Source organism: Polaromonas sp. P1_F8 (assembly GCF_056405635.1).
Genome location: NZ_JBFUBS010000006.1, coordinates 223,729 through 278,013, shown reverse-complemented (window position 1 = coordinate 278,013; position 54,285 = coordinate 223,729). Strand labels below are relative to the sequence as shown.

The 54,285-nt window shown below is 62.0% G+C and carries 55 protein-coding genes, 1 tRNA gene and 1 pseudogene (2 of these 57 cut by a window edge); 33 read left to right on the top strand and 24 right to left on the bottom strand.

Features of this window, described 5'->3' with window-relative positions:
* On the top strand, window positions 1-448 hold the end of the coding sequence (locus AC1D1J_RS19550; protein WP_477695610.1) for a HAMP domain-containing sensor histidine kinase. 920 nt of this gene lie to the left of the window's left edge; only the last 448 of its 1,368 coding nucleotides appear in the window; its start codon lies beyond the left edge, outside the window; the stop codon is at window positions 446-448.
* Between the two features lie 12 nt (window positions 449-460).
* On the opposite strand, the gene AC1D1J_RS19545 is transcribed toward AC1D1J_RS19550, so the two are convergent.
* Window positions 461-1,306, bottom strand: a complete 846-nt coding sequence (locus AC1D1J_RS19545; RefSeq protein ID WP_477695609.1) for a DMT family transporter — start codon at window positions 1,304-1,306, stop codon at window positions 461-463.
* A gap of 225 nt (window positions 1,307-1,531) precedes the next feature.
* Here AC1D1J_RS19545 and AC1D1J_RS19540 point away from each other — a divergent pair, with 225 nt between their 5' ends.
* Window positions 1,532-1,744, top strand: coding sequence for a hypothetical protein (locus tag AC1D1J_RS19540; protein WP_477686958.1), 213 nt, complete (start codon window positions 1,532-1,534; stop codon window positions 1,742-1,744).
* A 13-nt stretch (window positions 1,745-1,757) separates the two neighbouring features.
* Here AC1D1J_RS19540 and AC1D1J_RS19535 read toward each other — a convergent pair whose 3' ends face one another.
* The 7 genes from AC1D1J_RS19535 to AC1D1J_RS19505 all read right to left on the bottom strand — a co-directional run bounded on the left by AC1D1J_RS19535 (window position 1,758) and on the right by AC1D1J_RS19505 (window position 6,792).
* A complete protein-coding gene (locus tag AC1D1J_RS19535) occupies window positions 1,758-2,459 on the bottom strand; it encodes a helix-turn-helix domain-containing protein (protein ID WP_477695608.1) in 702 nt (233 codons plus the stop codon).
* A 10-nt stretch (window positions 2,460-2,469) separates the two neighbouring features.
* Window positions 2,470-3,495, bottom strand: a complete 1,026-nt coding sequence (gene lipA / locus AC1D1J_RS19530) for a lipoyl synthase (RefSeq protein WP_477695607.1) — start codon at window positions 3,493-3,495, stop codon at window positions 2,470-2,472.
* Window positions 3,496-3,520: 25 nt separating this feature from the next.
* A complete protein-coding gene (lipB, locus tag AC1D1J_RS19525; protein ID WP_477686961.1) occupies window positions 3,521-4,225 on the bottom strand; it encodes a lipoyl(octanoyl) transferase LipB in 705 nt (234 codons plus the stop codon).
* A 183-nt stretch (window positions 4,226-4,408) separates the two neighbouring features.
* The gene (locus AC1D1J_RS19520) at window positions 4,409-4,726 is read right to left on the bottom strand and encodes an HP0495 family protein (protein WP_477695606.1); all 318 of its coding nucleotides are present in this window, start codon (window positions 4,724-4,726) and stop codon (window positions 4,409-4,411) included.
* A 14-nt stretch (window positions 4,727-4,740) separates the two neighbouring features.
* Window positions 4,741-5,646 (bottom strand): D-amino acid aminotransferase, encoded by a 906-nt coding sequence (locus AC1D1J_RS19515; protein WP_477695605.1) that lies wholly within the window; start codon window positions 5,644-5,646, stop codon window positions 4,741-4,743.
* Window positions 5,647-5,714: 68 nt separating this feature from the next.
* Window positions 5,715-6,260, bottom strand: coding sequence for a DUF2062 domain-containing protein (locus AC1D1J_RS19510; protein ID WP_477686963.1), 546 nt, complete (start codon window positions 6,258-6,260; stop codon window positions 5,715-5,717).
* A 37-nt stretch (window positions 6,261-6,297) separates the two neighbouring features.
* Window positions 6,298-6,792, bottom strand: coding sequence for a DUF4149 domain-containing protein (locus tag AC1D1J_RS19505; protein ID WP_477695604.1), 495 nt, complete (start codon window positions 6,790-6,792; stop codon window positions 6,298-6,300).
* 216 nt (window positions 6,793-7,008) lie between these two features.
* Between AC1D1J_RS19505 and AC1D1J_RS19500 the strand changes: the two genes are divergently transcribed.
* The 11 genes from AC1D1J_RS19500 to AC1D1J_RS19450 all read left to right on the top strand — a co-directional run bounded on the left by AC1D1J_RS19500 (window position 7,009) and on the right by AC1D1J_RS19450 (window position 15,042).
* A complete protein-coding gene (locus AC1D1J_RS19500) occupies window positions 7,009-7,527 on the top strand; it encodes an ATP synthase subunit I (RefSeq protein WP_477695636.1) in 519 nt (172 codons plus the stop codon).
* Between the two features lie 31 nt (window positions 7,528-7,558).
* Window positions 7,559-8,410, top strand: a complete 852-nt coding sequence (atpB, locus tag AC1D1J_RS19495; RefSeq protein WP_477686966.1) for a F0F1 ATP synthase subunit A — start codon at window positions 7,559-7,561, stop codon at window positions 8,408-8,410.
* Between the two features lie 86 nt (window positions 8,411-8,496).
* A complete protein-coding gene (gene atpE, locus AC1D1J_RS19490) occupies window positions 8,497-8,745 on the top strand; it encodes a F0F1 ATP synthase subunit C (RefSeq protein WP_293400282.1) in 249 nt (82 codons plus the stop codon).
* 38 nt (window positions 8,746-8,783) lie between these two features.
* Complete coding sequence (locus tag AC1D1J_RS19485; protein ID WP_457281585.1) at window positions 8,784-9,254, top strand: F0F1 ATP synthase subunit B; 471 nt, start codon at window positions 8,784-8,786, stop codon at window positions 9,252-9,254.
* A 13-nt stretch (window positions 9,255-9,267) separates the two neighbouring features.
* Entirely contained in the window at window positions 9,268-9,798 is a 531-nt protein-coding gene (locus tag AC1D1J_RS19480) for a F0F1 ATP synthase subunit delta (RefSeq protein WP_477668853.1), read from the top strand.
* Window positions 9,799-9,856: 58 nt separating this feature from the next.
* Window positions 9,857-11,410 carry a F0F1 ATP synthase subunit alpha gene (atpA, locus tag AC1D1J_RS19475; protein ID WP_457281583.1) on the top strand — a complete coding sequence of 518 codons (1,554 nt, stop codon included), beginning with the start codon at window positions 9,857-9,859 and terminating at the stop codon, window positions 11,408-11,410.
* 64 nt (window positions 11,411-11,474) lie between these two features.
* Window positions 11,475-12,341 (top strand): F0F1 ATP synthase subunit gamma, encoded by an 867-nt coding sequence (gene atpG / locus AC1D1J_RS19470; protein WP_477686968.1) that lies wholly within the window; start codon window positions 11,475-11,477, stop codon window positions 12,339-12,341.
* A gap of 60 nt (window positions 12,342-12,401) precedes the next feature.
* Window positions 12,402-13,805, top strand: coding sequence for a F0F1 ATP synthase subunit beta (gene atpD, locus AC1D1J_RS19465; RefSeq protein ID WP_293400292.1), 1,404 nt, complete (start codon window positions 12,402-12,404; stop codon window positions 13,803-13,805).
* A 40-nt stretch (window positions 13,806-13,845) separates the two neighbouring features.
* Window positions 13,846-14,265, top strand: coding sequence for a F0F1 ATP synthase subunit epsilon (locus AC1D1J_RS19460; RefSeq protein ID WP_477648282.1), 420 nt, complete (start codon window positions 13,846-13,848; stop codon window positions 14,263-14,265).
* Window positions 14,266-14,274: 9 nt separating this feature from the next.
* Window positions 14,275-14,640 (top strand): hypothetical protein, encoded by a 366-nt coding sequence (locus AC1D1J_RS19455; RefSeq protein WP_477695603.1) that lies wholly within the window; start codon window positions 14,275-14,277, stop codon window positions 14,638-14,640.
* Window positions 14,641-14,898: 258 nt separating this feature from the next.
* Window positions 14,899-15,042 carry a hypothetical protein gene (locus AC1D1J_RS19450; RefSeq protein WP_477686970.1) on the top strand — a complete coding sequence of 48 codons (144 nt, stop codon included), beginning with the start codon at window positions 14,899-14,901 and terminating at the stop codon, window positions 15,040-15,042.
* A 43-nt stretch (window positions 15,043-15,085) separates the two neighbouring features.
* On the opposite strand, the gene AC1D1J_RS19445 is transcribed toward AC1D1J_RS19450, so the two are convergent.
* The 3 genes from AC1D1J_RS19445 to AC1D1J_RS19435 form a co-directional block, all read right to left on the bottom strand.
* The gene (locus AC1D1J_RS19445; protein WP_477686971.1) at window positions 15,086-15,628 is read right to left on the bottom strand and encodes a TPM domain-containing protein; all 543 of its coding nucleotides are present in this window, start codon (window positions 15,626-15,628) and stop codon (window positions 15,086-15,088) included.
* A gap of 4 nt (window positions 15,629-15,632) precedes the next feature.
* Entirely contained in the window at window positions 15,633-16,520 is an 888-nt protein-coding gene (locus AC1D1J_RS19440) for a TPM domain-containing protein (RefSeq protein WP_477687160.1), read from the bottom strand.
* 66 nt (window positions 16,521-16,586) lie between these two features.
* Window positions 16,587-17,186 carry a LemA family protein gene (locus tag AC1D1J_RS19435; protein WP_477686972.1) on the bottom strand — a complete coding sequence of 200 codons (600 nt, stop codon included), beginning with the start codon at window positions 17,184-17,186 and terminating at the stop codon, window positions 16,587-16,589.
* A gap of 46 nt (window positions 17,187-17,232) precedes the next feature.
* Between AC1D1J_RS19435 and AC1D1J_RS19430 the strand changes: the two genes are divergently transcribed.
* The 4 genes from AC1D1J_RS19430 to AC1D1J_RS19415 are packed head-to-tail and all read left to right on the top strand — an operon-like array spanning window position 17,233 to window position 20,224.
* Window positions 17,233-18,093: a hypothetical protein gene (locus AC1D1J_RS19430; RefSeq protein WP_477695602.1), complete on the top strand. Its 861-nt coding sequence runs from the start codon at window positions 17,233-17,235 to the stop codon at window positions 18,091-18,093.
* Between the two features lie 9 nt (window positions 18,094-18,102).
* Window positions 18,103-18,549, top strand: a complete 447-nt coding sequence (locus AC1D1J_RS19425; protein WP_457281576.1) for a YybH family protein — start codon at window positions 18,103-18,105, stop codon at window positions 18,547-18,549.
* Between the two features lie 10 nt (window positions 18,550-18,559).
* On the top strand, window positions 18,560-19,600 hold the full coding sequence (locus tag AC1D1J_RS19420; RefSeq protein WP_477695601.1) for a YheT family hydrolase: 1,041 nt from the start codon (window positions 18,560-18,562) through the stop codon (window positions 19,598-19,600).
* 57 nt (window positions 19,601-19,657) lie between these two features.
* Window positions 19,658-20,224 carry a DUF2946 family protein gene (locus AC1D1J_RS19415; protein ID WP_477686975.1) on the top strand — a complete coding sequence of 189 codons (567 nt, stop codon included), beginning with the start codon at window positions 19,658-19,660 and terminating at the stop codon, window positions 20,222-20,224.
* Window positions 20,225-20,342: 118 nt separating this feature from the next.
* On the opposite strand, the gene AC1D1J_RS19410 is transcribed toward AC1D1J_RS19415, so the two are convergent.
* Window positions 20,343-21,215, bottom strand: coding sequence for a c-type cytochrome (locus tag AC1D1J_RS19410; RefSeq protein WP_477686976.1), 873 nt, complete (start codon window positions 21,213-21,215; stop codon window positions 20,343-20,345).
* A gap of 232 nt (window positions 21,216-21,447) precedes the next feature.
* Here AC1D1J_RS19410 and AC1D1J_RS19405 point away from each other — a divergent pair.
* The 8 genes and pseudogenes from AC1D1J_RS19405 to AC1D1J_RS19370 all read left to right on the top strand — a co-directional run bounded on the left by AC1D1J_RS19405 (window position 21,448) and on the right by AC1D1J_RS19370 (window position 34,193).
* A tRNA-Arg gene (locus tag AC1D1J_RS19405) sits at window positions 21,448-21,523 on the top strand.
* Window positions 21,524-21,760, top strand: a pseudogene (locus AC1D1J_RS19400) (hypothetical protein); the annotation flags it as partial.
* Between the two features lie 80 nt (window positions 21,761-21,840).
* Entirely contained in the window at window positions 21,841-22,155 is a 315-nt protein-coding gene (locus AC1D1J_RS19395) for a zinc-binding dehydrogenase (RefSeq protein WP_477695600.1), read from the top strand.
* 479 nt (window positions 22,156-22,634) lie between these two features.
* Window positions 22,635-23,678, top strand: coding sequence for an alpha/beta fold hydrolase (locus tag AC1D1J_RS19390; RefSeq protein ID WP_477695599.1), 1,044 nt, complete (start codon window positions 22,635-22,637; stop codon window positions 23,676-23,678).
* A gap of 110 nt (window positions 23,679-23,788) precedes the next feature.
* On the top strand, window positions 23,789-26,818 hold the full coding sequence (locus AC1D1J_RS19385) for a ShlB/FhaC/HecB family hemolysin secretion/activation protein (RefSeq protein ID WP_477695598.1): 3,030 nt from the start codon (window positions 23,789-23,791) through the stop codon (window positions 26,816-26,818).
* 9 nt (window positions 26,819-26,827) lie between these two features.
* Window positions 26,828-30,721, top strand: a complete 3,894-nt coding sequence (locus AC1D1J_RS19380) for a beta strand repeat-containing protein (protein ID WP_477695597.1) — start codon at window positions 26,828-26,830, stop codon at window positions 30,719-30,721.
* Window positions 30,708-32,267 (top strand): argininosuccinate lyase, encoded by a 1,560-nt coding sequence (locus AC1D1J_RS19375; protein ID WP_477695596.1) that lies wholly within the window; start codon window positions 30,708-30,710, stop codon window positions 32,265-32,267. The genes AC1D1J_RS19380 and AC1D1J_RS19375 overlap by 14 nt, the downstream gene beginning before the upstream one ends.
* A 63-nt stretch (window positions 32,268-32,330) precedes the next feature.
* Window positions 32,331-34,193: a peptide transporter gene (locus tag AC1D1J_RS19370; protein WP_477695595.1), complete on the top strand. Its 1,863-nt coding sequence runs from the start codon at window positions 32,331-32,333 to the stop codon at window positions 34,191-34,193.
* On the opposite strand, the gene AC1D1J_RS19365 is transcribed toward AC1D1J_RS19370, so the two are convergent.
* Window positions 34,139-35,377, bottom strand: coding sequence for a cation:dicarboxylate symporter family transporter (locus AC1D1J_RS19365; RefSeq protein WP_477695594.1), 1,239 nt, complete (start codon window positions 35,375-35,377; stop codon window positions 34,139-34,141). The genes AC1D1J_RS19370 and AC1D1J_RS19365 overlap by 55 nt on opposite strands.
* Before the next feature lie 217 nt (window positions 35,378-35,594).
* Here AC1D1J_RS19365 and AC1D1J_RS19360 point away from each other — a divergent pair, with 217 nt between their 5' ends.
* Both AC1D1J_RS19360 and AC1D1J_RS19355 read left to right on the top strand, forming a co-directional pair.
* Window positions 35,595-36,518, top strand: coding sequence for a LysR substrate-binding domain-containing protein (locus tag AC1D1J_RS19360; protein WP_457281563.1), 924 nt, complete (start codon window positions 35,595-35,597; stop codon window positions 36,516-36,518).
* A 416-nt stretch (window positions 36,519-36,934) separates the two neighbouring features.
* Window positions 36,935-37,333, top strand: coding sequence for a hypothetical protein (locus AC1D1J_RS19355; RefSeq protein WP_457306447.1), 399 nt, complete (start codon window positions 36,935-36,937; stop codon window positions 37,331-37,333).
* A gap of 15 nt (window positions 37,334-37,348) precedes the next feature.
* On the opposite strand, the gene AC1D1J_RS19350 is transcribed toward AC1D1J_RS19355, so the two are convergent.
* Entirely contained in the window at window positions 37,349-38,581 is a 1,233-nt protein-coding gene (locus tag AC1D1J_RS19350; RefSeq protein WP_477695593.1) for a multidrug effflux MFS transporter, read from the bottom strand.
* The gene (gene rsmI / locus AC1D1J_RS19345; RefSeq protein WP_477695635.1) at window positions 38,578-39,426 is read right to left on the bottom strand and encodes a 16S rRNA (cytidine(1402)-2'-O)-methyltransferase; all 849 of its coding nucleotides are present in this window, start codon (window positions 39,424-39,426) and stop codon (window positions 38,578-38,580) included. The genes AC1D1J_RS19350 and rsmI overlap by 4 nt, the downstream gene beginning before the upstream one ends.
* Before the next feature lie 50 nt (window positions 39,427-39,476).
* Between rsmI and AC1D1J_RS19340 the strand changes: the two genes are divergently transcribed.
* The 3 genes from AC1D1J_RS19340 (at window position 39,477) to AC1D1J_RS19330 (ending at window position 41,287) form a co-directional block, all read left to right on the top strand.
* A complete protein-coding gene (locus tag AC1D1J_RS19340) occupies window positions 39,477-39,932 on the top strand; it encodes a YraN family protein (RefSeq protein ID WP_477686986.1) in 456 nt (151 codons plus the stop codon).
* 99 nt (window positions 39,933-40,031) lie between these two features.
* Window positions 40,032-40,631, top strand: a complete 600-nt coding sequence (locus AC1D1J_RS19335) for a phosphoheptose isomerase (RefSeq protein ID WP_431098788.1) — start codon at window positions 40,032-40,034, stop codon at window positions 40,629-40,631.
* Complete coding sequence (locus AC1D1J_RS19330) at window positions 40,628-41,287, top strand: BON domain-containing protein (protein WP_477686987.1); 660 nt, start codon at window positions 40,628-40,630, stop codon at window positions 41,285-41,287. The genes AC1D1J_RS19335 and AC1D1J_RS19330 overlap by 4 nt, the downstream gene beginning before the upstream one ends.
* Window positions 41,288-41,369: 82 nt before the next feature.
* Here AC1D1J_RS19330 and AC1D1J_RS19325 read toward each other — a convergent pair whose 3' ends face one another.
* The 3 genes from AC1D1J_RS19325 to AC1D1J_RS19315 form a co-directional block, all read right to left on the bottom strand.
* Window positions 41,370-42,272 carry an NAD(P)-dependent oxidoreductase gene (locus AC1D1J_RS19325; protein WP_477695592.1) on the bottom strand — a complete coding sequence of 301 codons (903 nt, stop codon included), beginning with the start codon at window positions 42,270-42,272 and terminating at the stop codon, window positions 41,370-41,372.
* Window positions 42,273-42,445: 173 nt separating this feature from the next.
* Window positions 42,446-42,826, bottom strand: coding sequence for a tautomerase family protein (locus tag AC1D1J_RS19320; RefSeq protein WP_477686989.1), 381 nt, complete (start codon window positions 42,824-42,826; stop codon window positions 42,446-42,448).
* Window positions 42,827-42,910: 84 nt separating this feature from the next.
* On the bottom strand, window positions 42,911-43,333 hold the full coding sequence (locus AC1D1J_RS19315; protein ID WP_477686990.1) for a 4-oxalocrotonate tautomerase: 423 nt from the start codon (window positions 43,331-43,333) through the stop codon (window positions 42,911-42,913).
* 116 nt (window positions 43,334-43,449) lie between these two features.
* Between AC1D1J_RS19315 and AC1D1J_RS19310 the strand changes: the two genes are divergently transcribed.
* Window positions 43,450-44,397, top strand: coding sequence for a LysR family transcriptional regulator (locus tag AC1D1J_RS19310; RefSeq protein ID WP_477695591.1), 948 nt, complete (start codon window positions 43,450-43,452; stop codon window positions 44,395-44,397).
* Here the strand turns inward: AC1D1J_RS19310 and AC1D1J_RS19305 are convergent.
* Together AC1D1J_RS19305 and AC1D1J_RS19300 are read right to left on the bottom strand one after the other, a co-directional pair.
* The gene (locus AC1D1J_RS19305) at window positions 44,394-45,530 is read right to left on the bottom strand and encodes a PilT/PilU family type 4a pilus ATPase (RefSeq protein ID WP_457281554.1); all 1,137 of its coding nucleotides are present in this window, start codon (window positions 45,528-45,530) and stop codon (window positions 44,394-44,396) included. The two genes, AC1D1J_RS19310 and AC1D1J_RS19305, sit on opposite strands and share 4 nt — an antisense overlap.
* 188 nt (window positions 45,531-45,718) lie before the next feature.
* A complete protein-coding gene (locus AC1D1J_RS19300) occupies window positions 45,719-46,762 on the bottom strand; it encodes a type IV pilus twitching motility protein PilT (protein ID WP_457281553.1) in 1,044 nt (347 codons plus the stop codon).
* Window positions 46,763-46,810: 48 nt separating this feature from the next.
* On the opposite strand from AC1D1J_RS19300, the gene AC1D1J_RS19295 reads away from it, so the two are divergent.
* The gene (locus AC1D1J_RS19295) at window positions 46,811-47,530 is read left to right on the top strand and encodes a YggS family pyridoxal phosphate-dependent enzyme (RefSeq protein ID WP_477695590.1); all 720 of its coding nucleotides are present in this window, start codon (window positions 46,811-46,813) and stop codon (window positions 47,528-47,530) included.
* Between the two features lie 122 nt (window positions 47,531-47,652).
* Here the strand turns inward: AC1D1J_RS19295 and AC1D1J_RS19290 are convergent, their stop codons facing one another.
* The 3 genes from AC1D1J_RS19290 to AC1D1J_RS19280 all read right to left on the bottom strand — a co-directional run bounded on the left by AC1D1J_RS19290 (window position 47,653) and on the right by AC1D1J_RS19280 (window position 50,118).
* Window positions 47,653-48,219, bottom strand: a complete 567-nt coding sequence (locus tag AC1D1J_RS19290) for a DUF3617 domain-containing protein (protein WP_477695589.1) — start codon at window positions 48,217-48,219, stop codon at window positions 47,653-47,655.
* Between the two features lie 79 nt (window positions 48,220-48,298).
* Entirely contained in the window at window positions 48,299-49,441 is a 1,143-nt protein-coding gene (locus tag AC1D1J_RS19285; protein ID WP_477695588.1) for an ABC transporter substrate-binding protein, read from the bottom strand.
* A gap of 197 nt (window positions 49,442-49,638) precedes the next feature.
* Window positions 49,639-50,118, bottom strand: coding sequence for an Lrp/AsnC ligand binding domain-containing protein (locus tag AC1D1J_RS19280; RefSeq protein ID WP_457281549.1), 480 nt, complete (start codon window positions 50,116-50,118; stop codon window positions 49,639-49,641).
* 109 nt (window positions 50,119-50,227) lie between these two features.
* On the opposite strand from AC1D1J_RS19280, the gene AC1D1J_RS19275 reads away from it, so the two are divergent.
* The gene (locus tag AC1D1J_RS19275; RefSeq protein ID WP_477695587.1) at window positions 50,228-53,224 is read left to right on the top strand and encodes an L-glutamate gamma-semialdehyde dehydrogenase; all 2,997 of its coding nucleotides are present in this window, start codon (window positions 50,228-50,230) and stop codon (window positions 53,222-53,224) included.
* Between the two features lie 666 nt (window positions 53,225-53,890).
* Here the strand turns inward: AC1D1J_RS19275 and AC1D1J_RS19270 are convergent.
* A protein-coding gene (locus tag AC1D1J_RS19270) for a LysR family transcriptional regulator (RefSeq protein ID WP_477695586.1) crosses the window boundary here: on the bottom strand, window positions 53,891-54,285 show its final stretch. Its footprint extends 508 nt past the window's final position; 395 of the gene's 903 nt are visible here — the last part of the coding sequence; its start codon lies off the right edge, out of view; the stop codon is at window positions 53,891-53,893.

Genomic DNA, 54,285 nt, shown 5'->3' with positions numbered 1-54,285 from the left:
GCTGGTGCGCGAGACCGCTTCCGAGGTGCCGGGTGCGTCGGAGATGGTGCTGGACCTGGCGGCCGGCCTTGCGCCGCTGGCGCTGGACCGCATGCGCGTGCGCCTGCTGGTGCGCAACCTGCTGGACAACGCACTGCGCTACAGCAGCGGCGCCGGCAGGCCGCCGCAGGTGTCGCTGCAGCCGGCGGGCGGCGGCGTGATGCTGGAAGTGCGCGACTTCGGACCGGGCGTGGACGCCGCGCAGCTGGCACATTTGACCGAGCCCTTTTACCGGACCGACGGCGCGCGCCAGCGCGCAACGGGCGGTGTGGGACTGGGCATGTATTTGTGCCGGCTGGTGGCCGAAGCACATGGCGCCGAGCTGCAGGTGCGCAATGCGGAGCCGGGCCTGGCCGTGTGCGTGCTGTGGCCTGCTATTGAATCAGGAGCTGCTCGCGCCCGTTCTTAAAGGGCTGCAGGCCTATTTGACCCTTGTTCCCAGCAGCGCAGCGCCGATGATCATCACCGCCGCCAGGGCGATGCTCCAGCTCAGCGCGCGGCCGCTCACCCCCATCAGCAGCGCAGTCGAGCCCAGCGGCGTGAGGTAGCTGAGGATGCCGATCTGCTGCGCGTCGCCCAGCTTCAGGGCCTTGTCCCAGAGAAAGAACGCCGCGCCCAGCGGCCCTGCGCCCAGCACCGCCAGCAGTAGCCAGTCTTGCGCCGACAGCGTGGCGGCAGGCTCCAGCGCCCAATGGCACAGCAGCGAAAGCACGCCTGAGACCAGGCCGAAGAGGCCGATGGCCGCGGTGGGAAAGGTCGGCACGCGTTTTGTCAGCAGCGAGTAGCTGGCCCAGATAAAGGCCGAGCCCAGCGCCGGCAGGTAACCCCATGACCAGCCTGCCGCGGAAGCCGCACCGCCACCGCCCGCGCCCAATATGGCAATGGCGGCGCCGGCAAATCCCAGCAGGCCCGCAGCCACATGCACAGCGCGCAGCTGCACGCCACGAAGAAACAGCGGCGCCAGCACCACGATAAAAAGCGGCCAGAGGTAGTTCACCAGGTTGGCCTCGACCGCCGGCGCATACCGCAGCGCGATGAAAAGCAGGAAGTGATAGCCGAAGAGGCCGTACACGCCGAGCGCCAGCGTGGCGGTGGGAATCTTCCATTGCGTGCGGTCCCGCAGCACAAAAGGCAGGGCCAGCAGGCTGCCGGTCAGCAGCGCAACGCCGGTGAGCAGAAAGGGCGGAACGTGTTTGAGCGAGACCCCGAGCGAGGCAAGCAGGGTCCAGAGGGCGATGGCGCCCAGTGCGTACAGATTGGCTGGCATGGCGGCAAGCATAGGGGGCCGCAACGTGGGCGTCGTCGCAGGGCAACGCTTTGTTGTCGCGCAACGACGGTTTCAGGGATTCAGGCGTATGTCCTACGCGCAGACCAACATCCGGTAACGAGCTTCACGTGCGAGGGGCGCCGCAGACACCTTGCCCGTACGGACTTCAGTTGCAATGGCATGGCAGATTTCTCCGAAATCGCATGAAACCCAAGGAGACTCACCATGAAAAAGCTTTCCATCCTCTTGCTGGCGCTGGCCGGCATGGCCGCCCTGTCGGGTTGCGTGGCTTACCCGGTAGCCTATGACAACGGACCGCAATACCGTGTCGTGCCCGCCCCTGCGCCGGGCTACGGCCCCGGCTACCGGGGTGACCGCGATGGCGACGGTGTGCGCAACCGCTACGACCGCCGGCCGAACGACCCGAGCCGCTATTGAAAATCCGTAAAGGTCAGGCGCTGCCCGGCCCGGCGCGCCGCATCGCGGCCGTCAGGGCTGAGGGCGACTGGTAGCCGCAGTGCAGCGCGGTGTCGGCCACGCTCATGCCGCGGCTGCGCAATTGCACGGCCAGTGCCAGGCGTTGCCGGCGCAGCCACTGCATCACACTGATGCCGGTCTCGCGCCGGCAGCGCGCGGCAAACTGCGTTGGGCTTAAGAACACCTGCGCGGCCAGCTGCGCGACGCTCAGTGGTTCATGCAGGCGCTGCTGTGTCCAGGTGGCCAGCTGTCCCCAGTGGATGGGCCGCGCGTAGCGCAAGGGCGTTGATGCGGGTGTTGTGGGTTGCCAGGCTTCCAGCAACAGCGCCGGGCCATGGCGTTGGGCCAGGCCACCGGGTTGCTGCAGTGCTTCGGCCAGGTAATGGGCCAGTGCCAGCGCTTGCCCGGTTTTGGCGGGGTCCGCTGCGCAACGAGCCCAGTCCGCGTGCGTGGTGTCCAGCACCAGGCAGCGGCTGCCATCACGTGATTCGAAGTCATGCCTGTCGCCGGGTGTGATCACGCAGCCCTGGCCGGCGGCAATGCGCCGCCCGCGCCCGCGTACTTCCAGTTCCAGCACACCACTCAGCCCCAGCAGTACCTGGAAGTGCTCATGCGCATGGCTGCCGTGCGACGCGCCGTAGTGGCGCAGCGACAGGGAGCCTTGCGGCAGGGTCATGTTGCGGGGATTAAAGAGCGGCGATGGCCGCGTCCGCCTTGTCGGCCACGCCTGCCGCGTGGGCCTGCTGGTCGGCGTGGTAACTGCTGCGCACCATGGCGCCCACGGCCGCATGCGTAAAGCCCATCTTGTAGGCTTCTTCTTCAAACATCTTGAAGGTGTCGGGGTGCACATAGCGGCGCACCGGCAGGTGGCTGGTCGAAGGCGCCAGATACTGGCCGATGGTCAGCATGTCGATGTTGTGCGCGCGCATGTCGCGCATCACCTGCAGAATTTCTTCGTCGGTTTCGCCCAGGCCGACCATGATGCCGCTCTTGGTCGGCACGTCGGGGTGCAGGGCCTTGAACTTTTTGAGCAGGTTCAGGCTGAAGTTGTAGTCGCTGCCGGGGCGCGCTTCTTTGTAAAGGCGCGGCGCGGTTTCGAGGTTGTGGTTCATCACGTCGGGCGGCGCGGCCTTGAGGATTTCAAGCGCGCGGTCGTCGCGGCCGCGGAAGTCGGGCACCAGGATTTCAATGGTGGTGCCGGGCGAGAGTTCGCGGATCTTCTGGATGCATTCGACAAAGTGGCCGCTGCCGCCGTCGCGCAGGTCATCGCGGTCCACGCTGGTGATCACCACGTATTTGAGCTTGAGTGCTGCGATGGTTTTGGCCAGGTTCAGCGGCTCGTTGACGTCCAGCGGGTCGGGCCGGCCATGGCCCACATCGCAGAACGGGCAGCGGCGCGTGCACTTGTCGCCCATGATCATGAAGGTGGCCGTGCCCTTGCCGAAACACTCGCCGATGTTGGGGCAGCTGGCTTCTTCGCACACCGTGTTGAGCTTGTTCTCGCGCAGGATCTGCTTGATCTCGTAAAAGCGCGTGGTCGGGCTGCCGGCCTTGACGCGGATCCAGTCGGGCTTTTTGAGCATTTCGCCCTGCACCACCTTGACGGGGATGCGCGACAGCTTGGCCGCGGCTTTTTGCTTGGCCAGCGGGTTGTAGTCTTCCTGGCTCTGGATGTCGCGAACAACAGGATTGACGGTTTCTGGGGTGCTCATGGTGTATTTCTTTGAAGGAATGTGCTCAGGGCGCCAGGTAGGTGACGAGCTTGCGGCCCAGCACATCCGCGGCTTCCTGCCAGCTTGCCGATACCCCGATTGTAGAAAGGTCTGTGGTTTTGAGCCCCACATACCCGCAGGGGTTGATCCGCGAGAAGGGTTCCAGGTCCATCGCCACATTGAGCGCGACCCCGTGGTAGGTGCAATTCCGGCTGACTTTGATGCCCAAAGCGGCGATCTTGCCCAGGCCGCGAAAAGGGTCGGCAGGGTGCATCGGGCCGGTCAGGGCGGCGTGAGAGGCCGGGTCGTCCAGCCGCACATAAATGCCGGGCGAGCCGGCCACCCGGTGCCCGGTGACGCCGAAATGCGCCAGGGTCTTGATGACGGATTCCTCGATGCGGTAGACGTATTCCTTGACGTAATAGCCGGCGCGCTTCAGGTCAATGAGCGGGTAGGCCACCACCTGGCCGGGGCCGTGATAAGTCACCTGGCCGCCGCGGTTGGTCTGCACCACCGGGATGCTGCCGGGGTTCAAAACATGGTCGCTCTTTCCCGCCAGCCCTTGGGTGTAAACCGGTGGATGCTCACAAATCCATAGCTGGTCGCGCTCGTCCTGATTGGGTTGCAGCCCGTTTTCTCTTGAAAAACCGAGGTTGCGCGCCGCCGTGAAGGCCTGCATGGCTTCATAGGTGGGCAGGTAATCAACCCGGCCCAGGTTGCGCGTCAACATAGTAGAACGGCCGCCGCGCCGGGCCGCCCCAAGCAAGGCCAGCCCCCTCGGGGGGCAGCGACCCGCGCAGCGGCGGAGCGTGGGGGCAGCATGTTGGCCTGCATGGCTTCATAGGTGGGCAGGTAATCAACCCGGCCCAGGTGGCGTGTTTCAGCCTGCATATGCGCTTATCCCGGATCCTGTTTAGAGCACGACCTTGACCATCGGGTGCGTCGACAGCATGCGGTAGAGCTCATCAAGTTGCTCGCGGCTGGTGGCTGTGACAGTGATGGTGACGCCCAGGTATTTGCCGCCCTTGCTTTCACGCAGCTCGATGGTGGAGGCGTCGAAGGCCGGGTCGAACTGGTGTGCGATGGACGTGATGGCTGCCACCATGCCGTCGACCTTTTCACCCATCACCTTGATCGGGAACTGCGAGGGATATTCGATCAGCGATTCCTGGCGCGAGGGCTCCGTGCCGGGAACACCGATGATTTTGGGGATGTTGGGGGAAGTCGTCATGGCAATGGGTCCTTTCAGGCCGCTTTGGCACGCTGGTATTGGGCGTACAGCTTTGCATAAATGGGGCCAGGTTTGCCTTTTTCCACTCCGTGGCCGACCGCCTGGCCGTCCAGCAGGGTGATGGGCAGAACCTCCTTGGTGGCCGACGAGAGCAGCAGCTCGTCCGCTGCCAGCACTTCGGCGCGGGTGATGCGGCGCAGCTCAAAAGGAATGCCCGCCGCGCGGCACATCTCTTCGATCAGGCCAAAGCGGATGCCTTCGAGCACCAGGTTGTCCCGGGGTGGCCCCATGACTTTGCCGTCCTTGACGATCCAGACATTGCTGGAAGCGGCTTCGCTCAGGTAGTCGCCGCGGAACATCACGGTTTCGACCGCGCCGGCGTCGACGCTGATCTGGCGTGAAAACACCGCGCCCAGCAGGCTGGTGCTTTTGATGTGGGCTTTTTCCCAGCGGAAGTCGTCGGCGGTGACGCAGGCGACGCCGTTTTCGCGCGCCTGGTCGCTGGGCAGCTTCATCGGGTTGCACATCACAAAGACGGTGGGTGTCAGGCCCGGCAGCATGGGATGGTCGCGCATGGCCACGCCGCGGGTGATCTGGATGTACACCAGTTGATTGCCTTTTTCGGCTGGGGCGCCCGTGGATTGTGCGCAAGCAGCTATCAATTTAAGAGCAATATCCAGCCACCCGGTACGGGTCAGCGGGTTGGTGATGCGCAGCTCGGTGAGGCTGCGTTCCAGCCGCGCCATGTGCTGCTCAAAACGAAACGGCTTGCCTGCATACGCCGGCACCACTTCATAAATACCGTCACCGAAGATGAAGCCACGGTCCATCACGCTGATTTTGGCGTCCTTGAGCGGGGTGAATTCGCCGTTGAGGTAGCAGGGGGTGTCGGGAAGGGCGTTGGCGGGAAGCGTGGTCATGGGTCTGTTTGAAAAGGAAATGAAAGTGCGTCGGAACGGCTGCTGGTGGACGGCCTGTACCGGATTGTCTAACGTCTGGCCGTTTGCCGGCGGCGGCGTTTGAACCAGATGCGAACGCGCCAGCCCAGCTTGACCAGCAGGTAGCCGGTAATCGAGCCCAGCACGGCAAAGATGCCCATGCCCAGGATGGCAGGCCCGCCGAAGGAGGCTGCCCACGCCACGATGCCTGCGCCTTCCGAGATGCGGATGGGCGGCGGTGCGTCCAGCAGCAGATCGCCCACCTGATAGGCCAGCCAGAGCCAGAAGCCGACGGTGAAGGGGTTGGTAATGAAGGTGATGCCGGCGGCCACCGGAATATTGGCGCGCCACCAGACGCTGTGGGCGGCGGCCGCCACGGTTTGTGCAAATGGCAGTGCAAATGCCCAGAATATGCCGATGGCCACACCGCGCGCCACGGCCTCGTGCTGCAGCCGCCACAGCTGCGGCTCCAGCAGCCGGTGGGCCACCGGTTTGAGCCACCGGTTTTGGGCCAGGACTTCACGTGTCGGCACGGATGCTTTCAGCCGGTCCGTCCAGTGCCGGTGTTGCGGCGCCTTCTTTTTAGGGGCGCTCATGGCAGGCGGTGTTCAAGATGGCCGGTTCGCTCCGGCATCAGGCAACAAAGATAACGGCGGCGATCGCCAGCGCGCCCAGCACCAGGTTGACCATGGCCAGGGTGGCGATCTGCCCGACGCGGCGCCCACCCTCGGGCCAGTCGGACGCGCTGACAGCGAGCTTCAGGCGCCGGAAAGGGCCGAAATACAGATGTCCGAACAGCGCGAACATCAGGAGGCCGATGCCGAACATCAGGTGCCAGCCCAGGGGGGCGGTTTTCATGCCCGCGGCCAGCAGCATGGCCAGGCCTGTCACCAGCAGGACGCCGATGGTGACCCAGACCAGAGCGAAAAATCGCTGCATGACCTTTGCGATGAGCGGCAGGCGTTGGGGTGGCGCCAGCTGTTCGGCGACGGCAGGCCGCAAGGCAAACAGCATGAAGACCACCCCGCCCAGCCAGGCAATGGCGGCGGCAATGTGCAGGAATTTCATCAGGGCGGGCATGGCATCTTTCGGTGGGTGGAAGGTGACGGATGCGGGGGCTTGGGCCATCGTGGAGCATCACGTGCAACTACGTAGGAGGGTCGGCGCGCCGTAGTCGCCGGACAATTGTGAACCACCCGCTGCGAGCCGCACCCAAATGATGCGAATCGCCCCTAATTCATATGCAAGCCGGGGGTTTTGTCGGATACGCAGGGGTTTCTACGTATAATCAAGGGCTTTGCTGATAACTGCCCTGTAACTTTTCCGTAATTTGTGACGACCAAAATGGCAAATTCGGCAAAGTCAGCGACAAACCCGGGAAACGCGGGTGTGACAGGGCGGTGTGTCACAGAAGAGATGGAGACTGGCGATGAGGGTTTCAAGCCCTTGACGCGTGAAGAGGCCCAAAAGCTTCGTGAAGCGGATCCCTCGGTTTCCCCTTGGGTGGTATTGGCGGGGCAAAGTGTGGTGGGTCTTGTGGTGGCGCTGGCCGCCTGGGGATTGACCGGAGGGCAAAGTGCAGGCTGGTCCGCCCTTTATGGCGCGCTGGCGGTGGTCATCCCGGGTGCGTTGTTTGCGCGCGGCCTGACCAGCAAGATGTCTTCAATGAATCCGGGCGCTGCGGTGGCTGGATTTTTTTTGTGGGAAATGGTCAAGATTGGCCTGACGGTAGCGATGTTGTTCGCTGCTCCCCGAATGGTTTCGGATTTGAGCTGGCCGGCAATGCTGGTTGGCCTTGTAGTGACAATGAAGGTGGTCTGGCTGGTGCTTTGGTTCCAGTCCCGGCCGAAAAAGTTGGCGTAATCCATTTTCAAGAGTTGAAAAGAGTTCGTAAATGGCTGAATCTTCCGGAAACGCTTTGACCGCTGGTGAGTACATTGGTCACCACCTGGTCCATCTGCAAAACCACAAACAGACAGGCATCGTCGACTTTTCCGTTGTCAATTTCGACACGATTTTCTGGGCCGTCACTCTGGGTGTGATCGGTATGTTCGTGATGTGGCGTGTGGCCAAAAGCGTGCACGCCGGCGTTCCCGGCCGCCTGCAGGCGGCTGTTGAAATCCTGCTCGAAATGGTGGACAGCCAGGCCAAGGGCATCGTTAAAAACGCCGAATCGCGCAAAGCCGTCGGCCCACTGGCGCTCACCGTATTCATCTGGATTTTCCTGATGAACTCCATGGACTTCCTGCCTGTCGACCTGTTTCACACAATTTTTGCTGTGACCGGCCTCGATCACAGCATTCACAACTTCCGCGTGGTTCCCACAGCCGACCTCTCGGCCACGCTGGGCATGTCCTGCGGCGTGCTGCTGGTTTGCCTGTACTACAACGTCAAGATCAAGGGTTTTGGCGGCTGGGTGCATGAGCTGTTCTCGGCCCCGTTCGGCGACAAATGGTTTTTGTATCCCGTCAACTTCCTGATGCAGATGATCGAATTTGCCGCCAAGACCGTATCTCACGGCCTCCGGCTTTTCGGCAACATGTACGCGGGCGAACTGCTGTTCATGCTGATCGCGCTGATGGGTGCAGTGGGCTTCGGCTCCGCAACCGGTGTGTTCCTCTTCATCGGCCATGTGCTCGCGGGCACGGGCTGGGCAATCTTCCACATCCTGATCGTTGCGCTGCAGGCGTTTATTTTCATGATGTTGACGCTGGTCTATGTGGGGCAGGCCCACGACCATCACTGATTCTCACGAATCAGTTTCCCCTGGTTTTCTGGTTTCCGCTTTCTTTTTTTATTTTTGTTAGTTAGTTAAATCCATAGGAGCATTAAATGGAACACGTACTCGGTTTTGTCGCTTTGGCCGCTGGCCTGATCATTGGCCTGGGCGCTGTCGGCGCATGTATCGGCATCGGCATCATGGGCAGCAAATACCTCGAAGCCGCTGCACGCCAGCCTGAGCTGATGAACGAACTGCAGACCAAGATGTTCCTGCTGGCCGGTCTGATCGATGCTGCTTTCCTGATCGGTGTGGGTATTGCCATGCTGTTCGCATTTGCCAACCCGTTTGTGTTGAAGTAAATCGCACGCCTTTCTAGACAACCTACAGAGGTGCCGCTGTGAGTATTAACTCCACATTCTTTGCGCAGCTCGTCGTGTTTGCGATTCTGGTGCTGTTCACGATGAAATTCGTGTGGCCACCAATTGCAGCTGCGCTCGACGAACGCGCCCGGAAGATCGCCGACGGCCTTGCCGCTGCCGATAAAGCCAAGTCTGAACTCTCCGTTGCCAACAAGCGCGTGGAAGAAGAACTGGCCAAATCGCGCAACGAATCGGCAGTGCGCCTGGCGGAAGCCGAGCGCCGCGCCCAGGCCCTGATTGAAGAGGCTAAAGCCCGCGCAACCGAAGAGGGCAGCAAGATCATTGCCGCCGCCAAGGTTGAAGCCGAGCAGCAAACCGTCAAGGCCCGCGAGACCCTGCGTGAGCAGGTCGCCGCACTGGCCGTCAAGGGTGCAGAGCAGATTCTGCGCAAGGAAGTCAATGCCGGTGTGCATGCTGACTTGCTGGGTCGCCTGAAGACCGAACTTTAAGCGAGCGTAAAACATGGCCGAACTAGCCACCATTGCCCGTCCCTACGCTGAAGCGTTGTTCAAGGCCTCTGGTTCCGACCTGGGCGGCACTGCCGTCTGGCTCGATGAGCTCGCAGCCATTGCCGCCAACGTGCAGTTGCAGCAATTTGCGGGCAACCCCAGCGTGACGGTAAACCAGACGTTTGACGTAGTTTCCGGGGTGGCCAAAACGAAGCTGCCGGAAGCCGCCAGGAACTTCCTGCGAACCGTGATCGAGAACGGCCGCATTAGCGTCCTGCCGGAAATCGCCGCACAGTTTCGCGCACTGAAAAATGCGCAAAGTGGTTCTTCGGACGCCACCGTTTACAGCGCATTCCCGCTGGAAGGCGCCGCATTGGCCGATTTGGCAACAACGCTGGAGAAGCGGTTTGGCCGCAAGCTCAACCTTTCGGTCGAGCTTGAGCCGGCGCTGATCGGTGGCGTACGTGTCGTGGTGGGTGACGAGGTGCTGGACACCTCGGTCAAAGCCCGTTTAGAGCAAATGAAAGTGGCGCTGATTTCCTGAGCTTGCGCTCAGGCGCGCCCCGGTTTTTAGCCAACAACATAGAAAGAAGGAAAGAGTCATGCAACTCAATCCCGCAGAAATTTCTGAACTGATCAAGAGCCGCATCGAAGGCCTGACAGCCAGTGCCGATGTCCGCAACCAGGGCACCGTGGTGTCTGTGACCGACGGTATCGTCCGTATCCACGGCCTGTCCGATGTGATGCAGGGCGAAATGCTGGAATTCCCCGCAACCGCCGACGGCACGCCTACTTATGGCCTGGCGCTGAATCTTGAGCGCGACTCCGTCGGCTCCGTGATTCTGGGCGAGTACGAGCACATCGCCGAAGGCGACACCGTGAAGTGCACGGGCCGTATTCTGGAAGTGCCTGTGGGTCCTGAGCTGCTTGGCCGTGTGGTCAACGCACTGGGCCAGCCGATTGACGGCAAAGGCCCGATCAATGCCAAACTCACCGACGTGATTGAAAAGGTTGCGCCCGGCGTGATCGCCCGTAAATCCGTTGACCAGCCCCTGCAGACCGGCCTGAAGTCCATCGACTCCATGGTGCCCGTCGGCCGCGGCCAGCGCGAACTGATCATCGGCGACCGCCAGACCGGCAAGACGGCCGTGGCCATCGACGCCATCATCAACCAAAAGGGCAAAGGCGTTTCCTGCGTCTACGTCGCGATTGGCCAGAAGGCTTCGTCGATCAAGAACGTGGTGCGCTCGCTCGAGCAAGCCGGCGCGATGGAGTACACCATCGTCGTGGCAGCTTCCGCTTCCGAATCGGCCGCCATGCAATATGTGAGCGCCTACTCTGGCTGCACCATGGGTGAATACTTCCGCGACCGCGGCGAAGACGCGCTGATCGTGTATGACGATTTGTCCAAGCAGGCCGTGGCTTACCGCCAGGTCTCGCTGCTGCTGCGCCGTCCGCCAGGACGCGAAGCCTACCCCGGCGACGTGTTTTATCTGCACAGCCGTCTGCTCGAGCGCGCAGCTCGCGTGAACGAAAAATACGTTGAAGACTTCACCAAGGGCGCCGTCAAGGGCAAGACTGGTTCGCTGACCGCACTGCCGATTATTGAAACGCAGGCCGGCGACGTGTCCGCTTTCGTGCCAACCAACGTGATCTCGATCACCGACGGCCAGATTTTCCTGGAAACCAGCCTGTTCAATGCCGGTATTCGTCCCGCCATTAACGCCGGTATCTCGGTGTCCCGCGTCGGCGGCGCTGCCCAGACCAAGCTGATCAAGAACCTGTCCGGCGGTATCCGTACCGACCTGGCCCAGTACCGTGAACTGGCTGCCTTCGCGCAGTTTGCTTCCGACCTGGACGAAGCCACCCGCAAGCAGCTGGACCGCGGTGCCCGCGTGACTGAGCTGCTCAAGCAGGCCCAGTACTCGCCTTTGTCCATCTCCAACATGGCCGCTACGCTGTTCGCAGTGAACAAGGGCTTCATGGACGACATCGAAGTCAAGAAGGTCCTGGCTTTCGAGCACGGCCTGCATGCCTTCCTGAAGGACAAGAACGCGGCCCTGATGGCCAAGCTCGAAGCCAACAAGGCCATGGACAAGGATGCTGAGGCTGAACTGAACGCGGCTGTGGCCGAGTTCAAGAAGTCGTTTGCCTGATCTCGCCTGACCTCATCGTCAAGCAAGTAATTAAGCAACCCTCAGGAACCCCTTAGGAATCCATATGGCAGCAGGCAAGGAAATACGCGGCAAGATCAAATCGGTGGAAAACACCAAGAAGATCACCAAGGCCATGGAGATGGTGGCCGCCTCCAAGATGCGCAAGGCGCAGGAACGGATGCGCGCTGCCCGTCCTTACAGCGACAAGATCCGCAACATTACCGCCAACCTGAGTCAGGCCAATCCCGAATACACCCATGCGTTCATGGAGTCCAACGACGCCAAGGCCACCGGGTTCATCGTGGTGACGACCGACAAGGGCTTGTGCGGCGGCATGAACACCAACGTGCTGCGCGCCGTGACCTCAAAGCTCAAGGAAGTGCAGGCCGCCGGCCATGATGCGAAGGCTGTGGCCATCGGTAACAAGGGCCTCGGTTTTCTGAACCGGGTCGGTGCCAAGGTGGTGTCGCATGCGACGCAACTGGGCGACAAGCCGCACCTGGAAAAGCTGATCGGTCCCGTGAAGGTTTTGCTCGACGCATACAGCGAAGGCAAGATTAATTCGGTGTACCTGTGCTACACCAAGTTCATCAACACCATGCGCCAGGAGCCTGTGGTTGAGCAACTGTTGCCCCTGACGGCTGCGCACCTGCAGGCCGACAAGGACCAGCATGGCTGGGACTACATTTACGAGCCTGACGCACAGACCGTCATCGACGATCTGCTGATCCGTTATGTGGAAGCGCTGGTGTACCAGGCCGTTGCCGAGAACATGGCGTCCGAGCAGTCTGCCCGCATGGTGGCCATGAAGGCCGCAACGGACAACGCCGGCAGCGTGATCGGCGAACTCAAGCTGATTTACAACAAAACGCGTCAAGCGGCGATCACGAAAGAACTTTCGGAAATCGTTGCCGGTGCTGCAGCGGTCTGATCGTGGTTTAGGCCGCCACACCCGATTTAAAGATTTAAAGAAACGAAAGAGGATTCAATCATGGCTCAAGCTCAAGGCAAGATTGTTCAGTGTATTGGTGCGGTGGTTGACGTGGAATTCGCGCGCGACCAGATGCCCAAGATCTATGACGCGCTGAAAATGGAAGGCTCCGCGCTGACGCTGGAAGTCCAGCAGCAGCTGGGTGACGGCATCGTGCGCACCATCGCGCTGGGTACCTCCGACGGCCTGCGCCGCGGCAACATGGTTTACAACACCGGCGCCAACATCACCGTTCCCGTGGGCAAAGCCACGCTGGGCCGCATCATGGACGTGCTGGGCGCGCCCATCGACGAACGTGGGCCAGTGGATCAGACCCTGACCGCACCGATTCACCGCAAGGCGCCTGCCTACGACGAACTGTCGCCATCGCAGGAACTGCTGGAAACCGGTATCAAGGTGATTGACCTGGTTTGCCCGTTCGCCAAGGGCGGCAAGGTGGGCCTGTTCGGCGGCGCCGGCGTCGGCAAGACCGTGAACATGATGGAACTCATCAACAACATCGCCAAGGCGCACTCGGGTCTGTCCGTGTTTGCCGGTGTGGGTGAACGTACCCGCGAAGGCAATGACTTCTACCACGAGATGGCCGACTCCGGCGTTGTGAACCTCGAGAACCTCGGCGAATCCAAAGTGGCCATGGTCTACGGCCAGATGAATGAGCCCCCAGGAAACCGTCTGCGCGTGGCGTTGACCGGCCTGACCATCGCCGAATCCTTCCGTGACGAAGGCCGCGACGTGCTGTTCTTCGTGGACAACATCTACCGCTACACGCTGGCCGGTACCGAAGTGTCCGCACTGTTGGGCCGTATGCCTTCCGCCGTGGGTTACCAGCCTACGCTGGCCGAAGAAATGGGCCGCCTGCAAGAGCGTATTACCTCCACCAAGGTCGGCTCCATCACTTCCATCCAGGCCGTTTACGTTCCTGCGGATGACTTGACCGATCCGTCTCCTGCCACGACCTTTGCCCACCTGGACTCCACCGTGGTGCTTTCGCGTGACATCGCTTCGCTGGGTATCTACCCCGCTGTCGATCCGCTTGACTCGACCAGCCGCCAGCTCGACCCGAACGTTGTGGGCGAAGACCACTACGCCACGGCCCGTGCTGTGCAAGGCACGCTGCAGCGCTACAAAGAACTGCGCGACATCATCGCGATTCTGGGCATGGACGAACTGGCTCCTGAAGACAAGCTGGCCGTGGCCCGCGCCCGCAAGATCCAGCGTTTCCTGTCGCAGCCTTTCCACGTTGCTGAAGTGTTCACCGGCTCTCCCGGCAAGTACGTCAGCCTGGCTGAAACCATTCGCGGCTTCAAGATGATTGTGGCCGGCGAGTGCGATCACCTGCCGGAACAGGCGTTCTACATGGTCGGCACGATTGACGAAGCTTTCGAGAAGGCGAAGAAGGTCTAAGGGCTCAGGCCCTGCAACTTTTTTCCAATAAGGAGCGTTTATGTCAACCACCATTCACGTCGACGTGGTCTCCGCGGAAGAGTCCATCTTCTCCGGTGAAGCGCACTTTGTCGCCTTGCCCGGCGAGGCCGGCGAGCTGGGCATTTACCCGCGCCACACCCCGCTGATCACCCGTATCAAGCCGGGTGCCGTGCGCATCGAAAAGGCCGATGGCAGCGAAGAGTTCGTGTTCGTGGCCGGCGGCTTGCTCGAAGTGCAACCGAACTGTGTCACCGTGCTGTCCGACACCGCGATTCGCGGCAAAGACCTGGACGAAGCCAAGGCGATGGAAGCCAAGGCTGCTGCTGAAGAAGCGTTGAAAAACGCAAAAAGCGATATCGATATTGCCATGGCCCAGTCCGAGCTCGCCGTCATGGCCGCCCAGATTGCCGCTTTGCGCAAATACCGCCAGAAAAAGTAATAAGCTTCCATGCTTCAGGAAAAACCGGCCAAAGGGCCGGTTTTTTTCTGGGCGCTTCGATTTGGAGAAATTCGAATCAGTTTGGCCGCTCATGCAGTTGGCGAAGCGCTCACAGTCATTCCTGAAAATGACGAAGATGCTTGTTTTATGCCCCTCGGTGCAGCGGGCCAGCCGCCCGGCCACCCGAATCCTCCATTGAAGCCTTTACGGATGTTTACCTTGGGGCGGCCGATATCCGCACGCGTACGCGGGCGAACGGCTGATCCGCTGGACGCCGACCATCCGTGGGTCGAGGACGGAGGGCGCGGCGGTTGCTTTATCGAGAAGGTAGTGCAATCGGCGCGCAGCGAGCAGAAGCGGACGTCGATGAAGTAGCTTCCCGCAGCCATGAGTGGCTGCGGCGCGACGTTCCCATTGCACCATGCGGAAACCGGGCGTGCTTCCGCTATTTGGGCGAAAAAAGGCCTCCAGCCCATACAGGGTGAGCGCAAGCAGCTATCAAATAGGGAGCGTTTTCCGAAAAAACGCTTGGGCTGAGCCAGCAAGGTAACAACTGGACACGCTAAATGACAGCCATGGCCCGGGCTGCTCCCTTATCGTTGTGACGGGTTCAAGCCAGCAACGAGGTGCGAAATGGACAGTCTTTTAGACAGCCTGATATGGGGAGAGGAAGCGTCGCCCGAGCGTCGGGCCAGGCGCGTGCGCAAGGCCTGGCTGACGCGGGTTGTGCTCGCGGCAGTCGCCCTCTTTGTGTTGGTCGTGGTTCTGGCGCCCTGACGTGCCGTTATCGGCGCCCGGCCTGCGATACCCTGCCAACCGGCTATTGCAGCCAGGGCGCGTCGGGCAGTTCGTTGGGATTGTTGGGTGCGTCGCCCTGCGTGCCATCGATGGCAAAGTGCGCCATCAGCAGTGCCGAGGTTTCTTCCAGTGCCTGTGTCAATCCGTCCTCGTACCGGTTCTCCCTGAACGCCTGGGCCATGCGCGCTACCATGGCCTGCCACTGCGCCTGATTCACATGGCGCGCCACGCCGCGGTCCGCCACGATTTCAATGGCGTGCTCGGCCAGCAGTAAATAAATCAGCACGCCGTTGTTGTGTTCGGTGTCCCACACCCGCAGCTTGCCAAACATCGTGAGGGCGCGCTGGCGCGTGAGCTGGCCGATGGACTGGTGGTTGCCCAGCCGCCACAGGTAGCTCATGGGCAACGAGGCCTCCACGCATATCCGTATTTCGCCGCTGTGCCGCCGCTCGCTGGCCGCCACCCGGCTGGCGAGCCGGTTGAGCATGTCGGGTGCAATCGCGCGCTGGGCGTCGGAGGCATCCAGCCAGAGGTGCTTGAGGATGGTCTTGAGTTTGTTGAGCATGTGCCTACCAGTCCCCTGATGCGCCGCCGCCGCCGAAATCACCGCCACCGCCGCTGCTGAATCCGCCGCCGCTGCTGCTGCCTCCGCCCCAGCTCCCTCCGCTGCTGCCGCCAAAGCCGCCAGTGGTCCAGCCGCCCGAAGAGCGGCCGCCACGACCCAAGGCGCCCAGACTGGCAATCAGCGCAAACACCATGCCCGCCACAGTTGCCAGGCCGGCCACGATCAGGCTGCTGGTGAACACCCAGGCCAGCACGCCGACGGCGCCGCCGGTGGCGATGGAACCCAGCTTGCGGCCCAGCAGGCCGGCGGCCAGGCGCCCACCAATCGGAACAGCAAAAAACAGGAACACCGCGAGGTCGGTCCACTCAAAGCCGCTGTCAGCTGTGCCCGAAGAACTTTTCTGCTCTGGCTCCGGGAGTTTTTCGCCGCTGATCAGCGCCATGATTTGGTCGGCCGCGGCATTCAGTCCACCGGAAAAGTCGCCCTGTTTGAAGCGCGGGGTGATGGTGGTGTCGATCACCTGGCGCGCCGCGAGGTCCGGAATGGCGCCTTCCAGCGCCTTGGTGGTTTCGATACGGACCTTGCGGTCGTTCTTGGCCACGACCAGCAACAGCCCGTCGCCTACGCTCTTGCGCCCGATCTTCCAGGTGTCGCCTACACGTTGTGCATAGGCGGCAATGTCTTCGGGTTGGGTGCTGGGCACGATGAGCACCACCACCTGTGCGCCGCGGCTCTGTTCAAACGCAGCGAGCTTGGCTTCCAATGCCGCGCGTTGCGTGGCATCCAGCGTACCGGTGCTGTCCATGACATGCGCCGTGAGTGCCGGCACCGGCTGAACGCCTTGCGCCCATGCCGCAAGGGGCAGCCACACGGCCAGCAACAATCCCGCCATCCAGCGGAGGAGGCTGCTGCCCAATATCCGACCCGCTAGTTGCTGCACGGCAAGTTCTGCAGAAACTTATTTCTTGGTGAAGTCCACCACCGGTGGCGCGGAAATCTGCGCCTCATTGGCCACGGTGAAGTTGGGTTTGACGTTGTAGCTGAACATCATGGCCGTCAGGTTGCTGGGAAAACTGCGTGTCAGCACGTTGTACTCCTGCACAGCCTGAATATAGCGGTTGCGTGCTACCGTGATGCGGTTTTCGGTGCCTTCCAGCTGCACACGCAGGTCGCGAAAGCCCTGGTTGGCCTTGAGGTCGGGGTAACGTTCACTGACCACCATCAGGCGGCTCAGCGCGCTGCCCAGTTCGCCTTGCGCTGCCTGGAATTTCTGGAAGGCAGCGGGGTTGTTCAATGTTTCCGGCGTCACCTGGATGGAGGTGGCCTTGGCGCGTGCTTCAATCACCTTGGTCAGGGTGTCCTGTTCAAAAGCGGCCTCGCCCTTGACCGTGGCCACAATGTTGGGCACCAGGTCGGCACGGCGCTGGTACTGGTTCAGCACTTCAGACCAGGCCGATTTGGTTTGTTCGTCGAGGCGCTGAAAGTCGTTGTAGCCGCAACCCGTGAGGAAAAGGCCCAGCATGCTGACCAGAATCAGGTTTAAAAAGCGGGATTTCATGGTGATGTCTTTCGAAAAATGCAAGCTGCAACACTAACATAGTCGAATGCCGATGGCGTCTCATTCCCCCAGCTCCGTGCAGCCATTGCAGGCTCTGCAGGCCAGCCTGCGGCCCCTGGCGCCGGCGGCTGCAAAACCGCGCCTGATGATTGCCGGCGCCACGGGCGTGCTGGGCAATGAAGTGCTGCGCCGCCTTGTCGGCAGCGGCCGTTATGCGCACACCGAGGTGCTGGCTACTGAAACCATGACCACCGGGATGGCCGGTGTGGGGATTGTGCTGGCAGGTGATGCTTCAGTGATCGAGGCATGGCCCGCGCGGCCTCAACCGGTTCATACCGGTCTGGTCATGTTTGAACCGCCACGGCTTTTTTATGGGCGTGAGCGCACGCTATGGACGCCGGCGCCGGGACAACTGCCGGCGCTGGCCCGCTGGTTGAAACGCTGTGGCGCACAGACACTGGTTGTAGTGGTGCCCCACGCTTCGGGGCGTTTACCCGATGCCCTCAAGCGCGGACTGGCCGACCTCGATGAGCAAGCAGTGGCTTCGCTGGGTTTTGAACGCGTGTTGTTGGTGCGATCGGCGCGCAAGACCGAAGGTATTGCGGGCGCCAATTTTTTCGAGAAGACGGCGTCATGGATGCTGTCGACCCTCAGGTTCATGATTCCCGCGGCCGAGCAGCCGGTGCGCCCCGCCAAGCTGGCGGAATTTATCGACGCCGCGCTGCAGGTTTTGCCGCCGGGCACCCATGTGGTCGCGCCCGAGCAGCTTTGGCAGGCTAACCAGAGCGGCGAAAACGGCCGGCGCGCCGGGCCGCAAGACAACAGCATGCAAGGTGTCGTACGCTCGTGGCTTGCTGCAAGGCTCAATCCCGAGCAGAATTCACCACCCAACGCCAAGCCGGACTGACGCCTTCCCATGCCCAAACCCAAAGTCCCGCCCGCCAGCAGCGGCAACGCCGATGACATCGAGGCGGCTTTTTATGAGGCGCTGCAAAGCGGCGACATCGAAAAGCTCATGGCCTGCTGGGGCGATGACGACGACATCGTCTGTGTGCACCCGGGTGGCGCCCGGCTGGTAGGCCCGGCGGCCATACGCGCCACTTTCGACGCCATGTTTGCCAATGGCACCATCAATGCCCAGGCCATCAAGGTGCGAAAGGTCGAGACCATGAGCGCCTGCGTGCACAGCGTGCTGGAACGCATCGAAGTGCTGACCGATGAAGGGCCACGGCATGCCTACGTGATTGCCACCAATGTGTATCACAAGGGTGCGCAAGGCTGGCGCATGGTGGCACACCATGCCAGTCCCGGCACGCCGCGAGAAATGCAGGAAGTGTCGGAAACACCGACCGTCCTGCACTGAAGGGCCTGCGATGAAATACGCAGCACCCTGGTGGCTGCCGGGCGGCAATTTGCAAACCATCTGGGCTGCGCTGCGGTCACGCCGTTACCTGGGCCGCGCGCCCATATTTCGCCGCGAGCGCTGGGATACCCCCGATAACGACTTTGTCGACGTTGACTGGATGCTTGATGGAAACGAGCCTTCGTCGGGGCTTTTGGCGATTTCTCCGGCGGGAAGCGAATCCATCGAGATGAGCCGCAAGGACGCGCGCAAGGAAGTGCCACTCCTGGTGGTATTTCATGGGCTTGAGGGGTCATCTGCCAGCCACTACGCCGAAGCGCTTGCCGATGTGGCCCGCGAGCGTGGCTGGGGCTGCGCCATTCCACACTTCCGGGGGTGTTCCGGTGAATTGAACCTGGCGCCGCGGGCCTATCACTCAGGAGATTTTGCAGAGATCGACTGGATACTGCGGCGCTTTGCGCAGGCCCATCCCGGGCCGGTCGTTGCCGTGGGCATTTCATTGGGCGGCAATGCGTTGATGCGCTGGGCCGGCGAGCTCGGCGCAGAGGCCCGCCAGGTGGTTAGCGGCATTGCGTCCGTCTGTTCGCCGCTGGACCTGACGGCCAGTGGCTGGGCCATTGGCCGAGGGTTCAACCGGCAGGTCTACACCCGCATGTTCCTGAGAACCATGGTGCCGAAGGCGCTGAAAAAACTGGAGCAGCACCCAGGCCTTTTTGACCGCGACCGATTACTGGCCGCGCGCGACTTGTACGCTTTCGACAATGTATTCACTGCGCCTGTCCATGGGTTCAAGGATGCGGATGACTACTGGCTGCGTGCCTCTGCCAAGCCGCATTTGCGCAGCATTGCCGTGCCGGCGCTGGCCCTGAACGCGTTGAACGATCCCTTTGTGCCGGCCGGCAGCCTGCCGCAAGCCGCAGAGGCCGGCAGCCGTGTCACGCTTTGGCAGCCGGCGCAGGGCGGGCATGTCGGGTTTCCTTCGCCACCATTTCCCGGCCATGTGCGTGTCATGCCGGAGGCGGTTACCGGTTTCCTGGCTGCGCATCTTTGATGCTTACCCATAACCCTGCCCACATCGCACCTGCCGTGTGCAGCGCAAAATAGCGGTATGGATGACATCGTCAGGCAGGCCATTGCCAAATGGCCCAATGTTCCCGACTGCTACGGCTGGCTGGGACTGGACGCACGTGGCAACTGGTACATGCGTGATGAGAGGGCCCAGGCCGCCGGGCCTTTTGGTGGCGCACCTGGCCTGGATGCCGCGCGCCATGCGGCCAGCAAGGGATCGCTGCTCAGGCACGACAAGCTGATCGATTTCATTCAGCGGAATTATGAAAGCGACGCTGCCGGCCAGTGGTTCTTCCAGAATGGGCCACAGCGCGTGTATGTGGAGCTCGAAGCGACGCCGCTGATCTGGCGCGTCGCCCCCGCACCTATGTTTGAGGTCACGGCCCATTCCGGCCAAACGGCGCGGCCGCAGCGCTGCATCGCGGACGAATCCGGCAGGGTCTACCTGGAAACCGACCTGGGTTTTGGCCTCGTTCATACCCAGGACATGACGCATGCGGCTGACGCGATAGAGCAGGGCCTGTGGGTGCCCGAGGAAGTCCTGGCCAGCAATTTGTCGCGCCTGTTCGGCTATGTGCGAAGCCCTCAATTGCTACAAAAAAAGTAGCTGCTTGCGCCTGTCATGCTTGGGCTCCAACCCATTTCCCTTTGAATTTCTCATCAAGATTCCATTAAAAAAGCCGGTCATTGACCGGCTTTTTTTGGGCTGGATTTCCTTGCTGTGTTTACTTGGACGCATTGACCATGTACTGCACCACGGCCTTGATTTCGCCATCGGGGGCGGCCGAGCCGCCCTTGGGTGGCATGGCACCCTTGCCTTTGACAACGCTGGCCGTCAGAGCCTCGACACCTGTGGAAATCCGGGGAGCCCATGCGGCCTTGTCGCCCAGCTTGGGTGCATTGGCAACGCCGGCCACGTGGCAGGCCGCGCAGACCTGGCCGTACAGCGCAGGTGCGGCACCACCGGCAGCAGCCGGTGTTGCACCGGCTGCCGGCGCTGCCGTCTTGTTGGCTGCAGCGAGCGCGGCGACCACATCTGCCGACGGTGCGGCGGCGGCTGCGGCTGCAGGTGCCGTAGCGGCGGCAGCTGCCGGGGCGGCTGGCTCTGCAAACTTGCCGCCTGCGGCAGCCGTCATGTAAACCACTGCACGGCCAATTTCGACGTCTTCAAAATCACCGCCGCCCTGGGCTCCCATGGCGCCCTTGCCCTTGAGGGCCGAGTGCCAGAGCGCGTCAAAACCGGTCTTGATACGGGCTGCCCAGGCACCCGTATCGCCAAACTTCGGCGCACCGGCTGCACCCGTGCCATGGCAAGCCACGCACTGCGCCTTGTAGACCTCTTCGCCGGACTTCAGCGGACGGTTGGCGTCACGGATTTCAACTGCGCCGATTTTCTGGATGCGCTGCGCAACGGCCTTGGCGCCTTCGTCCGCACCCGCAGCTGGCTTGTTGGCCGAAGCGACGTAATACACCAGGCCGATGATGGCGAAAACAGGAACGACAAAAGAGAAAAAAACCGCAGCCAGCAGTTGCTGGGGCGTCTTGATGGGGCCAGTATGGGCTTCTTCGTGGGCCGTGGTGTGGTCGTTTGCGCTCATGGCGTCCTCAAAAAACTAAGAATCGGGGGGCTATCGCGTGGTGATATGGCGCTCTTGGGCAGCGCTTGCTCAGCAACCTCACATTATAACTGGGGGCTTGCAGAGGCCGAGGAGAGTCGTTACCGGCTGGTAGAATCGGAAACGTTGTGCGGCGTGAAGCGCCCGCGCAGTGCAAATTGCCCTGACTTCGCGCCCTCGGCCGCGAATTCCGGCGCGAACCGTTTCCAGCGTTGCGGCTGTAGCTCAGTGGATAGAGTATTGGCCTCCGAAGCCAAGGGTCGTGGGTTCGATCCCCGCCAGCCGCACCAATCATTGTCTTTCTATCGCATGCCTTGTTGTCCATCCGCGAGATCTCAAGGCGTACAGGCCTGGCTCGCAACACAATAAAGAAGCACCTGCGGTCGGAAGAGAGCGAGCCCAAGTACCCAAGGCGGGTCAGCTCCAGCAAGCTCGATCCCTACGCCGAGAAGCTGGCCACTTGGCTGGTAATCGAGGCAACAAAATCGCGGAAACAGCGGCGCACTTTGAGGCAGATCCACACAGACTCAGCCTAAAAAGGAGAAAACCAAGAACTTATCCATATGGTGAGCACCTTCTGCTCGCAAAGAGTGTGGGTCAAGATTCGATGGAAAACTCGGGTCAGACTTCAGTGCAATTCAACAGGGAGACCCTCGAACGGTCGTGGCGAGTGACAAGGCCGGGCGGGACGGTGGTGTCGATCGTCGATCACACGATACAGTCGCGTGGAGATATCCACGGCGTCTTCGCATTCTTCAGCGGGGATGCCGCGGCATTGACGCTGATTCTCAAGCGCTTCGACGACAAACGGCTCCAGGTGATCCTCGACACAATCCATCCGCTGGATGACGCCCGCGCGGCGCTTGAGCAGGTGGCCGGCGGTCATGCGCGCGGCAAGGTCATCATCCGCACGTCGCGCTGATCCGCGAGGCAATGGCGCCTCGGGACCTTCCGTCAAAAAACGCACGCTCAGCGGCTAACCCCTTAGAGCGCACGGGGTTAGCGCCAGACCGCATTCCAGCGGTGGAGTCGAGATACGTCCACGCCGAATTTGCGTGGAACCGATGCCTACCCGGTATCAATCCAGTGGCCAACGTCCGTTGTTATGTGTCGCGCAGATCCTGGCTGCTGGATTCTTGCTCATAAGATACTTTTAAAGTATTGATGTACCAGAATCAAGATATTTTACAGGTAGCGGTTGTCTTCCTAGAATCGCCAACAACACCGTAAGTTGCAAGTTATTACAACTGATCTTTCCGGTGGATCTCCTAAAAAAAGGCCGTGAAGGGAAACGCTGGATTTGTGATCCATTTATAGTGCTTACGCCGGGAGCGCCCGGCATTCGAGCACAACGCGTCAAGCCTTTCGATGTCTGCATTTTTGACAAAGCGAGATACAGGTATGACACGTGCTCGAAACAGGTGGTTACAACTGGTGGTGGCAATGGGCCTGGCTTTCGTTGGCGCGCGTCTTTTCGCTGCAGCTGATAAAGCCGCCGGCGAACCGCCCAGGGAGCAGGTAATTGACCTGGAAGCCGCGGGCACCGCTTATCCCTTTGCGGTCTATTCCAACATTGACTTGCGCCAGCCGGACGCCGGGATCAAGCGTGCGGTCATTTTTGTACATGGCGTGCAGCGCGATGCCGACCGTTATTTTGGCGTGGGCCTGGGCTTGCTGGAAGCCGCGCGGCTGGACGCATCAAGCACGTTGCTGCTGGTGCCCCACTTCCTGACGGCATCAGACACTTCGCCTGACGGCAATATCCCGCTTTGGCGCGGTGGCAACTGGATGCAGTGCCAGCCTTCCCGGGGCAAGGAGGCTATCAATTCCTGCGGCGTGCTGGACGATATCGCCCGCTACCTGAGCGCGGGCAAGCGTTTTCCCGTACTTAAGGAAATCGTTTTCATCGGCCACTCGGCCGGTGGGCAGCTAATGCAGCGCTATGCCGTGCTCAACAACAGCGAGGAGGGGTTGCGCAAGTCGGGCATCCGCGTGCGGTATGTGGTCTCCAGCCCGTCTTCCTATTTGTACCTGGATGACAGCCGTCCGGAGGGTGGGAGCTTCAAGCCTGTGAACAGCATCCTCTGCCCCGGTTACAACAACTTCCGCTACGGCCTGGGCAACATGGTTCCCTATGGGCAGGGCCTGGACGGCGAACAGTTGTTCAAGCGCTATGCGGCGCGCGAGGTCCTCTACCTGGTGGGCGCGCAGGACAACGACCCAGCCTACGAGTCACTCGACAAATCCTGCGGGGCCGCCATGCAGGGCACGGACCGGCTGAATCGGCACAGGAATTACATGCGCTACGAACAGTTTTTAGCCCAGAAATGGCAGACACCCGTGACGCGTGCGGTCATGGTGGTGCCGGACGCGGGCCACGAAGCGGCCGAAATTTTTGAGTCCCGCGGTGTTGCTGCAAAAATTTTCCATGCCGCCGGCAACTAGCGAATAGCGAATAGCCGGGACAAACAGAGACAAGCCGAACGAGCACAACAAGAAAAAAAGAAGAAGCACAGAGACGCGCGGATACAACACCAAGACAGAAGACGAAAACCATGATGGAACCCTCACGCCTAGCCGCACCCCGGCGAAAAATCCTCGCATCGCAGATCTGCGCAATGCTGGCCGCCGCACCTTTTGCCGTCCATGCGCAGACGCCGCCCAGCGCCGGTACTCTTTTCGACGCGAACCGGCAACAGCTCTCGCCAACGGAAAATGCCGGCCCGCCGGCGGCGGTGCAGCGTCCTGCGCGCATCGAAAAAGAGGTGGAAGGCAGTGATGAGGGCCAGAGCCCCCCCGCCGGCGGAACGGGCATCCAGGTCACGGGTTTTGTACTGAGCGGCAACCGGTCTCTGCCGGCATCCGAGCTGCAAGCCCAACTGCAGGAGTTTGTCGGCCGCGAGCTGGACTTCGCCGGGCTGGGCAAAGCCGCCGCCAAAATCACGGCCTACTATCGCACCCGGGGCTACCTGGTAGCGCGCGCCTATCTCCCCGCACAGGAAATACAAGGCGGTGTGGTTGCCCTCGGCATCCGTGAAGGCGTCATCGGCCGGGTGGTGGCCGAGCCCGATGCCAACGTGCGCCTGGACCCGGACCTGATAGGTCGACATCTCGCGGGACTACAGCCGGGCGAGGTGATCCAGGAAAGCGACCTCGAAAACACGCTGCTGCGGCTCTCTGACATCGCCGGTGTGACGGTCAAGGCTGTGTTGCGGCCTTCGGCAGAACCGGGCGCCACCGACGTCATCGTCAAGGTCAGCGAGATGGGGGCGATCACCTCGCGCGTGAGCATCGACAACGGTGGCAGCTATTACACCGGTGCCAATCGCCTGTCCGCCAACCTGAGCCTCAACGACGCACTGGGCATGGGCGAAAGCTTCAGCCTGAATACGCAGCAAACTTTTGAAGGCCTGCGCATTGCAGGCGTTGGTTATGTGCAGCCCCTCGGCACGACAGGGCTGTCGGTAGGCGCGAATTTTGCGGGTCTGCAATACAACATCGGCAAAAACCTCAAGGAAGTAGAAGCCAGAGGTGAAGCCCGCGTGAGCACGCTGTTTCTCAACGCGGCGTTGCTGCGCAGCCGGCGCGCCAACATGAATCTGTCGCTGGCGACGGAATACCGACATTTCCAGGACACGACTGGCGGCACGACCGTTGAAAAGTCTGCCAACCTGATGAGTGCGGGCCTGTCTGGCGACTGGCGTGACGACTGGACAGGCGCGTCGGCGAACAACAGCTGGAACGCGCGTTTGGGTATGGGGCATCTGAAAAAAGAAACGCCCAACGACGCAGCACTGGACCGCTTCACGGCCAATGCGGCAGGCGACTACAAAAAGCTCAACCTGTCGTTCAGCCGCCTGCAGCAGCTTGGCGGCGGCTACTCCCTGCTGGGCTTGGTCACCGCGCAGTACGCCGACAAGAACCTGGACGCGTCAGAGAAAATGAGCCTGGGCGGCTCCGGCGGCGTGCGCGCTTACCCTGCCGGCGAAGCCGCGGGCGACCAGGGCATGCTGGCGCGTCTGGAACTGCGCAAGACCCTGGGTGTTGTCGGCAACTCCGTCGTGGAAGGTGCGCTGTTCGCCGATGCGGGGCGTGTGACCATTAACAAGAAGCCGTGGGACAACAGCGAAAACCGCGCGAGCCGCTACGGCTATGGCGTGGGCCTGAACGTCTACAACAAGGACCTGGTGTTCAATGCCAGCATCGCGGTGTCGCCCGGCGTCAATCCAGTCAGCGAACCAAAAAGCGCGCGTCGCCTGTGGCTATCGGTGTCGGGTTCACCCCAGGCCTTCACGGGCCTGGCCTCCAGCAGCGGCAGCCGGGGCGAGGATTTCGAGGAGGCGGAAGACGGCATGCGGCTGTACGGCTCACTGGGCATCATCCCCGAATACGTGAGCCGCTCAGGCGCGACGCCTGCGGCGCCCGCCGACCAGAGCAAGCTGGCCACGCCCAATGGGCGCAACATGTCGGGCTTCTGGCGTGCGCGCGACAATGTGTCGTATGTGGGCGCGCGTGGCGGCATCCCCATTTATGAACAGTGGAAGGCGCTGTGGCAGCTGGAGCTGGGCCTGTCACTGAGCGCGGGCGCGGCCGGAGACGACGCGACCCCGAACTGGACACACAGGCAAGAGCTGCGTAATACCGGCGTGGCTGTCGCCCATCCAGATGCTGGCACCGCGATGTACGGCAACTGGGACATGCCGCTCAAGGAAAGCGCCTCTTCCTTCGACCCCTTCGGCGCGACCACCAGTGCGGCGCACTACAACATCATCGGTTCACCGGGCTTCGCCACCAGCATCACTAAAAACTCCGGCCCGGTGGGCACGGCGGCGGTGGAAAACAACGACGATGCCGCTTTCAACCGCCGCCAGGCCGGCGTGTTCGGCTACTGGACGCCCAAGATGGGCGGCTTCCAGCTCAAGCTGGCTTATTCGAACAACGGCATGAAGGCCGCGCCGGACGTTGATACAGGCTACCTCTACGGCGGCAGCCTGTCGTATGAGAGTGGCGGTTTCTCCGCAGTGGTTGCGGCCGAACAGCACGTGAACTACTTCGGCATTGCCAGCCTGGGCCGCAATGCACGCGGGGTAGGAACCAACACCCACGTCACGCAGGGCACCTCGTCCAATGACTACAGCGTGCGCTACGGGGTGGCCTACGATTTCGGTGATACCAAGGTTTCGCTGATCGCCGACGAACTGAGCTATGCCGAGTCCGGTGTCATCAACACCAGCGTCACTTCAAGCGACCTCTCCAGCTACCGCCGCCGTGCCTACATGGTCGGCGTATCACACAAGATAGGTGCCTGGCAGTTGCGCGCCAGCCATGCCAAAGCCTTCGCAGGCGACTGCACCATGATTTCCGGCAACGGCGTGAACTGCTCGACCGAAGGCATGGGTGCGACCTCGCAGGCCATCGGTTTCTCCTATGCCTGGAGCAAGCAGCTCAGGATTTTCGGGCAGTACGTGCTGCTGCGCAACCAACCGCTGGCCAATTACAACTACGCCGTTGCCGGCGTGTTCGGCAGCGCAGGCGCAGGCACCACGATCCGCGCGATCGGTTTCGGTATCAACTACACGTTCTGAGGGGCTCGCATGACATACCACTCTTCCCCGGTTTTCCCACGTAAAAGCCGCCCGACGCTGACACCGCTGAGTGCAGCCATCCTGTCAGCGCTTTGCGCCATTTACCCGGTACGGGGATATGCGCTGGACGCCAGCGCCTTACCTACCAATGGTCAGGTCACAGCTGGCAGCGGCAGCATCAGTCAGAGCGGCAACGTCATGAACGTGGTACAGGGCAGCGACCGGATGGTCGCTACCTGGAACACTTTCAACATCGGTAGCGCGGCCAAAGTCAATTTCGCGCAGCCCTCGACCTCGTCGGTGGCCCTCAACCGCGTCACATCCAGCGATGCCTCGCAGATCATGGGCCAGCTCAATGCCAACGGGCAGGTCTATCTGATCAATCCCTCGGGCATCCTGTTCGGCCAGGGTTCAGCCGTCAACGTTGGCGGGTTGGTGGCCAGCTCGCTGAACATCTCGGACGGCAACTTCATGGCCGGCAACAACCGCTTTGAAGCCGGCAGCGCGGGCGGCGCCGTGATTAACGAGGGCAGCATCGTGGCGGCCGACGGCGGGTACGTGGCGCTGCTGGGTGTGCAGGTGCGCAATGTGGGTAGCATCACGGCCCGTCTGGGCAGCGTGATGCTGGGCGCCGGCAAGAATATCACGCTGGACTTTAACGGCGACGGCCTGATCAATATGCAGGTCAGCGACCCCTCGCTGGGCGCCAGCGTGGTGAACCAGGGCCTGCTCAAGGCCAACGGTGGCCTGGTCGTCATGTCGGCCCGCTCCGGCGACGCGCTGATGTCCAATGTGGTCAACAACGAAGGCGTGATCGAGGCGACCAGCCTGCAGCGCCGAAACGGCACGGTCCTGCTTGACGGCGGGGAGGCAGGCATTGTCGCCTTGAGCGGCCGTGTCGACGTCTCCGGCCGCGATGCCGGCGAAACCGGCGGCAGTTTCAAGGCTTTGGGTCAGTACGTCGGTGTATTTGACGGCGCGCGCATCGATGCTTCCGGCGATGCCGGTGGCGGCGCGGTGCTGGTGGGCGGCAACTACCAGGGCAGCGGCACCGAGCGCCAGGCCGTCGGGACTTACATGGGCGAAGACGCCCGCATCAACGCCGACGCGCTCAGCAGCGGCGACGGCGGCAAAGTCATCCTGTGGTCCGCCGGCAGCACGCAGTTTCACGGCGGCATCACGGTGCTGGGCGGCGGACAGACCGGCAGCGGCGGCCTGGTTGAGACCTCGGGCCACAACCTGGAGGCGACGGGTTCGGTGGATATCAGCGCGGCCTCCGGAAAAGGCGGAACCTGGTTGATCGATCCCTACAACATCAACATCACGAGCACGGCGAGCGTCGGCGCGACCGGGAGTTCCCCCTTCACCTCCAGCGGCGCAGCCAGCTCCAACCTGAGTTCGGCCGTGCTCAACGCCTCGTTGTCCGAAGGCGCCAACGTGGTGGTCCAGACTTCTGCCGTCGGCGGCACCTCGGGCGACATCAACGTGCTGGACAACGTCAAGGGTGTGGGCAATGCCTCGTTGACCCTGCAGGCGCATCGCAACATCATCATCGGCAGCCGCACCATTTCCAACGGCACCGGCAAAAGCCTCAACGTTTCGCTGATCTCCAATTACGGTGACACCGGCAACGGCTCGGTGGCCTTGACGGGCAGCACCATTACCACCAACGGCGGGGCCATTACCATCAGCGGCGGCAGCAACCCGCTGACCGGCTACGCCAGCACCAACCAGAGCAGCGCCTCGGGCGTGGCAATCACCGGTGGCACCGTGCTGAGCACGGGCGGCGGCAACATCACGATACGCGGCGCCTCCACCTCGACAAGCTCCAGCACCAGCGCTGTGAATATCTCCGGCGCCACGCTCAATGCTGGCGGCGGCAACATCTCCATCCTGGCCAATGTCGCCAGCGCCAGCGCGACCGGCGACGCCTTTGTGCTCACCGGCGGCAGCAATGTCCTCACCAGCGGCGCCGGATCCATCACGGTGGACAGCACCAACCTGGGCAGCGGCAACGGCACGCGCATCTTCAGTACCAACAACACCATGGCCGCCAGCGGCTCGGGCAACCTGACGATCAGCGGCAACGCAACGACCGGCTTCGGCGTGCTGATCTGCTCGACAGCCAGCACCTCCTCGCAACAACTCACCGTGGGCAGCGGTAACCTGACCGTGCAGGCCAACGCCAACGGTTTTGCCGGTGCCGGCCGCGGCGTCTACCTGGCGGCCTCGGGCAACGGCGCGGTGGTGCTCAATGCCACGGCGGGCGGTGCCATCACGCTCGGCGGTAGCAGCACCGGCAGTTACGGCACGGTGCTCAACTCGACGGGTTCCGGATCTTCCATCAGCATCTTTTCGGACGGTAACATCACGGTGGCCGGCAACACTTCGGGCGGCACGACGCCGGCGCTGGGTTTGCTAAGCTCCGGCGTTGGCACCAGCGCGGCCACCGCCTCGCAGGTCAACATCAGCAGCACGGCCGGCGCACTCAAGCTGCTGGCCAACAACAGTGTGGTCAACCCCACTACCGGCTCATTCAAGGCCGTGTCGCTGGACGCCAGCGGCGCCTACGCCAGCATCAACCTGGGCACGCAGTCGGGCGCGCTGACGCTGGACGGCACCAGCTACTCGGGGCGCGGCGTGGACATCGCGCCCTCCGGCGCCAACGCGGCGATCAACATCACGACCGGTAGCGGCGCCATTGCCGTCAACGGCAACAGCACGAGCAGTTTCGGCGGCTACGGCATCTTCCTGAACTCTACCGGCAACGCGAACGGCGTCAATGTCACCACCGTGAGCGGCGACATCACCTTCCGGGGCGATTCCGTAGGTACATCGGACGCCATCTCCCTGGGCGGTAGCGCATCCAGCACCAACTCGGTCAACAACATCTCTTCGCAAGGCGGCAACATCACGCTGGTCGGCAACTTCCACTCGCCGAACGCCGGGGAGCTCGACCACGGCATCGCCATCCAGAACGTCGCCAACCGCATCCAGACCACCGGTTCGGGCAACGTGACGCTGGTCGGTAGCGCAGCCGACCAGGGCAATGGCGTCAGCATCTATGGTGGCGGAAAGGCCCTGGTCAGCGTCGAGAACGGCGCGCTCGCAATCACCGGGAGCAGTGTTTATGGCGACGGGGTGGGCGTGCTGACTGGTAACAATGTCATACGTGCCACTGGAGTCGGTTCAGTGAGTGTGGCTGGCAGCTCGATCTATGGCAGCGGCGTCACCATCTACCCGTCGACGGCGACCAGTTCCGCCGCCATTTCCACGGTGTCGGGCAAGCTCTCGATCACGGGCAACAACAGCGCGGCGTCTGCTGCGCCGGCAGTCCTCCTGCGCACTGCGGCCTCGGGTGCCGCCAATGGCGTCAGTATCACGTCGAGCAGTGGTGATATCGACGTCCAGGCGGCGACAGCCGGCTCCGGCGAGGGGCTATCCATCGTTGGCAGCAGCGCCAATGCCTTCAATACCATCAGCACGGGTGGTAATGGAAATCTTCGCGTATCGGGTTCCGGCGGCGGCTACGGGGTGCGCATAGACGGCGGCACCAACAAGCTGCAGGTGGAAAACGGCGTTTTGCTCATTAGCGCCAGTGCGCCGAGTGGGAAGCCCTTCAGCCAGTCTTCGGACGCCACGACGATCGCCGCCACCGGATCCGGTGTCGTGCTGCGCAATCTCGGCGGCAAGATGAGCAACAGCCTGACCAGCGCCGATTCGGCCGCTGCGACCGCCGCACTGCAGTTGGATATGGCCGGCAGCGACTGGATGGCGCCCCTTGCCGGCGACACTGCATCCCCGCCCTCCAGTGGCGGAACGGACAGGCTCACCATTTCCGTGGTGTCGTCCAATGCCAATCTCAATGCATCCGCCGCAGGCAAAGAAGATGCAACGCCTTGAACCTGCGTCCGCCGCGGCGTTCACTGGCTCCATAATGCCGCGCCGCGCCGGGCGGCTGGTGCCGGTTCTGCTGTTGCTGGTATCGCTGTCCGCTTTGGCCGTCGCCGCCGACAAGAAGGCCGGGCAAGCCGAGCACGACAACTTTCATTTCCTCGGCGAGATGAACAAGGCCTCAACCGTGATGGTGGTCGAGACAAAAATCGTCCCGCCTGAGCTTGGGAAAAAAATCGCACGGGCTATTGAACAAGTGATCAGGGAAGGCAACCAGTCGGGTGCCAAGCGCCCGGGTGACTATTTGCAGTATGAGCCGTTGATCCTGGCGTTGGCCGGCCCCGACGGTTCGCGCATGCATTCAGGCCGTAGCCGCCAGGACATCCTGTCCACCACGCGACGCCTGATGCAGCGCGAGCGTGCGCTAGTTCTAATGGATGCGATGATCCAATCGAAAGCGCAACTACTGGCTGTGGCCGAGAAGAACCTGGACACCATCGTGCCGGCCTATACCAACGGCGTGCAGGCCCAGCCCACTACTTACGCGCACTACCTGCTGGCCTTCGCCTCGGTCTTCGGGCGCGACAGCGCGCGACTGAAGGAGGCTTATGCGCGCCTCAATATGAGCCCGCTGGGCGCGGGCGCGCTCGGTACCTCGAGTTTTCCGGTGAATCGTCAACGCCTGGCGGAGCTGCTGGGTTTTGACGGCGTGGTGGAAAACTCCTACGACGCGGCCCAGCTCGGCGCGCTCGACCAGGGCGTGGAATTGGTGGGCCTGTGCAGCAACGCGGCGCTGATGATAGGCCTGCTGGCGCAGGACATGCACACCCAGTACCACCAGACCGCTCCCTGGATCACCATCCAGGAGGGGCGGCTTACCGGCACGAGCAGCATCATGCCGCAAAAGCGCAATCCTTATGCCCTCAACGTGCTACGGCTGCAGGCCAGCGAGGTGGTGGGCGGCGCCTTCACCTACCAACTGGAGGCGCATAACGTCACGCCCGGCATGCCCGACTACAAGCGCGACCAGGTCGAGAAAACCCTGGACCTCACGGCCAATGCCTTCGTGAAGCTGGCTGACCTGATGAACCACCTCGTCATCGATCGCAACCGCGCGCTGCAGGAAGTTGACGCCGATTACTCCACCACCACCGAGCTGGCCGACATCCTGCAGCGCGACGCCGACGTTCCCTTCCGGGTCGGCCACCATTTCGCCTCGGACCTGGTCAACTACGGCCGCGCCAACAAGCTCAAGCCCGCCGAGATTCCCTTCGACGTCGCCAGGCAGTTGTATGCAGAGGCGGTGAAGACCTCTGATTTCCCACGGGCGGAATTTCCGCTGACGCAGGAGCGCTTCCGTACGTCGCTGACCGCGCAGAACATGCTGGCCTCCAGCAAGGGCCTGGGCGGTCCGCAGCGCACGGAGACCGTCAGGATGCTGGCGGCCGAGAAGAGCCGGTTAGAGCAGGACGCCGCCTGGCTCAAGGCGCAGCAGGACAAGCTCGCGCGTGCCCAGTACAACCTGGACCGCACCTTTTCCGGGCTGGTCCAGTGAGTTTCACGGCGGTAGCGGTGATACTGGCGCTGTCGGCCTGACGGGGCCATCGACAAGGGCACCATGGCTGACGATATTTTTTCGCTGGAGAACTTCGAATACCTGTGCTACTCCCGCCAGCAGGAGCCGGCTGCGCGAGAGCTGGTCAAGCTGCTGCTGCTCATAGACAGGAACTACGGCAACCTGGACGGCAACTTCGCGCTCAGCCTGTCGGCCGCTATAGGTGCGCAGGAGCGTGACGCGCACGGCCTGACCCGCCTCACCAGCGCCATCTCGGCCCTGTTTTCCGACCCGACCTTCCATGTCTCGCCCGGCGGCTTCGGCCAGCTCATCAACTTCCAGCGCTGGTTGTCGGCGCTGTTTGCCGCCAGCGCCTTTGTCCATTGCGACCATATCCTGAGGTCGCTCAATTTCCTGGGCTCCGGCGCACCGGAGTTCCACGTGAGCGAACGGGACCTCGTGAAGTTCTGCATCCTGTATTCCCCCGAATCGGAAATCCCGCTGGACGTGGAATTGCTGTGGCGGCAGAACAAAAAGCTGGCCGCCGCGCTGTTCACGGCCCTGCTGTCGCCGCGCTTTCTCGGCTCGCCAGCTGCGCACTCCAAGCGGGAGGCGCTGCTGGCCTGGCTGCCTGCCCACCTCGAAGAAATCGAAAGCCTGGACATCCTGCCGGTAGGCATCCTGCACGACGTGTACATGCACTGCAGTTACGCCGACCTGCCCGACCGCCATGAGATCAAGCGCCCCATCAACCGGCTGGTTCGCAAGAAGCTCGAGGCGCTGGGCCTGGGGCGCGTTGCGCCCGCGCTCGCCGCGCAAAGTGCGGACAAGCCCATCATGCTGGTACTGCTCGAGTGGTTCTCCGGTGGGCATTCGATTTACCGCACGCATTCCAGGACTTTGGAGGCCGCTCGCCGGCATTTTCGCCTGGTGGCCATTGCTTACCCCGGCAACATCGACGAACTGGGCCGGGCGGTGTTTGACGAGGTGATTGATTTCGCCGCGCCCAATGACATGATCGCCTGCCTGCGCCAGCTGCACGCGCTGGCCGGCTCCCTCAGGCCCGCCGTGTTTTATATGCCCAGCGTCGGCATGTTTCCCATCACCATGTTCGCGGCCAATCAGCGCCTGGCACCCGTGCAGGTGGCCGCGCTGGGCCATCCCGCCACCACGCATTCCGACCGTATCGATTACATCAGCGTGGAAGACGATTTTGTCGGCGATCCCGCCTGCTTCAGCGAAACCCTGCTGCGTCTGCCGAAAGACGGGCAGCCCTACCGCCCGTCCGCCATCGAAGTCTCGCTGGCACGGCCGCAGCGGCAGGACGCGGCCGTCGTCAACATCGCCGTGGCCGCGACCACCATGAAACTCAACCCGAAGTTTTTGCTGGCCTGCCAGAAGATACGCGCGGGCACGCGCAAGCAGGTCCACTTTCATTTCCTGATCGGACAGGCAACCGGCCTGATCTATCCGCAGGTGCGCAGGTTGATACGCCGCTATCTGCCGGACGCGGAAATCTACGCGCACCAGCCCTACCCGGACTATCTGGCTATCTTCAGCCGCTGCGACATGTTCCTGAGCCCCTTTCCCTTCGGCAACACCAATGGCATTACCGATGCCGTGACGGTCGGTTTGCCCGGCGTGTGCAAGACAGGGCCGGAAGTGTTTGAACACATCGACGAAGGGCTGTTCCGCCGCCTGGGCCTGCCGGACTGGGCCATCGCCGACAGCGTGGAGGGCTACATTGCCGCCGCCGTTCGCATGGCTGACAACTACCCGGAACGGGCTGCACTGTACCGGCAGCTGGAGGGGCCCGAGTGCCTGAATACCTTGTTCGAAGGCCGTGCGGAATGCCTGGGCGAACGCCTGTATCAGATCTGGTCGGCGACGGCGGACGAGGAGGAGGCCTTGCCCGACAGGGCCTGATGCATCGCTTGGCGGTCCAGGGCTTTTTCCCAGGCACACACGACGACGCAGGCCACGCAGTTGCCGAGCATGTTGGTGAGGGAGCGGCATTTCATCAACCGCTCTATGCCCAGCAACAGGACAATGCCCGCGATCGGTATGAGGTTCTGGCTGGCCAACGTCGCGGTCAGGGCCACAAAGGCCGAACCGGCGACGCTGGCGGCGCTCTTGGATGTCAGCATCGCGATGCCCAGCAGTGACAGCAGTGACCAGAAACCCAGCTCGACATGCGCCACCTGCGCCAGGAAGATCGCCGCCATGGCGATATAGATGTTGCTGCCGTTCAGGTTGAAACTAAAACCGGTCGGCAGCATCAAGCGCGCCACCGGTTTGGCGCAGCCCATTTTTTCCATTTTTCCGACCAGACTCGACAAGGCGGCTATTGACGAAGTGGTGAAGAAGACCAGCAGCAGCTCTTCTTTGACATAGGCGACCAGGCGGAAGATGTTGCAACCGGCGGCGCGCGCGAGAAGGCCCATCACCACGAAGATAAACAGGATGCTGACGAGATAAATCGCGGCGAGAAAATGCAGCAGTGGCAACACCGAGGACATCCCGTAACGGCCAATCATGAAGGCGACTGCACCGAATGCAGCCAGTGGGGCCAGCTTCAGGACCATGCCGACCATGCCGAGCCATACTTGCTGCACCGCTTCGATGAGCTCCAGCAGCTTGTGCCCGCGTTCACCCGCGCGCGCCAGTGCAATGCCCGACAGCAGCGCCAGCAGCAGGATCTGCAGGTTGTTGTTGCCGGTGAAGGCGCTGGCAAATGTCGGGGGGATGATGTTGAGCAAAAAGTCGGTTGTGCTTTCCGCGGCCTTTGCAGGCGCAGCGCGCTGTGCGACGTCAGCCGCAAAATCTGGCGCGAAACCCTTGCCGGGCGTTAGCAACAAGGCGCCCAACATGCCCGCCAGCAGCGAGATCAAGGTCATGGCCTCGAAGTAGATGATGGCCTTGACACCCACCTTTGTGGCCTGCAGCCGGTTGCGCATGCTGGCGATACCGGACACCACCAGGCAAAAGATCAGCACGCCGATCAGCATGCTGATCAGGCGCAGAAAGCCGTCGCTGAGGGGTTTCATCATCGCGCCGACTGAGGGAAAAAAATTCCCCAGCAGGATGCCGGCGGCAAAGGCGAGAGCCATTTGCGCAATGGGATGGCAAAGCGTTCTTCTGATTTTGATCATCGATCACCCAGTCTACGGGCGGCTTGGCCGCCACGGCGCGGGGGCCGCGCCATACGGTTGTTTTTTGCGGATGGACGGCGAGTATCAAGACGCGAAGGTGTCACGCATCGTCGCGGGCATATACATAAAATCCGAAAATACGATCCCCGATACCTAAAAAAGATGGGCTGACACCATGGAGCTGAGACATCTGCGCTACTTCCTGATGGTTGCCGAGGAGCAGCATTTCACGCGCGCCGCCGAGCGGTTGAATATGCAGCAGCCGCCCTTGAGCCACCAGATCCGGCTGCTGGAGGAAGAACTGGGCTTCGAATTGTTCCGCCGCCACCCCAAAGGCGCGGCGCTGACGGCCGGTGGCGCGGTGTTTTTGCAGGAAGCCCAGGCCATCCTGCGCGGCGTCGAGCAGGGCGCGGCACGCGCCGCGCGCGCCGCACAGGGCTTTGAAGGCACGCTGGCCATAGGCTTTACCAGCTCTGCCGCGGCTCATCCTTTGATTCCGGGGATCATCCGGGCCTATCGCGGCGCCTATCCCGATGTGCACCTGGACCTCAGGGAAGCCAATGCGGCGGAATTAACCGAGGGCATAGACAGGGGCAAGGTCAATATCGCGATTCTGCGTACGCCCGTCAGCCATCCGCGCGGTGTGAGTTTTTTTTCCTTGCTCGAAGAAGAGATGCTGCTGATTCTGCCGGTGGGCCATGCGCTGGTGGCGGGCGCCGCCAAGGGCAAGATGCCGGTCATTGATCTGAAATCCCTGGCTGATGAGCAGTTCATTCTGGTGCGCAGACACGGCGCACCAGGCATGTATTCGGATCTGATCGAAGCCTGTGAACAGGCGGGCTTCACGCTCAGGATCGCCTCGGAGGTGGAGCGCATGCTGACCAATATCAGCCTGGTCGCGGCGGGCGCGGGCGTTTCCGTGGTTCCCGCATCCATGAAGGATTTTCACCGTGAGAGCGTGGTGTACTGCCGTATCACCAATGCCAGGCCCGCGCTGGTGGCGCCTATCACGCTGGTGAGCCGGGAAGACAGCAACTCGCCGGCCGAAAAGAATTTCCTGGATCTGGCCAAAATATTTGCGCGGCAGCACAAAGCCTGAGTGCGTGCGGGTACATGGACACCAAACATCTCGGCCCCCAGGCGGGCTCAGTACAAAATGAGTCGGCGAGTTTGCTTGGGGCCTAGTCCAATCCGTTGAATCCCGGCTTCGAGCCGTTGCCCTGCACCATGGATACCAGAAACAATGACAGCGGCAGTCCAGGCGTCCTCAGTGGGTGCGGCATGATGCAACAATCCGTGATTCGGCCCGCGTAGTGACGATCAGTTGGGCACAACTTTAAAGCAGAGGCCACGGTGCCACACACGGGGAACATTCTGGCCGGGATGGAGTCCCAAGTCTTGTGATCAATTCAATTTCAGGCAGGAGTAACCGTGAGGGTATTTAAATTAGTTTCCGGTCTTGTTATCGCGGCGCTGTGTGCCGCCGGCTGCGCGTTGACAGCGATAAAGCCCGGCATGACCCGTGAGAACGTCATCGCGCTTCGCGGAACGCCGTCCCGGGTGGTGCCGCTGGATGCGGGAACCCGGCTGCAGTATTCGGGCCAGCCGCTTGGTCAGTTCGCCACGATGGTAGATCTGGATGCCGCCGGCAGGGTCATCGGCGTCCGCGAGGTTCTGACGCCAGCAGAGTTCTCAAGAGTCCAGCCGGGCAAGTGGACGCGCTCGGATATGGAACGCGAATTTGGCCGGCCGGCAAAGATTGACCGTGTAGCGTCATGGTCCGGCGACATCATGACTTACCGCTGGCGAGACAGCGATCAACCCATGTTTTTCTGGGCTTACCTGGACGGCAACAACGTGGTGCAGCGCATCGGGCAAGGCATGGAATTTCCCATGCGAGTCAATGATCGCTGATGGGCGTATTGCACGCTAGTCGGGTGTTGCGGAGCGGCCGATATCCGGCCACCGGTGATGCAGATACACCCAGGCAAGCAACCCGATGCACATCATCCCGAGCGAGACTGCCGCCAATGCCCGGGTGGAGTGCATTGCGAGCGGGGCGATGACACCGGCAACAATGCCGTTGGCGGTTGAGCCCACGAAGGCCTGAAGGGAAGAAGCCATGCCGCGCCGTTCAGGATAGAGGTCCAGCACGAGCAGCGTGACGACCGGCACCATCAGCGCCCAGCCGAATGCAAACACTGCGATCGGAAAGAGGGACCACGAAGCATGCGGGGCGAACAGCATGTTGGCAATCAGGTTAAGCACCGAGGTGACCAGCATGATGACAAAGCCGTGCCGTATTTGCTGCTTGGGGGCAATCTTTCCTGCCAGGCGGCCGCTCAGCCATGCGCCGGACATGATGCCGGAGATTGTCAGGATGAAAAACCAGAAAAATTCGGTAGGCTGCAGTGCCAGGTGTTCCCCCAAAAAAGCGGGCGCTGACAGCACATACAAAAACATGCCGTTGAATGGCACGCCGCTGGCCAGCGCCAGCAATAAAAAGCGGGGGCTGGAACCCAACTGCCAGTAGCCCCGCATCAGGTGCCTGACTTCAAACGGCTGGCGGTCCAGCGGCGGAAGTGTCTCGGGCAAGAACCGGAAGTTGGTAGCCCACAGGATCACACCCACTCCCGTCAGAAACCAGAAGATGCTGTGCCAGCCCAGATGCACAAAAAGCCAGCCGCCGACGATGGGCGCCAGGGCAGGGGCTACTCCAAAATAAATGGTGACCTGGCTCATGACCTGTTGGGCCTGAGCCGGCGGGTACATGTCGCGTATGACGGCGCGCGACACCACAATGCCCGCACCTGTCGACAAGCCTTGTACGGCCCGGAAAAAAACCAGTTGCCCGATGCTTTGCGACAGCGCGCAGCCGGCCGACGCCAGGGTGAACAGCGCGATTCCCCACAACACCACTGGCCGGCGGCCGAAACTGTCGGCCAGCGCGCCGTGAAACAGGTTCATGAAAGCAAAGCCGAACAGGTAGGCCGACAGCGTTTGCTGCATTTCTACCGGTGATGCTCCCAGCGACTGCGCCATGCCGGAAAAGGCGGGAATGTAGGTGTCGATGGAAAACGGCCCGAGCATCCCGAGCACAGCCAACAAGGCGGCAAGCGTCCAGCGTGGGGCGCGCCAGAGTTCGTCGGCGTTGGGGTTCATTCTTTTTTCAGCTTGAGTGCGGTGTCATAGAGCTCGTTGCGCCCCACGCCGGTGATTTCTGCCGCGACTTTTACAGCAGTCTTGAGCGGCAACTCCGCCAGCAACAACTGCAGCACCCGTGTGCCATCCTCAGCGCTGTCGGCAGCGGCGCAAGGATGCAGTACCAGTGCAAATTCACCGCGCGTACGCTGGGCGCCAGCAGCCAGCCAGCCGGAAAAATCCTGCGCCGGCACGGTCGCAATTTCCTCGAATTGCTTGGTCAGCTCACGGCCAACGGTGACCAGGCGGCCTTGCAGCACCGCCAGTGCTTTCGCAAGCGCCTCGATGCGGTGTGGCGCTTCCAGAATCACGATGGCCCGGGTATCAGTTTGCAGCTGCTGGATGGCCTGGTCGCGTTCGCCGGCCTTGCTCGGGAGGAAACCGGCAAATACGAACCCGGTATCACCGCCGTGGCTGCTCAGCCCGGCCACGCTGAGCACCGCAGTGACACTGCTGGCGCCCGGCAAGGGCATGATGGCCAGTCCCGCCGCGCGAACAGCGGCGACCAGGCGGGCGCCGGGATCGCTCACGGCCGGCGTGCCGGCGTCGCTGATATAGGCCACGCGCTCACCCCGCTGCAGGCGTTCAATCACCAGGCCTGCGGCCTCTGCTTCATTGTGTTCGTGCACCGCCAGCAGGGGCTTGTCGATTCCGTACTGCCGTAGCAGGGGCTGCGAATGCCGCTTGTCCTCGCAGGCTATGGCGTCTACTAGTTGCAGTACTTGCAGGGCGCGCAGGCTGATGTCGGCCAGGTTCCCGATCGGGGTCGCCACCACATAGAGCGCACTTTCCGGATAATGCTGCATGCCTGCTGCGGCGCGTGCCGCATCCAGAGCCAGGTCGAAGGAAGCGTTCAATGTGGTTTTCCAGAAAACAGGTTGCCGGGACGGTGTCAAAAGCGACAGCCCTTCAGGCCCAAGCCTCGCCCGGGCAGATTACCACCAAGTCGAGGGGCGATGCTGCGGAAGCTGCCGCGCAAGCCTATCTGGCCAAGGCCGGGCTGATGCTGGTCGATACCAATTATCGGACGCCGGGCCGCGGGGGCGGCGAGATCGACCTGGTCATGCGCGCACCCGACGGTACCTTGGTGTTTGTGGAAGTGCGCCAGCGCACCGGCGTCTCGCACGGCGGTGCCGGCGCCAGCATCAGCCCGGCCAAGCAACAGCGCATCATCTTTGCCGCGAGGCACTATCTCATGCGTTTCGCCAGCCCACCGCCTTGCCGATTCGACGTGGTCCTGGTCAACGGGCCGCAGGACGACGGGGCGGCCCCTGACATTGAATGGCTGCCCGGGGCTTTCGACGCGTCCTGAGCGCCGGGAATGGATGGCGGAATTTGTAACCATCCATCGCCAGCTTGGGCAAACCCCTCCGGGACCGGCGGCGCAGTCCGACCCGCTATCATTGACCCCATGCTTGAACAACGTATCGAACAGCAGTTCATTGACAGCGCCGACCTGAAATACCAGGCGGCACAGGTCCTGTCTAAACCGATTGCGGCCGCAGTGCAGGCCATCCTGGCCAGCGTCACCAGCGGCGGCAAAGTCCTGGCCTGCGGCAATGGTGGCTCGGCTGCGGATGCCCAGCACTTCGCTGCGGAGTTTGTGGGGCGCTATGAGCGCGAGCGGCCCGAGTTGGGTGCGATTGCGCTGACGACCGACAGCTCCATCCTCACCGCCATTGCCAACGACTATGACTTCACGGTCATCTTCTCGAAGCAGGTGCGTGCCCTGGGCGGCGCCGGCGACGTATTGCTGGCCATCAGCACCAGCGGCAATTCGGCCAATGTGCTGGCCGCCATCGAAGCCGCCCATGAGCGCGAGATGACCGTGGTGGCGCTGACGGGGCGCGGGGGCGGCAAGATGACCCATGCCCTGCGCGAAACCGATGTGCATATCTGCGTGCCGCATGAGCGGACTGCGCGTATCCAGGAAGTGCACCTTCTTGTCCTCCATTGCATTTGCGATGGTGTGGACACCCAGTTACTTGGCGATCAGGAGACCTCTGTATGACATATGCCCCGTTGAAACGACTCACTCTGGCCATTGGTACATCGGTATTGCTTGGCAGTGCCCTGACAGCCTGCTTTCCTTTGGTGGTAGGCGGCATGGCTGGGGGGGCGCTTGTTGCCACCGACCGCCGCACGTCGGGTGCGCAGCTGGAAGACGAGGGCATTGAATTGCGGGCGGCCAGCCGGATTCGCAGCAACGTGGGAGACCGTGTACATGTCAACTTGACCAGTTACAACCGCCAGGTGTTGCTGACGGGTGAAGTGCCCAGCGCGCAAGACAAGCAGCTGGTCGAGCAGATCGTTTCGCGTGTGGAGAATGTGACCTCGGTGGTCAATGAGCTGGCCGTGATGGGCAACGCCACCCTGACACAGCGCTCGTCCGACACCCTCGTCACCGGCCGTGTCAAGGCGATGCTGGTGGATGCCCGTGACTTGTCGTTGAACGCCTTCAAGGTGGTGACCGAGCGTGGTACGACCTACCTGATGGGACGTGTGACACAGCGCGAGGCGGATCGCGCCACCGAAGTGGTCCGTTCCACCCCGGGCGTGCAAAGAGTCATCCGCATGTTTGAAATCATCAGCGAGGAAGAGCTGGCACGCATGCTGCCGTCAAAACCCGTAGAGCCGCCCGCCGGCGCCAAACCCGCCGGGAGTTGACGTTAGTTAGGGGCTGGCAGTGCTGGCCTCTGCAGCATTGCCGTTCTGCTTTCCACCCGATTTTCCGGATTCGACCCAGTTTCTATTTCAGGCGCTTGATCAGGCTCGATGTGTCCCAGCGCTGGCCGCCCATGGCCTGCACGTCGGCATAAAACTGGTCGACCAGGGCCGTCACGGGCAGGCGCGCACCGTTGCGCTTGGCTTCGTCCAGTACCAGGCCCAGGTCCTTGCGCATCCAGTCCACGGCAAACCCGAAGTCAAACTTGTCGGCCACCATGGTTTTGCCGCGGTTGTCGAGCTGCCAGCTTTGCGCTGCGCCCTTGCCAATCACGTCCAGGACCTGGTTGACATCCAGACCGGCCTTCTGGCCAAACGCCACCGCTTCGCTCAGGCCTTGTACCAGGCCGGCAATGCAGATCTGGTTGACCATCTTGGTAAGTTGCCCCGCGCCGCTTGGGCCCATCAGCGTGAAGGCTTTTGAAAAAACCATGCCCACTGGTTTCGCGGCCTCAAATGCTGCGGCGTCTCCGCCGCACATCACTGTGAGCGCACCATTTTGCGCACCAGCCTGGCCACCCGAGACGGGTGCATCTATGAAGTGCAGGCCGATCCTGGAGGCCGCCGCGGAGAGTTCACGCGCCACATCGGCCGAGGCCGTGGTGTGGTCCACGAAGATAGCGCCCGGTTTCATGCCGGCCAGCGCTCCATCGTTACCCAGTACCACGCTACGCAGGTCGGCATCGTTGCCCACGCAACAGAAAATGACGTCTGCGCCTGCAGCCGCCTCGCGCGGTGTGGCGGCTGCACGGCCCTTGAACTCGCTCGTCCAGGAGGCAGCCTTGGCGGCGCTGCGGTTGTAGACCGTGACGTCGTGGCCCGCCAGCGCCAGGTGCCCGGCCATCGGGAAGCCCATGACACCGAGGCCCAGGAAGGCGACAGTACGTGAATCGGAAGTTTCGTAGGTTTTGGGGTGAATTGATGACACAGTTAAATCTCTTGAGGCCCGTCGGGCAAGGGGGTTTTGCAGCAATGATTATGGCTTGATTGCGCGCTTTGCCCAGTGAACCTCCCTGTTTTCCCATGAAGGAGCAGCTTCACATTCATGGCGCATCTCAGCGCGTTGGGGGGTATGCAAAACAGGCAGTCCTGCCCCATTTATTAACTGAATTGCATCATGCCGTTTCCAAAAGACCAGTTCTCACGCGACGTCTCAACCAGATTGATGATGACGTCGGCCGCACTAAAGCTGCAATTCGACGAGATTTGTTTTCCGATTTCCGAGAAGAGCGCCTTCTTCATGTCCAGCGATCGACCGGGGGCGCAAAATATTTGAATAAAAACCACGTGGGCGGAGTGCGTGACCCCAAGGAATTCTTCGGAGCAAATGAGCTGGCGCGGTGTATGACGCGTGAGCGTCTGGAAGCGATCCGGCCCCGGCACATTGAAAGTGTCTACCAGGGCTTGATGCACAAGGCCCGACACGGCCGAAAGCTCTTCGTCCGGCGTGCTGTCAGGAAGGTCAATTCGTACGAGAGGCATGAAGTTTCCTGTGGGTTTAATCGGTTGTTGTGCTGTGCGGAGAGACGGAGGTGAATGGGGGGCAGTGGTGAGTTCCCGCGCTTGCTAGCCCGCGGCAGCTCCAATGGCCATTCCCAGGTCGGCGTTGGTATAGGCTTTGCCGGCAATTCCCCAGGCACCCTCCACCGCATAGGTCACGTTGACGAAGGTGCGCTCTCTCGGATGTTTCCCCGCCTTGAGCTCGTCAATGATGTCTGTTGCCGCCTTGACGAAGTTGTTTTTCACCGACTGATCGGGGAAGGTGACAGAAGGGACCTTAACCTCTATGACCGCAAGTGACTGGGGTTTGCCGCCGGCATAGCTGTGCTCTTCAGGGTAAATGTCGACATGCCCGATGACTGCAGGAGTCATGAAGGCGTTTCCGCTGAGGCCGTGTACCTGCAGCAAGGCGCCTGCAACTCTGGAGAAAACCTCGCGCTCGCCGGCCGGCGTTAAAAGTCCCTGCGATAGCTGGATGGAGATGGGCATAAAAATCCTTTGAAGAGCGACGGCGCAACATGTCCGTGCGAAGTGAACTGTGCCCAAGATGGCGCCGGCTGGAAATCCCCCCGAATGCATAATGCTTGTGTCAAATCTGCACAAGCATGAAAAACCTCAGCCTTGACGACTTCTCGCTGTTTGCGCAGCTTGCATCTGCCCAGTCGCTCTCGACAGTAGCGAGGGAACGCAACGTTGCGGCCAGCCATATGTCGCGTTCGCTCGCGCGCATGGAGGCTCAATGCGGCCTGCGGCTGATGCACCGGACCACTCACAGCCTCTCTCTCACTGACGAAGGTGAGGTCTTCCTCGAATATGCCCAGCGCATCCTTGCCGAACACAGGCAATTGCAAAACAGCTTCGCCAGCCGAAGCTGCTCAGTGGTGGGTACGGTGCGCTTGAGCATCAGCCAGATTCTTGCTGAATATGTACTGATTCCCCGGCTGGGCAAGCTGCGGGCCTTGCACCCGGAATTGAAGCTGGACCTGCATCTGGATGATCGCCTTGTCAGCATGGCCGATGAGGCGATGGATATCGTCGTGAGGGCGGGTGTTGCACCTGCGCAGACGGCCATTGCCCGTAATCTTGGAAGCCATGGGCGTGCTTTGTACGCCTCACCCGTGTATCTCAAGAAGCATGGCGTTCCGCGTGCGCCGGCAGATCTTCAATTGCACAGCCTGATATCAAATACCACTTCGATTACCCACAATCAATGGACCTTCGAAGAAAACGCGGTCGTCACCCCACTCGCGGTGCAGGGGCGGTTGCGCGTCAATAGCAGCGCTGCGGTGGTTTCACTTGCCTTGGCGGGAGCCGGCATTGCCCGGATCAACGACGTTATCGGCCGCGAGCTGGTGGCGCAAGGCCGGTTAAAGCCAGTGCTGGCCCGGCACACGGTGAGCGATGTCTATTCTATTGATGCGGTGATTCTGGCCGAACGCCATCGGGCTCCCAAAATCCGGGCCACGATCGATTACCTTCAGGTCTGCTTCGCGGCCTTTAGCCCTTCCAACTCAGCCCTTGGCCGGAACGACGCCGGCAGTTCAGCGGCTTAGACGATAGCGAAGTTTTCCGTGCCTGCAGCCAGGTCGACGGACTTGGCACGCTGCGAATTAAGCTTGATCTGCAGGCGCAGGTCGTTCACCGAGTCGGCGTTGCGCAAGGCATCTTCGTAGGTGATGAAGTGGCTCTCGAAGGCGTCGTACAGCGCCTGGTCGAAAGTCTGCATGCCCAGGTTGCGGCTCTTTTTCATGATCTCCTTGATTTCGGAGACTTCGCCCTTGAAGATCAGGTCGGAGATCAGCGGCGAGTTGAGCATGACCTCCACCGCCGCAAAACGGCCCTTGCCGTCCTGCTTGGGCACCAGCCGCTGTGAAATCATGGCCTTGAGGTTGAGCGAGAGGTCCATCAGCAACTGGGTGCGGCGCTCTTCGGGGAAAAAGTTGATCACGCGGTCCAGCGCCTGGTTGGCGCTGTTGGCGTGCAGGGTGGCCAGGCACAGGTGGCCGGTTTCCGCAAACGCGATGGCATGTTCCATGGTTTCGCGATCGCGGATCTCACCCATCAAAATCACGTCGGGCGCCTGACGCAGCGTGTTTTTGAGGGCTGCCTCCCAGCTGTCGGTGTCCAGGCCCACTTCGCGTTGCGTGATCACGCAGTTCTTGTGCGCATGGACAAATTCCACCGGGTCTTCGATCGTGATGATGTGGCCGAACGACTGCTCGTTGCGCCAGTCGACCATGGCCGCCAGCGTGGTCGACTTGCCCGAACCGGTAGAGCCCACCAGAATGGTCAGGCCGCGCTTGCTCATCACCACTTCCTTGAGCACCTGGGGCACACCCAGCCCGTCGATGGTGGGCAGCACGGCGGGAATCGTCCGCATTACCATGCCGACCTTGCCCTGCTGGATGAATGCATTGACCCGGAAACGCCCCACGCCCGGCGGCGAGATGGCGAAATTGCATTCCTTGGTGCGTTCGAATTCGGCGGCCTGCTTGTCGTTCATGATGGAACGGGCAAGGGCGAGCGTGTGGCCGGCGTTCAGCGGCTGCGGCGACACTTTGGTCACCTTGCCGTCGACTTTCATGGCCGGAGGGAAGTCGCCTGTGATGAACAGGTCACTGCCATTGCGGCTGACCATGAGTTTCAGCAGATCATTGATGAATTTACTGGCCTGGTCGCGTTCCATTTGCGACTCCTTTCAAACAAACTCTGTCGTTGCCGGAAACTCGGCAGGATCGGTGACGGTGGTTCTCTCTTCAATCAAGCAGGGGCCGCGCAACCGGCTTTGCCGGGCCGCAGGCGCAGCGGCCCCGTACGTAAGGAAAGGGGCAGCGCGCCGTAGGCTCGAAGTGACAAGCGTGGGGGCCATAGCTTCTAGCCGGGGAAGTTTTCCGGGATTTTTGCCTTGCCGCGGGCTTCGGCAGCAGAAATCACATTGCGCTTCACCAGTTCGGTCAGGTTCTGGTCGAGCGTCTGCATGCCCACACTGTTGCCGGTCTGGATGGATGAATACATCTGTGCGACCTTGGCCTCGCGGATCAAATTGCGGATGGCGCTGGTGCCCAGCATGATTTCGTGTGCGGCCACGCGGCCCGCACCGTCTTTGGTTTTGCACAGCGTTTGCGAGATCACGGCCTGCAATGACTCGGACAGCATGGAGCGGATCATTTCCTTTTCCTCGGCCGGAAACACGTCGATGATCCGGTCGATGGTTTTCGCGGCGCTGGACGTATGCAGCGTGCCGAAGACCAGGTGGCCCGTTTCAGCGGCCGACATAGCCAGCCGGATGGTTTCCAGGTCACGCATTTCACCCACCAGGATGGCGTCCGGATCTTCCCGCAGGGCCGACTTCAGCGCGGCGTTAAAGCTCAGGGTGTGTGGGCCAACCTCACGCTGGTTGATCAGGCATTTTTTGGATTCGTGCACGAATTCGATAGGGTCTTCCACCGTCAGGATGTGGCCGTACTCGTTTTCGTTCAGGTAGTTGACCATGGCGGCCAGTGTGGTCGACTTGCCCGAGCCGGTGGGGCCGGTGACCAGCACCATGCCCCGCGGTTTCATGGCCAGGTCGCCAAAAATCTTGGGGGCGTTGAGCTGTTCCAGTGTCAGGATTTTGGATGGAATGGTCCGCAGCACCGCACCGGCGCCGCGATTCTGGTTAAAGGCATTGACGCGAAAGCGCGCCAGCCCGTCAATTTCAAAGGAGAAGTCGACCTCCAGGAACTCTTCGTAGGTTTTGCGCTGGGTGTCGTTCATGATGTCATACACCATGGAATGCACCTGCTTGTGGTCCAGCGGATCGATGTTGATGCGCCGCACGTCGCCGTGAACCCGGATCATGGGCGGCAAGCCTGCCGACAAATGCAAGTCAGACGCCTTGTTCTTGACGCTAAAAGCCAGCAACTGCGTGATATCCATCCCGGGACCCTTTGAAAATGGTTTTCAAACTAAGTTTACAGTTCGATTATGACCACGATTGTGCGCAATCTCCAGCTTGTCCGTGACCGGATAACCACGGCCTGCGTAGCTGCCGGGCGCAATCCGGCGAGCGTACGGCTGCTGGCGGTCTCCAAAACCTTCGGTGCGGACGCCGTGATCGACGCCGCGTCGGATGGGCAGCGCGCCTTCGGCGAAAACTACATCACCGAGGGCGTAGAGAAAATTGCCACCCTCCGCGCCTGGCAAGGCGCTGAGGCACAGGGCGCTGCGATTGCGCTGGAGTGGCATTGCATTGGCCCGGTTCAGAGCAACAAGACCCGTCTCGTGGCTGAGTATTTTGACTGGGTGCAGTCGGTCGATCGCCTAAAAATCGCCCAGCGGCTGAGCGAGCAGCGGCCGCCCGGTTTGCCGCCGCTCCAGATCTGCCTGCAGGTCAACGTGGATGACGGCGCCAACAAGTCGGGCGTGGCGCCTGAGGATGTCCCGGCGCTGGCGCAGGCGGTTGTGCAGCTGCCGCACCTCACCTTGCGCGGCTTGATGGCGATACCGGAGCCAGCTATCGATTTTGTAGCTGCCTGCGCTGTCCACGCGCGGACAAAAGCCATTTTTGACGAAATCAATGCTTCAGGTGCGTTGCCTGCACCCATGGATACCTTGTCAATGGGCATGACCGCTGACCTGGAGGCGGCGATCCATTCGGGCAGCACCATGGTGCGCGTAGGCACCGCTATTTTTGGGGGGAGATAGCCCCCACGGTCGCTCACTCCGTGTAGCTTCCTGCCCCCCGAGGGGCCGCTGCGCCTGCGGCCCGGCAAAGCCGGTTCCGCGGCCCCTGCTGGTGAAGACATGCCCTGCTTCGGGGGCCGTTTCTATTTCTTGGGAGGAGCGATGGGTTTGATGTTGCCGCAATCAGCCGACAGCCATTTGCCTGCAGCATCCATGGTCATCTTCTCGGGCTTGCCTTTGACGGTGGTCGTGGTGTTCATCTTCATCGTGTAGGCGGTGTCGCCGTTGAAGGTCATCACACCTTCGCCGCTGGAGGGCGGTTGGGTGCACACATAAGAAATCTTCATGGTGTTGCCGCTGCGCGGCGACTGGGTGGTTTTGCAGTCGCCTTGCTGCTGCTGGGGCATTTCGTTGCGCTCGGCCATTTCCTTGGTGATGCACATCTTCATGCTCATGCCACCGCCGGCGCCGGCCCCCATGGACATGCCCTGTTTGCCCATCATGTCCTGCATCTGCTTGCGCTGCTCGGGCGACATGCTGGCCAGCTGCTTTTCCATGTTGGCCATGGCTTTTTCCATCTCGCCGGAGCTTGACTGCATCTTGCTCGTCATTTCCCACAGGCCCGGTTTGGTGGTCTGTGCAGAAACCCCGGCGGACAGGACCAGCGTGACAACAGCAAGGGTGGCTGGAAAGGGGGTAGAAAGCTTCATGGGTGTTCCTGGTGAATGGCAAACAGGGGATGAGCCCGCATTATTGCCAGCATGGGCCGTTTTGCAAGTTTCGATGTCGTCAGCGCATGAATTTTCCGCCGCGCCCGATGATGGTGAGGTCGGTGAAGCGGGAGCCCTCGTGACTTTGGGGGCTGTAGTTCACCGTGAAGCCACCCATGTTGTAGTCGCGCATGGACTCCAGCGCCGTCACCAGGCTCTCACGGGTCAGGTTCTTCCCCGCAGCCCGACGCAGGCCTTCGGTAAAGACCTTGGCCACCAGAAAACCTTCCATGCTGGAGAAGTCAAAGTCCTTGTGGCCGCCCTCGGCCATGCGTTGCTGGTACTCACGCACGATGGCCGATGAGGGTGTGTAAGGGAAGGGCATCACCTGTGAAATCGTCACGCCCGCCCCGGTGTCGCCCAACTCCTCGGCCAACGCCTTTGAGCCGACAAAACTCACGTTGAAAAACTGGCCGCCGTAGGCCTTGGCCCGTGCCTGCCTGATCAGCGCGGCGCAGGACTTGTAGGCACTGATCTGGATCACGGCCTCGGGCGTGACCTTGAGTATTTCTGCCAGCGGTGCGGCAACATCCACGCTGTTGCGCTCGACCGTGACGCTGGCAGCCGGCTTGAGGTTGCGGCGGGTCAGCGCCCGCATCACGCCTTCCAGCCCGGCCTTGCCATAAGAGTCGTTCTGGTAGAAGACCGCGATTTTGGTGATACCGACGGTGCTCAGGTGCTGCACGATGCGCTCGGTCTCGTCAAAGTAACTGGCGCGCACGTGGAACAGGTTCCGGTTGAAAGGCTCGCGCAGGCCCTGTGCGCCGGTGAACGGACCCACCAGCGGAATGCCTGCCGCGTTGATGGCCGGCACCGCGGCCAGGGTGGTGGGTGTGCCGACCGAACCGATCAGCGCGAACACCTTGTCTTCTTCGATCAGGGCCTTGACCGCGGCAGCGGCCTTTTCAGGTTCATAACCGTCATCCCGCGAAACCAGCTTGAGGGTGCGGCCATTGATTCCGCCGGCGGCGTTGACGGCATTGAAGTGCGCCAATATGCCCAGTTGCATGCGCTTGCCCAGCTCGGCGGCGGGGCCGGTCTGGGCGGCGAATTGCCCGACGCGTATTTCGGTATCCGTCACGCCGATTTCCGCCGACTGCGCAGCGGCGGCGACAAGCACCCCCAGCATTGCGCCCAAACGCCACCATGGCTTGTTTTTCATCAGGGACCTCCGTTTTTTTCGTGGTGATGGTTTTTTCACCATCTGCATATGCAACTTCATGCATATGTGCACTGCAAGGTAGTCCAATGCGCATGGCTTGGCAACGCGGTTAGTCCGGGTGCGGCTGGATTTGAGCGGGAATCCGTGAGAAAAGTGCCGCTAACGCGGCCTTTTCAGGCGGGCAGCAGATGCCCGGCCTAGACCCCCAGCGCCAGCCGGGTGGTATTTTTCACCTCTTCCATCACCGCGTAGGTGCGGGTTTCGCGCACGCCCGGCAGCTGCCACAGCACGGTGCCGGCAAAAGAGCGGTAGGCCACCATGTCGGCCATGCGGGTTTTGAGCAGGTAGTCAAAGCCGCCGGCCACCATGTGGCATTCGGAAATTTCAGGGTGAACCTGCACCGCGGCCTTGAAGGCTTCAAACACATTGGGCGTGGTGCGGTCCAGCAGCACTTCGACAAACACCATCATTCCGGCGCCCAGCTTGAGGGGGTTGAGCAGTGCTTCGTAACCCAGGATGTAGCCGTCCCGGCTCAAACGCTGCACGCGGGCCAGCACGGCCGTGGGCGACAGCGCCACGCTCTCGGCGAGCTTGAGGTTGGAAATCCGGCCGTCCTGCTGCAGGACATTCAGGATTTTCAGGTCAATGCGGTCAATTTCGGGTGAGGCTTCAAACATGTGTAGTGAATTATTCGGTAAATTTCGTAAATTTAGCGGGAAATTCTGCTGAATTCAACAGAGCATCATCGTATTGACTGAATAACCGCCATTTACCGTGAAAACCTCCATGAACCATCTGCCTGCATCTCCGCGCCTGCCCTTCCCATACCGCCCCGAAGCCGGCATCGTGGCCGCGCACCTGCAGCGCCTCGCCGGGGCGCTCGACTGGGCGGCGGCGGCGCACTCCGCCCAGCCCTGGGTGCAAGCCGTGCGTGACAACCCGCCGCCCTTCTGGGCGATGGAAAGCCTGCTCAAGGAATACCCGATCTCCAGCGCGGAGGGCCTCGCCCTGATGCGGCTGGCCGAAGCCCTGCTGCGCGTGCCGGACGCCGAAACCGCGATTGCCCTGACGGCCGACCAGCTCGGCCGGGCCGATTTCGACAGCGCCGGCGATGGTGTGATGGCCCGCCTGTCGGCCTCGGCGATCGCCATGTCCAAGATGTTCCTGCCCGAAGGCGGGCAGCCCAACATCATGAGCAAGCTGGGCGCGCGCACCGTGGTAGCCGCGACCTTGCGCGCCGTGCAACTGCTGGGCCGGCAGTTTGTGCTGGGCCAGACGATCGGCGGCGCCATGAACGAGGCCGACGATTCCCGGAAGAAAATCCCCAATTTGCGCTTCAGTTACGACATGCTGGGCGAGGGTGCGCGTACCGATGCCGACGCGTTGCGCTATCTCGCCAGTTACACAAACGCTATCGAATCAATAGCTGCTGGCGCTCGTCCAGTGGGGGCTACCGAGCAAAACGACGGTATATCCATCAAGCTCAGCGCGCTGCATCCGCGCTACGAAGACGCCCAGCGCGAACGCGTAATGGCCGAGCTGGTGCCGCGCGTCTGGGGGCTGTGCGAGCTGTCGGCCCGGGCCAATATCAACCTCACCATTGACGCCGAAGAGGTCGACAGGCTCGAACTTTCGCTGGACGTGTTTGAGGCCCTGGCCGCCCTGGTGGCAAAGCACCACCCACAGTGGCAGGGCTTTGGCCTGGCCATGCAGGCCTACCAGACCCGCGCGCTGGAGCTGATCGAGCACATCGCCGCCATTGCCCGCAAATACAAGCTGCGCCTGATGTGCCGCCTGGTCAAGGGCGCGTACTGGGATTCGGAAATCAAGCGTGCGCAGGAGATGGGCCTGCCGCACTACCCGGTGTTCACGCACAAGCACCACACCGATGTGTCTTACCTGGCCTGCGCGCAGGCTTTGCTGGCCGCGCCCGACGCCATTTACCCGCAGTTTGCCGGCCACAACGCCGCCACCATCGCCGCGATTTTGCAGATGGCATCCCGCAACGCCGTACCGTTCGAGCTGCAGCGCCTGCACGGCATGGGCGAGGGTGTGTTCCGCGAAGTGCTGAAGAACCCGCTGATCAGCTGCCGCGTGTACGCGCCCGTGGGTGCCCACCGCGACTTGCTGGCTTACCTGGTGCGCCGCCTGCTTGAGAACGGCGCCAACTCCTCGTTTGTGCACCAGCTGGCCGACGAGTCGGTCGGCATGGGCGAGCTGCTGACGTCGCCGCTGCGGCTGGAGCCCGAATCTTCGCTGCCGCTGCCACCCGCGCTGTACGGCCCGGCCCGGCCCAACAGTCTGGGGCTGGACCTGACGGTACAAAGCATGCGCGCACCGCTGCTGGCCGCGCTGGCGACCACGCAGGTTCCCGTGGTGCCGGAGTTTGATGCCAAATCGGCCACCAGCGCAATAGCGACGGGCGCAAGCAGCTATCAAAAGTGGAGCAAAGTGCCCGTTGCCGAGCGTGCCGCCATCCTGCGCCGTGCTGCCGCCGCGATGGAGCAGCAGATGCCGAAGTTCTGCGCATTGCTGGTGAAAGAGGCCTTCAAGACCTGGGGCGATGCGGTGTCTGAACTGCGCGAGGCGGTGGACTTCCTGCGCTATTACGCGGGCGAGGCCGAACGCATCATGCAGCCGGTGGCGCTGCCCGGCCCCACAGGTGAAACCAACGAGCTGCGCCTGTCGGCGCGCGGTGTCTGGGTCTGCATCAGCCCCTGGAATTTCCCGCTGGCCATCTTCACCGGCCAGGTTGCGGCGGCACTGGCCACCGGCAACGCTGTAATGGCCAAGCCCGCCGAGCAAACCCCCGGCGTGGCCTGGGAGGCTGTGAAGTTGCTGCACCAGGCCGGCGTGCCCGAAGGCGCGCTGCAGCTGGCGCACGGCCCCGGCGACACCGTGGGCGCCGCGCTGGTGGCGGCACCGCAGGTGGCCGGCGTGGTGTTTACCGGCTCCACCCAGGTCGCCAAGATCATCAACCGCGCGCTGGCCGCCAAAGACGGCCCCATCGTCCCGCTGATCGCCGAGACCGGCGGCATCAACGCCATGCTGGTGGACAGCACCGCCTTGCCTGAGCAGGTGGCCGACGCGGTGGTGCAGAGCGCGTTCCGCTCCGCCGGCCAGCGCTGCTCGGCGCTGCGCCTGCTGTGTGTGCACGAGGGCATCGCTGAGCACGTGATCGAGATGATCAAGGGTGCCGCGCAGGAGCTGGTCGTGGGCGAGACGGCCGACCTGGCGACGGATGTCGGCCCGGTGATCGACCGCGAAGCCTTTGACAACATCCAGAAGCATCTTCAGCGCCTGAATTCAACGTCAAAAGTGCTTGTAAGCCATGCAGAACGGGCGCAAGCAGCTCCTGATTCGATAGCAAATGCCATCCCCCCCGCAGCCTTTGAAGTGCGCAGCCTGGCCGAAGTGAAAGACGAAATCTTCGGTCCTGTGCTGCAGATCGTGCGCTGGGGCAGCGGCGAGCTGGCCACGCCGGAGGCCGTGATCGCGCAGATCAACGCACTGGGCTACGGCCTCACGCTCGGCATCCAGACCCGCATCGACTCGCGCGCACAGGCACTCGCGGCCAGCGCCCACGTCGGCAATATTTATGTGAACCGCAACATGATCGGTGCGGTGGTCGGGGTGCAACCCTTTGGCGGAGAAGGCCTGTCCGGTACGGGCCCCAAAGCGGGTGGGCCGCATTACCTGTATCGCTTTTGTGCCGAGCAGACTGTGACGGTGAATACGACGGCGGCGGGAGGGAATGCGGCGCTGCTTGCCGGAGGGGCTTGACGGCGGGTCGTTGCTTGTTCCGACGGGGCGCCTTCCTCTGAATCCTGCTGGCCGGGGGTTGCCCGGCATGCAACTCACTTTCTTTTGCTTCGCCAAAAGAAAGTAAGCAAAGAAAAGGCGACCCTGGTTCCTGCGTCCCTGCGCTGCGCTCCGGGCAACCTGCGGTGCTCGGTCCAGCCGGGGTCAAAAACAACTCGCCTTCGGCTCAAACAAGTTTTTGCCCTGATCCGTCTGGACCTCCGCTCCTCGGCGCATACACAAGGGGGGTGGAAACAGAAATACCGAACAGCCAACAGCCGAATACCGGAACCCGAACACCTGAAGAAACAAGGACACGCCATGGCGTGTCCTTGTCGGTATTGGAGTTGGTATTTGTCTTCGGTCCCTGCACCCGCTAGCCCCTTCTGTATGCGCCGAGGAGCGCAGGTTCAGGCGGATCAGGGATCGCGATTGTCTGAGCCGTAGGCGAGTTCGAGCGAGACCCCGCCTGAACCGAGCACCGCAGGTTGCCCCGGAGCGCAGCGCAGGGGTCGCAGACAGCAGGGTCGCCTTTTCTTTTGCTTACTTTTCTTTTGGCGAAGCAAAAGAAAAGTGAGTAGCTGCCGGGCTACCCCCGGCCAGCAACACTCCGCAAAGGGCGCGGCCACAACATCACCAACCGTTCGATCAGGCGAGGGGCCGCCCCGCACAAACTTCCCGAACACACCCCCGCAGCCACCGATGCCCCGGATCCGCATCCAGCCGCGGATGCCAGAGCAATGACACCGTGATCTCCGGCGTGGAGACCGGCAGCGCAAAACTGTGCATTCCGGCGCGCAGGTTCCCGGTGTGCCGTTGGGGAACCGTGGCGATCAGGTCGGAAGACCGGGCCAGTGCCAGTGCCGCCGCAAAACCGCCGACGATGGTGGCGATCTCCCTCTCGAGCCCGAACGGCTGCAAGGCTTCATCCACCGGCCCTTTGCCCTGGCCCCGCCGTGAGACATCGATATGCCTGCCGGCGGCGTAGCGGGCGGGTGTGATCTTTCCCTCGCCCAGCGGGTGCCCCATTCGCACGACGCCGA

Bases quoted from the DNA above. Each gene is read 5' to 3' on its own strand.
- AC1D1J_RS19440 (WP_477687160.1), bottom strand. From the start codon at position 16,520: ATGGCGGGATTGTTGCTGGCCGTGTGGCTGCCCCTTGCGGCATGGGCG.
- AC1D1J_RS19280 (WP_457281549.1), bottom strand. From the start codon at position 50,118: ATGTTTGAAGCCTCACCCGAAATTGACCGCATTGACCTGAAAATCCTG.
- atpG (WP_477686968.1), top strand. From the start codon at position 11,475: ATGGCAGCAGGCAAGGAAATACGCGGCAAGATCAAATCGGTGGAAAAC.
- AC1D1J_RS19430 (WP_477695602.1), top strand. From the start codon at position 17,233: ATGCCGATGGCGTCTCATTCCCCCAGCTCCGTGCAGCCATTGCAGGCT.
- rsmI (WP_477695635.1), bottom strand. From the start codon at position 39,426: ATGCAGCATTATCCGGAAAGTGCGCTCTATGTGGTGGCGACCCCGATC.
- AC1D1J_RS19285 (WP_477695588.1), bottom strand. From the start codon at position 49,441: ATGAAAAACAAGCCATGGTGGCGTTTGGGCGCAATGCTGGGGGTGCTT.
- atpA (WP_457281583.1), top strand. From the start codon at position 9,857: ATGCAACTCAATCCCGCAGAAATTTCTGAACTGATCAAGAGCCGCATC.
- AC1D1J_RS19455 (WP_477695603.1), top strand. From the start codon at position 14,275: ATGCTTCAGGAAAAACCGGCCAAAGGGCCGGTTTTTTTCTGGGCGCTT.
- AC1D1J_RS19425 (WP_457281576.1), top strand. From the start codon at position 18,103: ATGCCCAAACCCAAAGTCCCGCCCGCCAGCAGCGGCAACGCCGATGAC.
- AC1D1J_RS19420 (WP_477695601.1), top strand. From the start codon at position 18,560: ATGAAATACGCAGCACCCTGGTGGCTGCCGGGCGGCAATTTGCAAACC.
- AC1D1J_RS19545 (WP_477695609.1), bottom strand. From the start codon at position 1,306: ATGCCAGCCAATCTGTACGCACTGGGCGCCATCGCCCTCTGGACCCTG.
- AC1D1J_RS19295 (WP_477695590.1), top strand. From the start codon at position 46,811: ATGACCACGATTGTGCGCAATCTCCAGCTTGTCCGTGACCGGATAACC.
- AC1D1J_RS19305 (WP_457281554.1), bottom strand. From the start codon at position 45,530: ATGGAACGCGACCAGGCCAGTAAATTCATCAATGATCTGCTGAAACTC.
- AC1D1J_RS19415 (WP_477686975.1), top strand. From the start codon at position 19,658: ATGGATGACATCGTCAGGCAGGCCATTGCCAAATGGCCCAATGTTCCC.
- AC1D1J_RS19445 (WP_477686971.1), bottom strand. From the start codon at position 15,628: ATGCTCAACAAACTCAAGACCATCCTCAAGCACCTCTGGCTGGATGCC.
- AC1D1J_RS19310 (WP_477695591.1), top strand. From the start codon at position 43,450: ATGAAAAACCTCAGCCTTGACGACTTCTCGCTGTTTGCGCAGCTTGCA.
- AC1D1J_RS19370 (WP_477695595.1), top strand. From the start codon at position 32,331: ATGGCTGACGATATTTTTTCGCTGGAGAACTTCGAATACCTGTGCTAC.
- AC1D1J_RS19540 (WP_477686958.1), top strand. From the start codon at position 1,532: ATGAAAAAGCTTTCCATCCTCTTGCTGGCGCTGGCCGGCATGGCCGCC.
- AC1D1J_RS19390 (WP_477695599.1), top strand. From the start codon at position 22,635: ATGACACGTGCTCGAAACAGGTGGTTACAACTGGTGGTGGCAATGGGC.
- atpD (WP_293400292.1), top strand. From the start codon at position 12,402: ATGGCTCAAGCTCAAGGCAAGATTGTTCAGTGTATTGGTGCGGTGGTT.
- AC1D1J_RS19515 (WP_477695605.1), bottom strand. From the start codon at position 5,646: ATGACCACGCTTCCCGCCAACGCCCTTCCCGACACCCCCTGCTACCTC.
- AC1D1J_RS19435 (WP_477686972.1), bottom strand. From the start codon at position 17,186: ATGAAATCCCGCTTTTTAAACCTGATTCTGGTCAGCATGCTGGGCCTT.
- AC1D1J_RS19520 (WP_477695606.1), bottom strand. From the start codon at position 4,726: ATGACGACTTCCCCCAACATCCCCAAAATCATCGGTGTTCCCGGCACG.
- AC1D1J_RS19290 (WP_477695589.1), bottom strand. From the start codon at position 48,219: ATGAAGCTTTCTACCCCCTTTCCAGCCACCCTTGCTGTTGTCACGCTG.
- AC1D1J_RS19320 (WP_477686989.1), bottom strand. From the start codon at position 42,826: ATGCCTCTCGTACGAATTGACCTTCCTGACAGCACGCCGGACGAAGAG.
- AC1D1J_RS19510 (WP_477686963.1), bottom strand. From the start codon at position 6,260: ATGAGCGCCCCTAAAAAGAAGGCGCCGCAACACCGGCACTGGACGGAC.
- AC1D1J_RS19340 (WP_477686986.1), top strand. From the start codon at position 39,477: ATGTGGTTTTCCAGAAAACAGGTTGCCGGGACGGTGTCAAAAGCGACA.
- atpB (WP_477686966.1), top strand. From the start codon at position 7,559: ATGGCTGAATCTTCCGGAAACGCTTTGACCGCTGGTGAGTACATTGGT.
- AC1D1J_RS19410 (WP_477686976.1), bottom strand. From the start codon at position 21,215: ATGAGCGCAAACGACCACACCACGGCCCACGAAGAAGCCCATACTGGC.
- AC1D1J_RS19505 (WP_477695604.1), bottom strand. From the start codon at position 6,792: ATGGCCCAAGCCCCCGCATCCGTCACCTTCCACCCACCGAAAGATGCC.
- AC1D1J_RS19375 (WP_477695596.1), top strand. From the start codon at position 30,708: ATGCAACGCCTTGAACCTGCGTCCGCCGCGGCGTTCACTGGCTCCATA.
- AC1D1J_RS19365 (WP_477695594.1), bottom strand. From the start codon at position 35,377: ATGGCTCTCGCCTTTGCCGCCGGCATCCTGCTGGGGAATTTTTTTCCC.
- AC1D1J_RS19335 (WP_431098788.1), top strand. From the start codon at position 40,032: ATGCTTGAACAACGTATCGAACAGCAGTTCATTGACAGCGCCGACCTG.
- AC1D1J_RS19355 (WP_457306447.1), top strand. From the start codon at position 36,935: ATGACCCGTGAGAACGTCATCGCGCTTCGCGGAACGCCGTCCCGGGTG.
- AC1D1J_RS19350 (WP_477695593.1), bottom strand. From the start codon at position 38,581: ATGAACCCCAACGCCGACGAACTCTGGCGCGCCCCACGCTGGACGCTT.
- AC1D1J_RS19500 (WP_477695636.1), top strand. From the start codon at position 7,009: ATGGCAAATTCGGCAAAGTCAGCGACAAACCCGGGAAACGCGGGTGTG.
- AC1D1J_RS19450 (WP_477686970.1), top strand. From the start codon at position 14,899: ATGGACAGTCTTTTAGACAGCCTGATATGGGGAGAGGAAGCGTCGCCC.
- AC1D1J_RS19275 (WP_477695587.1), top strand. From the start codon at position 50,228: ATGAACCATCTGCCTGCATCTCCGCGCCTGCCCTTCCCATACCGCCCC.
- AC1D1J_RS19535 (WP_477695608.1), bottom strand. From the start codon at position 2,459: ATGACCCTGCCGCAAGGCTCCCTGTCGCTGCGCCACTACGGCGCGTCG.
- atpE (WP_293400282.1), top strand. From the start codon at position 8,497: ATGGAACACGTACTCGGTTTTGTCGCTTTGGCCGCTGGCCTGATCATT.
- AC1D1J_RS19360 (WP_457281563.1), top strand. From the start codon at position 35,595: ATGGAGCTGAGACATCTGCGCTACTTCCTGATGGTTGCCGAGGAGCAG.
- AC1D1J_RS19460 (WP_477648282.1), top strand. From the start codon at position 13,846: ATGTCAACCACCATTCACGTCGACGTGGTCTCCGCGGAAGAGTCCATC.
- AC1D1J_RS19330 (WP_477686987.1), top strand. From the start codon at position 40,628: ATGACATATGCCCCGTTGAAACGACTCACTCTGGCCATTGGTACATCG.
- lipA (WP_477695607.1), bottom strand. From the start codon at position 3,495: ATGAGCACCCCAGAAACCGTCAATCCTGTTGTTCGCGACATCCAGAGC.
- AC1D1J_RS19480 (WP_477668853.1), top strand. From the start codon at position 9,268: ATGGCCGAACTAGCCACCATTGCCCGTCCCTACGCTGAAGCGTTGTTC.
- lipB (WP_477686961.1), bottom strand. From the start codon at position 4,225: ATGTTGACGCGCAACCTGGGCCGGGTTGATTACCTGCCCACCTATGAA.
- AC1D1J_RS19315 (WP_477686990.1), bottom strand. From the start codon at position 43,333: ATGCCCATCTCCATCCAGCTATCGCAGGGACTTTTAACGCCGGCCGGC.
- AC1D1J_RS19385 (WP_477695598.1), top strand. From the start codon at position 23,789: ATGATGGAACCCTCACGCCTAGCCGCACCCCGGCGAAAAATCCTCGCA.
- AC1D1J_RS19395 (WP_477695600.1), top strand. From the start codon at position 21,841: ATGGAAAACTCGGGTCAGACTTCAGTGCAATTCAACAGGGAGACCCTC.
- AC1D1J_RS19300 (WP_457281553.1), bottom strand. From the start codon at position 46,762: ATGGATATCACGCAGTTGCTGGCTTTTAGCGTCAAGAACAAGGCGTCT.
- AC1D1J_RS19380 (WP_477695597.1), top strand. From the start codon at position 26,828: ATGACATACCACTCTTCCCCGGTTTTCCCACGTAAAAGCCGCCCGACG.